The 55,803-nt window shown below is 71.4% G+C and carries 49 protein-coding genes (2 of these 49 only partly in view); 27 read left to right on the top strand and 22 right to left on the bottom strand.

The window, feature by feature from the left end; genetic code table 11:
• A protein-coding gene (locus tag ASF57_RS21535; protein ID WP_056181229.1) for an ATP-binding protein crosses the window boundary here: on the top strand, positions 1–1,407 show its 3' portion. 165 nt of this gene lie to the left of the window's left edge; the window shows 1,407 of its 1,572 coding nt (coding positions 166–1,572); the start codon falls outside the window, past its left edge; its stop codon occupies positions 1,405–1,407.
• A 36-nt stretch (positions 1,408–1,443) separates the two neighbouring features.
• On the opposite strand, the gene ASF57_RS21530 is transcribed toward ASF57_RS21535, so the two are convergent.
• Positions 1,444–2,358 (bottom strand): LysR substrate-binding domain-containing protein, encoded by a 915-nt coding sequence (locus ASF57_RS21530; protein ID WP_056487188.1) that lies wholly within the window; start codon positions 2,356–2,358, stop codon positions 1,444–1,446.
• 116 nt (positions 2,359–2,474) lie between these two features.
• Between ASF57_RS21530 and ASF57_RS21525 the strand changes: the two genes are divergently transcribed.
• Positions 2,475–2,864: a tautomerase family protein gene (locus ASF57_RS21525; protein WP_056487185.1), complete on the top strand. Its 390-nt coding sequence runs from the start codon at positions 2,475–2,477 to the stop codon at positions 2,862–2,864.
• A 9-nt stretch (positions 2,865–2,873) separates the two neighbouring features.
• Here the strand turns inward: ASF57_RS21525 and ASF57_RS21520 are convergent, their stop codons facing one another.
• A complete protein-coding gene (locus tag ASF57_RS21520; protein ID WP_056487182.1) occupies positions 2,874–3,923 on the bottom strand; it encodes an ABC transporter substrate-binding protein in 1,050 nt (349 codons plus the stop codon).
• Positions 3,924–4,287: 364 nt separating this feature from the next.
• On the opposite strand from ASF57_RS21520, the gene ASF57_RS21515 reads away from it, so the two are divergent.
• Entirely contained in the window at positions 4,288–4,701 is a 414-nt protein-coding gene (locus tag ASF57_RS21515) for a DUF3597 domain-containing protein (protein ID WP_055949101.1), read from the top strand.
• Positions 4,702–5,179: 478 nt separating this feature from the next.
• Here the strand turns inward: ASF57_RS21515 and ASF57_RS21510 are convergent, their stop codons facing one another.
• The gene (locus tag ASF57_RS21510; protein ID WP_056487178.1) at positions 5,180–6,103 is read right to left on the bottom strand and encodes an ATP-binding protein; all 924 of its coding nucleotides are present in this window, start codon (positions 6,101–6,103) and stop codon (positions 5,180–5,182) included.
• A gap of 254 nt (positions 6,104–6,357) precedes the next feature.
• Between ASF57_RS21510 and yajC the strand changes: the two genes are divergently transcribed.
• The 5 genes from yajC to ASF57_RS21485 all read left to right on the top strand — a co-directional run bounded on the left by yajC (position 6,358) and on the right by ASF57_RS21485 (position 10,948).
• Positions 6,358–6,693: a preprotein translocase subunit YajC gene (gene yajC / locus ASF57_RS21505; RefSeq protein ID WP_056181245.1), complete on the top strand. Its 336-nt coding sequence runs from the start codon at positions 6,358–6,360 to the stop codon at positions 6,691–6,693.
• A gap of 77 nt (positions 6,694–6,770) precedes the next feature.
• Positions 6,771–8,378, top strand: coding sequence for a protein translocase subunit SecD (gene secD, locus ASF57_RS21500; RefSeq protein WP_056181249.1), 1,608 nt, complete (start codon positions 6,771–6,773; stop codon positions 8,376–8,378).
• Between the two features lie 310 nt (positions 8,379–8,688).
• Positions 8,689–9,654 carry a protein translocase subunit SecF gene (gene secF, locus ASF57_RS21495; RefSeq protein WP_056487175.1) on the top strand — a complete coding sequence of 322 codons (966 nt, stop codon included), beginning with the start codon at positions 8,689–8,691 and terminating at the stop codon, positions 9,652–9,654.
• Between the two features lie 9 nt (positions 9,655–9,663).
• Positions 9,664–10,053 (top strand): MTH938/NDUFAF3 family protein, encoded by a 390-nt coding sequence (locus ASF57_RS21490; protein ID WP_056181253.1) that lies wholly within the window; start codon positions 9,664–9,666, stop codon positions 10,051–10,053.
• A 13-nt stretch (positions 10,054–10,066) separates the two neighbouring features.
• The gene (locus tag ASF57_RS21485) at positions 10,067–10,948 is read left to right on the top strand and encodes a phytoene/squalene synthase family protein (protein ID WP_056181256.1); all 882 of its coding nucleotides are present in this window, start codon (positions 10,067–10,069) and stop codon (positions 10,946–10,948) included.
• Between the two features lie 125 nt (positions 10,949–11,073).
• On the opposite strand, the gene ASF57_RS21480 is transcribed toward ASF57_RS21485, so the two are convergent.
• Positions 11,074–11,997 carry a manganese catalase family protein gene (locus ASF57_RS21480; protein WP_056181259.1) on the bottom strand — a complete coding sequence of 308 codons (924 nt, stop codon included), beginning with the start codon at positions 11,995–11,997 and terminating at the stop codon, positions 11,074–11,076.
• 276 nt (positions 11,998–12,273) lie between these two features.
• Here ASF57_RS21480 and ASF57_RS21475 point away from each other — a divergent pair, with 276 nt between their 5' ends.
• Positions 12,274–13,992: an L-lactate permease gene (locus ASF57_RS21475; RefSeq protein WP_056181313.1), complete on the top strand. Its 1,719-nt coding sequence runs from the start codon at positions 12,274–12,276 to the stop codon at positions 13,990–13,992.
• 215 nt (positions 13,993–14,207) lie between these two features.
• Positions 14,208–14,738 (top strand): GNAT family N-acetyltransferase, encoded by a 531-nt coding sequence (locus ASF57_RS21470; RefSeq protein ID WP_056181316.1) that lies wholly within the window; start codon positions 14,208–14,210, stop codon positions 14,736–14,738.
• Here the strand turns inward: ASF57_RS21470 and ASF57_RS21465 are convergent.
• From ASF57_RS21465 to ASF57_RS21450, 4 genes are all read right to left on the bottom strand, one after another.
• Positions 14,719–16,059 carry an MFS transporter gene (locus ASF57_RS21465; RefSeq protein ID WP_056487172.1) on the bottom strand — a complete coding sequence of 447 codons (1,341 nt, stop codon included), beginning with the start codon at positions 16,057–16,059 and terminating at the stop codon, positions 14,719–14,721. The two genes, ASF57_RS21470 and ASF57_RS21465, sit on opposite strands and share 20 nt — an antisense overlap.
• Positions 16,060–16,533: 474 nt before the next feature.
• Complete coding sequence (gene trmFO / locus ASF57_RS21460; RefSeq protein ID WP_056184935.1) at positions 16,534–17,964, bottom strand: methylenetetrahydrofolate--tRNA-(uracil(54)-C(5))-methyltransferase (FADH(2)-oxidizing) TrmFO; 1,431 nt, start codon at positions 17,962–17,964, stop codon at positions 16,534–16,536.
• Positions 17,965–17,995: 31 nt separating this feature from the next.
• Positions 17,996–18,970, bottom strand: coding sequence for a S1C family serine protease (locus ASF57_RS21455; RefSeq protein WP_056184932.1), 975 nt, complete (start codon positions 18,968–18,970; stop codon positions 17,996–17,998).
• A gap of 93 nt (positions 18,971–19,063) precedes the next feature.
• A complete protein-coding gene (locus ASF57_RS21450; protein ID WP_056487511.1) occupies positions 19,064–20,467 on the bottom strand; it encodes an FAD-binding oxidoreductase in 1,404 nt (467 codons plus the stop codon).
• A gap of 279 nt (positions 20,468–20,746) precedes the next feature.
• Between ASF57_RS21450 and serA the strand changes: the two genes are divergently transcribed.
• From serA to ASF57_RS21435, 3 genes are all read left to right on the top strand, one after another.
• Positions 20,747–21,994 carry a phosphoglycerate dehydrogenase gene (serA, locus tag ASF57_RS21445; protein WP_056184929.1) on the top strand — a complete coding sequence of 416 codons (1,248 nt, stop codon included), beginning with the start codon at positions 20,747–20,749 and terminating at the stop codon, positions 21,992–21,994.
• A 206-nt stretch (positions 21,995–22,200) separates the two neighbouring features.
• Complete coding sequence (locus ASF57_RS21440) at positions 22,201–22,782, top strand: sigma-70 family RNA polymerase sigma factor (RefSeq protein ID WP_056487508.1); 582 nt, start codon at positions 22,201–22,203, stop codon at positions 22,780–22,782.
• Positions 22,779–23,492, top strand: a complete 714-nt coding sequence (locus ASF57_RS21435) for an anti-sigma factor (protein WP_056487169.1) — start codon at positions 22,779–22,781, stop codon at positions 23,490–23,492. Before ASF57_RS21440 ends, ASF57_RS21435 begins: the two co-directional genes overlap by 4 nt.
• A 51-nt stretch (positions 23,493–23,543) precedes the next feature.
• On the opposite strand, the gene ASF57_RS21430 is transcribed toward ASF57_RS21435, so the two are convergent.
• The 7 genes from ASF57_RS21430 to ASF57_RS21400 form a co-directional block, all read right to left on the bottom strand.
• Positions 23,544–25,775 (bottom strand): xanthine dehydrogenase family protein molybdopterin-binding subunit, encoded by a 2,232-nt coding sequence (locus ASF57_RS21430; protein ID WP_056487166.1) that lies wholly within the window; start codon positions 25,773–25,775, stop codon positions 23,544–23,546.
• The gene (locus ASF57_RS21425; protein ID WP_056487163.1) at positions 25,768–26,829 is read right to left on the bottom strand and encodes a xanthine dehydrogenase family protein subunit M; all 1,062 of its coding nucleotides are present in this window, start codon (positions 26,827–26,829) and stop codon (positions 25,768–25,770) included. Before ASF57_RS21425 ends, ASF57_RS21430 begins: the two co-directional genes overlap by 8 nt.
• Positions 26,826–27,344 carry a (2Fe-2S)-binding protein gene (locus ASF57_RS21420; protein WP_056487160.1) on the bottom strand — a complete coding sequence of 173 codons (519 nt, stop codon included), beginning with the start codon at positions 27,342–27,344 and terminating at the stop codon, positions 26,826–26,828. Before ASF57_RS21420 ends, ASF57_RS21425 begins: the two co-directional genes overlap by 4 nt.
• Positions 27,345–27,449: 105 nt before the next feature.
• Positions 27,450–27,923 carry a DUF305 domain-containing protein gene (locus tag ASF57_RS21415; RefSeq protein WP_056487157.1) on the bottom strand — a complete coding sequence of 158 codons (474 nt, stop codon included), beginning with the start codon at positions 27,921–27,923 and terminating at the stop codon, positions 27,450–27,452.
• Positions 27,924–27,942: 19 nt separating this feature from the next.
• Entirely contained in the window at positions 27,943–31,110 is a 3,168-nt protein-coding gene (locus ASF57_RS21410) for an efflux RND transporter permease subunit (RefSeq protein WP_056487154.1), read from the bottom strand.
• A 7-nt stretch (positions 31,111–31,117) separates the two neighbouring features.
• Positions 31,118–32,953 (bottom strand): HlyD family efflux transporter periplasmic adaptor subunit, encoded by a 1,836-nt coding sequence (locus ASF57_RS21405; protein WP_056487151.1) that lies wholly within the window; start codon positions 32,951–32,953, stop codon positions 31,118–31,120.
• Positions 32,954–33,060: 107 nt separating this feature from the next.
• Positions 33,061–33,543, bottom strand: a complete 483-nt coding sequence (locus ASF57_RS21400; RefSeq protein WP_210166832.1) for a hypothetical protein — start codon at positions 33,541–33,543, stop codon at positions 33,061–33,063.
• Positions 33,544–33,786: 243 nt separating this feature from the next.
• Here ASF57_RS21400 and cobF point away from each other — a divergent pair, with 243 nt between their 5' ends.
• The gene (cobF, locus tag ASF57_RS21395; RefSeq protein WP_056487145.1) at positions 33,787–34,557 is read left to right on the top strand and encodes a precorrin-6A synthase (deacetylating); all 771 of its coding nucleotides are present in this window, start codon (positions 33,787–33,789) and stop codon (positions 34,555–34,557) included.
• A 246-nt stretch (positions 34,558–34,803) separates the two neighbouring features.
• Positions 34,804–36,132: a hypothetical protein gene (locus tag ASF57_RS21390; protein ID WP_156376262.1), complete on the top strand. Its 1,329-nt coding sequence runs from the start codon at positions 34,804–34,806 to the stop codon at positions 36,130–36,132.
• Positions 36,133–36,185: 53 nt separating this feature from the next.
• Here the strand turns inward: ASF57_RS21390 and ASF57_RS21385 are convergent, their stop codons facing one another.
• On the bottom strand, positions 36,186–36,764 hold the full coding sequence (locus ASF57_RS21385) for a PAS domain-containing protein (protein ID WP_056487139.1): 579 nt from the start codon (positions 36,762–36,764) through the stop codon (positions 36,186–36,188).
• Positions 36,765–37,170: 406 nt separating this feature from the next.
• Here ASF57_RS21385 and ASF57_RS21380 point away from each other — a divergent pair, with 406 nt between their 5' ends.
• The 11 genes from ASF57_RS21380 to ASF57_RS21335 all read left to right on the top strand — a co-directional run bounded on the left by ASF57_RS21380 (position 37,171) and on the right by ASF57_RS21335 (position 47,427).
• Complete coding sequence (locus ASF57_RS21380) at positions 37,171–37,845, top strand: ParA family protein (protein ID WP_056487136.1); 675 nt, start codon at positions 37,171–37,173, stop codon at positions 37,843–37,845.
• Positions 37,829–38,158, top strand: coding sequence for a ribbon-helix-helix domain-containing protein (locus ASF57_RS21375; protein ID WP_056184886.1), 330 nt, complete (start codon positions 37,829–37,831; stop codon positions 38,156–38,158). The genes ASF57_RS21380 and ASF57_RS21375 overlap by 17 nt, the downstream gene beginning before the upstream one ends.
• A gap of 404 nt (positions 38,159–38,562) precedes the next feature.
• Positions 38,563–40,161 (top strand): septal ring lytic transglycosylase RlpA family protein, encoded by a 1,599-nt coding sequence (locus ASF57_RS25070; protein ID WP_082504263.1) that lies wholly within the window; start codon positions 38,563–38,565, stop codon positions 40,159–40,161.
• A 146-nt stretch (positions 40,162–40,307) separates the two neighbouring features.
• Positions 40,308–41,567, top strand: coding sequence for a D-alanyl-D-alanine carboxypeptidase family protein (locus tag ASF57_RS21365; RefSeq protein WP_082504261.1), 1,260 nt, complete (start codon positions 40,308–40,310; stop codon positions 41,565–41,567).
• A complete protein-coding gene (gene tmk, locus ASF57_RS21360; protein ID WP_056487133.1) occupies positions 41,564–42,328 on the top strand; it encodes a dTMP kinase in 765 nt (254 codons plus the stop codon). The genes ASF57_RS21365 and tmk overlap by 4 nt, the downstream gene beginning before the upstream one ends.
• Entirely contained in the window at positions 42,318–43,382 is a 1,065-nt protein-coding gene (locus tag ASF57_RS21355; protein WP_056487504.1) for a DNA polymerase III subunit delta', read from the top strand. The genes tmk and ASF57_RS21355 overlap by 11 nt, the downstream gene beginning before the upstream one ends.
• 80 nt (positions 43,383–43,462) lie before the next feature.
• Entirely contained in the window at positions 43,463–45,037 is a 1,575-nt protein-coding gene (gene metG / locus ASF57_RS21350; protein WP_156376261.1) for a methionine--tRNA ligase, read from the top strand.
• A gap of 74 nt (positions 45,038–45,111) precedes the next feature.
• Positions 45,112–45,396 (top strand): BrnT family toxin, encoded by a 285-nt coding sequence (locus ASF57_RS25065; protein WP_082504260.1) that lies wholly within the window; start codon positions 45,112–45,114, stop codon positions 45,394–45,396.
• Positions 45,350–45,679, top strand: coding sequence for a BrnA antitoxin family protein (locus ASF57_RS21345; protein WP_244477055.1), 330 nt, complete (start codon positions 45,350–45,352; stop codon positions 45,677–45,679). Before ASF57_RS25065 ends, ASF57_RS21345 begins: the two co-directional genes overlap by 47 nt.
• Positions 45,680–45,749: 70 nt before the next feature.
• Positions 45,750–46,529: a TatD family hydrolase gene (locus ASF57_RS21340; RefSeq protein ID WP_056487127.1), complete on the top strand. Its 780-nt coding sequence runs from the start codon at positions 45,750–45,752 to the stop codon at positions 46,527–46,529.
• A gap of 73 nt (positions 46,530–46,602) precedes the next feature.
• Complete coding sequence (locus ASF57_RS21335; RefSeq protein WP_056184870.1) at positions 46,603–47,427, top strand: MBL fold metallo-hydrolase; 825 nt, start codon at positions 46,603–46,605, stop codon at positions 47,425–47,427.
• 99 nt (positions 47,428–47,526) lie between these two features.
• Here ASF57_RS21335 and ASF57_RS21330 read toward each other — a convergent pair whose 3' ends face one another.
• The 3 genes from ASF57_RS21330 to ASF57_RS21320 all read right to left on the bottom strand — a co-directional run bounded on the left by ASF57_RS21330 (position 47,527) and on the right by ASF57_RS21320 (position 53,045).
• Positions 47,527–48,405 carry a GDSL-type esterase/lipase family protein gene (locus ASF57_RS21330; RefSeq protein WP_244477054.1) on the bottom strand — a complete coding sequence of 293 codons (879 nt, stop codon included), beginning with the start codon at positions 48,403–48,405 and terminating at the stop codon, positions 47,527–47,529.
• Positions 48,406–48,814: 409 nt separating this feature from the next.
• The gene (locus ASF57_RS21325) at positions 48,815–51,976 is read right to left on the bottom strand and encodes an efflux RND transporter permease subunit (RefSeq protein ID WP_056487124.1); all 3,162 of its coding nucleotides are present in this window, start codon (positions 51,974–51,976) and stop codon (positions 48,815–48,817) included.
• Entirely contained in the window at positions 51,966–53,045 is a 1,080-nt protein-coding gene (locus tag ASF57_RS21320; protein ID WP_056487122.1) for an efflux RND transporter periplasmic adaptor subunit, read from the bottom strand. The genes ASF57_RS21325 and ASF57_RS21320 overlap by 11 nt, the downstream gene beginning before the upstream one ends.
• Positions 53,046–53,442: 397 nt before the next feature.
• On the opposite strand from ASF57_RS21320, the gene ASF57_RS21315 reads away from it, so the two are divergent.
• Positions 53,443–54,372 carry a DMT family transporter gene (locus ASF57_RS21315; protein ID WP_056487119.1) on the top strand — a complete coding sequence of 310 codons (930 nt, stop codon included), beginning with the start codon at positions 53,443–53,445 and terminating at the stop codon, positions 54,370–54,372.
• A 61-nt stretch (positions 54,373–54,433) separates the two neighbouring features.
• Here ASF57_RS21315 and ASF57_RS21310 read toward each other — a convergent pair whose 3' ends face one another.
• The 3 genes from ASF57_RS21310 to ASF57_RS21300 all read right to left on the bottom strand — a co-directional run.
• Positions 54,434–54,757, bottom strand: a complete 324-nt coding sequence (locus ASF57_RS21310; protein ID WP_056487116.1) for a DNA-binding transcriptional regulator — start codon at positions 54,755–54,757, stop codon at positions 54,434–54,436.
• A gap of 104 nt (positions 54,758–54,861) precedes the next feature.
• Complete coding sequence (locus tag ASF57_RS21305; RefSeq protein WP_056185496.1) at positions 54,862–55,473, bottom strand: flavin reductase family protein; 612 nt, start codon at positions 55,471–55,473, stop codon at positions 54,862–54,864.
• Between the two features lie 10 nt (positions 55,474–55,483).
• Positions 55,484–55,803, bottom strand: the 3' portion of a protein-coding gene (locus ASF57_RS21300) for a nitroreductase (protein ID WP_056185493.1). 244 nt of this gene lie beyond the right edge of the window; 320 of the gene's 564 nt are visible here — the last part of the coding sequence; its start codon lies beyond the right edge, outside the window; the stop codon is at positions 55,484–55,486.

Genomic DNA, 55,803 nt, shown 5'->3' with positions numbered 1-55,803 from the left:
CAGCAGGTGGTGATCGATCCCGAGGGCGACTTCGTCACCCTGGCGGAGGCCTACGGCCACGTGGTGGTGGACGGCGCCCACGGGGAGGCCGACCTCCAGGCCATCGCCGCGCGGGTGCGGGCGCACCGGGTCTCGGTGGTGCTCACCCTCGAGAGCCTCGACATGGAGGCGCAGATGCGCGCGGCGGCCGCCTTCCTGGGCGGGTTGTTCGAGGCCGAGCGCACCCACTGGCACCCCGCCCTGATCGTGGTCGACGAGGCCCAGATCTTCGCGCCCGCCGCGGCCGGCGACGTCTCGGACGAGGCCCGCAAGGCGTCGCTCGGCGCCATGACCAACCTGATGTGCCGGGGCCGCAAGCGGGGCTTGGCCGGCATCATCGCGACCCAGCGCCTCGCCAAGCTCGCCAAGAACGTGGCGGCCGAGGCCACCAACTTCCTGATGGGCCGCACCTTCCTCGACATCGACATGGCCCGCGCCGCCGACCTCCTCGGCCTCGACCGGCGCGGCGCCGAGCGGTTTCGCGATCTGTCCCGCGGCGAGTTCGTGGCTCTGGGGCCGGCCCTGAGCCGGCGGCCCCTGGCGCTCCGCATCGGTCCGGTGACGACCTCGGCGCGCTCCGGCTCGCCCAAGTTGGTGCCGCTGCCCGCCCCGGCCGATGCGGACCTGCGCGCCCTGATCCTCACCCGTTCGCCCGACGAGCCGGCGCAGGGCTGGGCGCCGGCCCCGCGCACGCCGCCGACCCCCCGCGCCACGCCGGCCGACCTGATGCGCGAACTCAGCGCCTACCGCCCGGAGCCGGTGGAGGCGCCCGCGCCGATGAGCGAGGAGGAGATCCGCGCCGGGCTCGACGCGGTCCTGCGCGGCATCGCCGCCGACCCGGATGCCGGCGGCCAGCCGGTGGCGGTCATCTACCAGGATTTCCTCGTGCGCTGCCGCATGCGCGGCCTCGACGGCGAGGCCATGAGCCTGGCCGCCTTCCGCCGCCGCCTCGGCGTCGCCCGCGCTGGGTTCGATGCGGACGACGACGCCCCGGGCGCGGTGGACGCGCGCTGGGAGGAGGCGCAGGCCGCCGCGGCCGCCCTGCCGGACGAGGTCCAGGGCCTGTTCCTGTTGCTGGCCCGCGCGGCGCTGGCCGGCGAGCCCTGCCCCGGCGACGAGGCCCTGGCCCGGGCGATCGGCAGCCGTTCGCCCGGCCGGGCCCGGCGCCTGCTCGCCTATGTGGAGACCCGTGGCACCATCGTGTGCCGCATGGATTACCGCGGCAACCGCATCGTCGCCCTGCCGGCCCTGGCCTGCGAGACCGCGCCGGGCGACCCGAAGGCCCCGGTCGAGACCAAATCCGGCGCCCCGGCCGCATCGCCGCCGGCCGAGGAATCCGGCCTGCCGGGCCTGTTCGCCGCCGAATAGGCCCTCGGGCGACCAGCCTCTCGGCCGAACAGACGCTTAGCCGAACAGGTTTGGAGCCATCGCGGCGCGCAGCAGCTCTGCCAAGCGGTCCAGCGCCGGGGAGCGGCGCGCGGTCGAGACCCGCAGGGCGAGACCGATCCGGGGCAGCGCCGGCAGGTTCGCCGCGTCGGGTTCCAGAGCCCGCAATCCCGGCGGCAGGCCGTGCGGCACCCGCAGGGCGATGCCGAGACCGGCCCCCACCGCGGCCCAGAGGCCGCTCAGGCTCGGCGAGGTGAAGGCGACCCGCCACGGGATCGCGGCCCCGTCGAGGGCCCGCAGACCCGCCTGGCGAAACAGGCACGGCGCCGCGAAGGCGACCAGGGGCAGGGGCGTGCCGGGATCGCGCACGAAGCCGTCGCGCGGGCCGATCCAGGCCATCGGCAGATCGCGCCGGGCGAGGGGGGCCGGACCCGGCCAGAGCGCCGCCGTCGAAGCCCCGGAATCCGCGGCGACGGCGTCCCAGGCCAGCACGAGGTCGAGACGCCCGGCCTGGAATCCCGCCAGCAGGGCGGTGTTGCCCTCCACCAGCACGTCGACCCGCACCGCGGGATGCTGGCGCGCGAACGGACCGAGGAGGTCCGGCAGCCAGGTCTCGGCGAAATCCTGCGGCAGGCCGAGGCGGACGCTGCCGGCCAGCGCCGGTTCGCGCAGCCGGGCCAGGGTCTCGTCGTTGAGGGCGAGGAGATGCCGGGCCGGACCCAGGAGGGCTTCGCCGGCCTCGGTCAGGGCGAGGCCCCGGCCGGATTTCCGGGTCAGCGGCCGGCCGACCTGGGTCTCCAGCTTGCGGAGCTGCAGGCTGACCGCCGAGGGCGAGCGGGCGAGGCGGTCGGCGGCCTTGGCGAAGCTGCCGAGATCGATCCCGGTGACGAAGCTGCGCAGGGCATCGAGGTCGAGGGCGGTCGGCGCGACCATTCGGGTTTCCCAAACGATCCGTTCGGATCTTCGCGATTTTCGCGCGTGTTCTGCGCGCCTAAGCCTGTGGGCGTCAACACGGACCCGCCGTGCAGCGACAGCCCCGGGAGACCTCCATGCCGTTCGTCCGCATCACCCTGGCCGGCCCACCTCCACGCGACGAGGCCGTGGCCGCGCTCCAAGCCGGCGTCACGACCCTGATGGCCGAGGTTCTGGGCAAGCGCGCCGACCTCACGGCGGTCGTGGTGGAGGGCACGGCGTCGGGCGCCTGGAGCGTCGGGGCCGTGCCCGTGGCCGTCGCGGCCCATCTCGTGGCCACGATCACGGCCGGCAGCAACGGCCCGGCGCCGATCGCGGATTTCATCGCGGCGGCGCATCGGCTGCTCGCCGGGACTCTCGGGGCGGGCCTGCCCCTCGCCACCTACGTGGTGGTCGACGCGGTGCCGGCGGAAGCCTGGGGCTATGGCGGGCTCACCCAGGCGCAGCGCGCCCGGGACCGGGGCTGACGGGATGCGTCAGCGCTTCGTGGCGGCCTCGTAGTATTTCGGCTCGAACAGGCCCTCGAGGGGCACGTCCTTGTCGAGGGTGCCGATGGAGACCTGGTAGGCCTGCATCGCCTTGGTCGCGGCGATGATCTGGCGCGGGTCGGCGGTGAACTTCGCGGCCGGCGAGGTCAGCGCCTTGGTGATGGTGGCGATGTCGGTGATGCCCTTGCCGAGCGCCGCTTCCACCGGCTTGGCCGCGCGGGCCGGATCGCGCGTCAGGAGTTCGGTGGCGCGCATCACGGCCTTCACCAGGCCCTCCACCGCGGCCGGGTTCTTGTCGGCGAAGGCGCCGAACACGCCCACCACCGTGCCCGGCTGGTCCGGGAACATCTCGCCGCCGGTGGCGATCAGCTTGATGGCGGGGTTGCGCATCTGCACGATGGTCAGCGCCGGCTCGCGGATCGAGGCGCCGTCGACGGCCCCGGCCAGCATGGCCTGCTGGGTCGCGTCGATGCCCATCGGCACCACCTCGGCATTGGCCTTGTCGGCCTTCGCCACCTGCCAGAGCCAGTGCTGCAGGGTGGTGTTGGGCACCGAGCCCGGCGGCTGCGTGGCGAGGCGGGCGGGTTTGCCCTCCTTGGCCCGGAACTGCGCGAAGGCCTCGGCCTTGTCGGCGCCGTTCGCGAAGTAGGGGGCGAGCTTCGGGCCGGCCACGAACACCATCTCCTCGATGGCGGTGGCGGCCACCACCCGCACGTCGATGCCCTTGGTGCGGGCGACGGCCAGCGGCGCCACGCCGGCGACGTAGACGTCGATGGTGCCGGAGGCCAGGGCCTGGATCATGTTCGGGCCGGATTCGAAGGTGGTGAAGGTGGGGGCGAGGCCCGCCTCCTTGAGCCAGCCCTCGCCGTTGGCCACGAAGACCGGCGCCGCGCCGATCACCGGGATGACGCCGATGCGGACCGGCACGGGCGTGGCGGTCTGCGCCGCCGCCGGGGCGGCGGCGAGCAGGCCCGCTCCGGCGGCGAGGGACGCGGCAAAAGTCGCGGCGAGGGTCACGGTACGGCGGGTGGGGCGCATCGGGGGGTTCCGGTCAGGGACGGGCCGAACCCGGGCGCGCACGCGGCGGGACGGCGTGCGGCGGCGTGGGGCCGGCAAGGAGGATGCCGCGCAGTGGCATGCACGGGGCCGCAGCGCAAGAATCCGCTCCGGTCTCGACGTTCCAGCCCGGATGTTTGGCGTTTTCATCTCCGCGGAATGCTCGGGAGAGAAGATGAATCTCCCACCATCGAAGGGAAGCGGGCTGCCCGGCAAGGTCGGCAGCCCCTCGGATTCCCCCGCGTCGCCCGGTGATCTGTGCCGTTACGGGAACGCGTCCGGACTCACCCCGTTGTCACCCCGTCGCGGCACCGGCCGCCGACGTGAGATTGAGGGAACACCTGTTATGAGCCTCCTCGGCAGCATCGTCAGCAAGATCCTCCATCCCTTCGGCGGCGGAGATGCCCAGGCCAAGCCGTCGGAAGCGAACGCGCAGCCCTCCGCCGGCGGCTCGGATGCCCCCGCCTCGACCCCGACCAGCACCGGCGCCCCGGCCGGCGGCCCCGTCGACGTCGAGCAGGTGCTCAACGGCATGGCGGCGAAGAATTCGCAGAGCCTGAACTGGCGCACCTCGATCGTCGACCTGATGAAGCTCCTCGACCTCGATTCGAGCCTCACCGCCCGCAAGCAGCTCGCCGACGAGCTGCACTACACCGGCGACAAGGAAGACTCGGCCACGATGAACGTCTGGCTGCACAAGCAGGTCATCAAGAAGCTGGAAGAGAATGGCGGCAAGGTGCCGGCCGACCTCAAGGATTAATTGGTCATCCGACGTTCGGCGCGGCCTGAATTGGGGGCCGCGCCCCAGGGGGCAGGGGACAGCGTTCCCTGCCCTTTTTTTGGGTCACCGCGTGCCGTGACGGGACGGATGGCTGCGTGATGGACGCGGCTTGATAAAGACGGTGTGGCTCGGTCGGAGGTTCGATCTGCGATCCGCGGCAGACCGGACGGAGCCTGCGCCCAGTGGCGCGCTGGCATTCTGGAGCGCCGCAGGTGAGTCTGGATCCGAAGGCGCGCGCCAACGGCGTGCAATCCAGAGCCGCCGAGAGTGCAAGACCTTGCAAAACCAGTGTTTCTGGATCCCGGACTCCGCTGCGCGGCCCCGGGATGACGCGGTGTTGCGCGTGGGTTTCCGATGAGCCGATCAGCCTGTGCAATCGCCCTGACTTGCGGCCGCGCGGCGCGATGATCCGGTCTCTGAGCGGGCGCAGCGCAAGCGTGACGATGAGACTGGGTCCTCACCCCTCCAGCCGCTGCCCCAGGCGCCCGGCGAGATCCTGGATGAACTGGAACGCGGTGCGGCCCGAGCGAGAGCCGCGGGTGGTGGCCCATTCGAGGGCCTCGGCCCGTACCCGGTCGGGCTCGGCCTTGAGGCCGTGGCGCGCCACGTAGGCGCGGATCATCGCCAGATACTCGTCCTGGCTGCACTTGTGGAAGCCGAGCCAGAGGCCGAAGCGGTCGGACAGCGAGACCTTCTCCTCCACCGCCTCGCCGGGGTTGATCGCCGTGGAGCGCTCGTTCTCTACCATGTCCCGGGCCAGCAGGTGGCGCCGGTTCGAAGTGGCGTAGAACAGCACGTTCTCGGGGCGCCCCTCGATGCCGCCGTCCAGCGCCGTCTTCAGGGACTTGTACGAGGTGTCGTCGCCGTCGAAGGAGAGGTCGTCGCAGAAGACGATCCAGCGATGGGCGTCGGCCCGGAGGGTCGCCATCAGGTCGGGCAGCGCCTCGATGTCCTCGCGGTGGATCTCGACGAGCTTCAGGGGCAGGGCGCCGTCGGCGCGGGCCGCGTTGATGGCCGCATGCGCCGCCTTGACCAGCGACGACTTGCCCATGCCGCGCGCGCCCCACAGCAGCGCGTTGTTGGCCGGCAGGCCGGCGGCGAACAGCCTCGTGTTCTCCACCAGGGTGTCGCGGGCCCGGTCGATGCCGGTGAGGAGCCCGATCGCCACCCGGTTGACCCGCGGCACCGGGATCAGCCGGCGCTCCGGCCCCCACAGGAAGGCATCCGCCGCCGTCAGGTCGACGGGGGCAGGGGGAACGGGGGCGGCGCGCTCCAGAGCGGCGGCGATCCGCTCGAGGACGGGCAGGACCGCGGCGAGGGTCGCGGCACCGGCGGGAAGCGTGTCGGCGGGAAGCGTGGCGGCGGGAGGCGTGGCGGTCATGGGGGCTCCTCGAACGGGCTGGAAGCGGGCGGAGATCGCGGAAGATCCGGTCCTTTACGGCGCCGGGCCATCGGCATGAACCCGATAAATCGCGCGGCGGACGGCCCCTTTCGGGGGCTCGACCCATTCGCCTCACCCGGGCGGCGTTGCTTTCACTTAGTCCCTGGCTATAGTCCGCGCGCTTTTTGACAAGCCCGGACGCCCCCTCGACGAGGGTCTGGCGGACCCGGCCCTATCCTTGAGGAGTCACCCGCTTGATCACCCCCGCCTTCGCGCAAGGGGCCGTTTCGGCCGCTGGCGGAGCGGACATCGCCTTGCAGGTGGTGCCGTTCGTCCTCATCTTCGTCATCATGTACTTCCTGATCCTCCGCCCGCAGCAGCGCCGCGTGAAGGAGCATCAGAACATGGTCAAGAACGTGCGCCGCGACGACACCGTCGTGACCACCGGCGGCATTGTCGGCCGCGTCACCAAGGTCGCCGACGAGGCCTCGGAGATCGAGGTCGAGATCGCCCCCAACGTCCGCGTCAAGGTCGTGCGCGCGATGATCTCCGAAGTCCGCGTCAAGGGCGCGCCGGTCAAGGCCGCCTGACGGCTCAAGACCCGCGATGCGCGCCGCCCTCGGCCCGCATCGCCACTGAACCCACGGACACAGGACGGTACCGGCGGATGCTGCGCTTCTCGAGAACTAAGATCGTCACGACGCTGGCCGTCATCCTGATCGGCCTCAGCCTCGCCGTGCCGAGCTTCTTCTCGCCCGAGCAGCGCAAGGGCTTCATGGCCTCGCTGCCGGGCTGGTTCCCGAGCTGGATCGTGCCCCAGCGCGCCATCGTGCTGGGCCTCGATCTCCAGGGCGGCTCGCAGCTGCTGCTGGAGGTCGACCAGAACGAACTCGTCGCCTCGCAGGCCAAGGCCCTGCGCGACGACGTCCGCCGCATCCTCCAGCAGGAGAGCGTGCGGGCCGAGGGCGGCATCCAGCTCCTGCCGCGCGGCGTCCAGGTCCGCGTCACCGACGCGGCCGCCCGCGCCAAGCTGCTGCCCAAGCTGCGCGAACTCGCCCAGCCGATCGCCAACCCCCTCGTGGGCCAGGGCGCCGGGCGCACCCTCGACATCGCCGAGCAGCCCGATGGCCTGATCCGCATGACCCTCACCGAGGCCGGCATCACCGAGCGCACCCGCCGCGCCGTGAGCCAGGGCATCGAGGTCATCCGCCGCCGCCTCGATTCCACCGGCACCACCGAGCCGTCGATCCAGCAGCAGGGGGCCGACCGCATCCTGATCCAGGTGCCGGGCGAGCAGAACCCGGAGCGCCTGGAGAAGCTCCTCGGCTCCACCGCCAAGCTCGAATTCCGCATGCTGGCCGATTCGCCCTCGGGTGACGTCGATCTGCTGCCATCCCGCGACGAGAAGGGGGCCCGGGTCCCGGTCGAGCGCCGGATCATGGCCGATGGCGGCGACCTCATCGACGCGCAGCCGGCCTTCGACCATCAGACCCAGGAGCCGATGGTCAGCTTCAAGTTCAACCTGAAAGGCGCCCAGCGCTTCGGCCAGGCGACCTCCGAGAATGTCGGCCGCCGCATGGCGATCGTGCTCGACAACGAGGTGGTCTCGGCCCCCCGCATCAACACGCCGATCACCGGCGGCTCCGGCCAGATCACCGGAAACTTCACGGTGCAGCAGGCCAACGACCTGTCGGTGCTGCTGCGGGCCGGCGCCCTGCCGGCCAAGTTCACCGTGGTCGAGCGCCGCGTGGTCGGCCCCGGCCTCGGCCGCGACTCGATCCAGGCCGGCAAGCTGGCGACCCTGGTGGCGGGCGCCCTCGTGGTCGTCTTCATGTTCGCCACCTACGGGGTGTTCGGCTTCTTCGCCAACATCGCCCTCATCGTCCATGTGGGCCTCATCCTCGGCCTGATGTCGGTGCTGGAGGCGACCATGACCCTGCCGGGCATCGCCGGCATCGTGCTCACCATCGGCACGGCGGTGGATTCCAACGTGCTGATCTACGAGCGCGTGCGCGAGGAGGTGCGGGCCGGGCGCTCCATCGTGTCGGCGCTCCAGGCCGGCTTCGACAAGGCCTTCGCCACCATCATCGATTCGAACTCGACCATGGCGATCGCCGCCCTGATCCTGTTCTTCCTCGGCTCCGGCCCGGTGAAGGGCTTCGCCGTGGTGTTCATCCTCGGCATCCTCACCACGGTCATCACCGCCGTGACCCTGACCCGCATGATGATCGCCCTGTGGTACAACATGGCCCGGCCCAAAGCCCTTCCGTTCTAGACGCCCTGCCGTTCCAAAGGCTCTGCCGTTCTAAAAGTCTGGCCGTTCTGAACTTCGCTGTCCGTCCGTTCACTGCTTGCAAAGGGAGGTCGATCCGGTTTTCGCGTGATCCGCACGGTCGTCACGTCACCGCGTCATCCCGGGGCCGCGAAGCGGAGTCCGGGATCCAGACGCACCGACGCGGCAGGACCGGCGCCATCCGTGGTTCTGGATTCCGGGTTCGCCTTCGGCGCCCCGGAATGACGCCGAGCCCGGGGCAGCGTGTGCGATCATCGGGCCTCCGTTCGACCTCATCGCCGAAAGACCGATCATGCGCCTGCTCCGCCTCTGGCCCGACGAGTCGCACGTCGACTTCATGCGCTTCCGGCGCTTCACCTTCCCGCTCTCGGCCTTCATGTCGGTGGCGACGGTGGTGCTGTTCCTGACGGTGGGGCTGAATTTCGGCATCGACTTCAAGGGCGGCACCCTGGTGGAGCTGCAGGCGAAGTCGAAGACGGCCGATGTCGGCACCGTCCGCCATACGGCGAACGGCTTCGGCTTCGGCGAGACCGAGGTGCAGGAACTCGGCGGCGAGGGCACGGTGCTGGTGCGCTTCCCGCTCCAGCCGGGCGAGCAGGGCCAGACCGCCGTGATGCAGAAGGCGCATGCCGCCTTCGACGCCGATTACGAGTTCCGCCGCACCGAGACCGTGGGGCCGCGCGTCTCGGGCGAGCTCGTGCAGTCCGGCACCATCGGCGTCGTGCTCTCGGTGCTGGCCGTGCTGTTCTACCTCTGGTTCCGTTTCGAGCGGGAGCTGGCTCTGGGCGCCATCGTGGGCACGCTGCACGACATCGTGCTGACGCTCGGCGTCTTCGTCATCACCCGCATCGAGTTCAACATGACCTCGATCGCCGCGATCCTCACCATCGTGGGCTACTCGCTCAACGAGACCGTGGTGGTGTTCGACCGGACCCGCGAGCTGATGCGGCGCTACAAGACCATTCCGACGGTGGAACTCCTCAACCTCTCGATCAACTCCACCATGTCCCGCACGGTGATGACCGCGACCTCGGCCTTCCTGTCGCTGCTGGCCCTGGTGCTGTTCGGCGGCGAGGCGATCAAGGGCTTCGCCATCGTGATGCTGGCGGGCGTGGTGATCTGCACCTACTCGGCGATCTTCGTCTCGACGCCGGTGCTGATCTATCTCGGCCTGATGCTCTCGGGCGTGAAGGCGCAGGCCCGTCCGACCGGCGGGAACGGCCCCACCGGCGGGCGCCTGCCCCAGGCGGCGGAGTAGGGAGCGGCCATGGCGTCCTCCGGCAGCCTGCACGACGGCTTCGTTCCCGGGCGCCACCTGATCGACGCCTACGGCAATGGCGGCTTCCGCTTCGCCGAGATGTCGCATCGCGGCTCGATCCTGGTCACGCCCTCGGGCATCCGGGCCTGGGACGTGACCGAGCCCCGCGGCATCGACCGCAATGCCCTGCGGCCGATTCTCGCCGAGGCGGGAGCGGTGGACCTGCTCCTCGTCGGAACCGGGCTCGACATCGCGCCTTTCCCTGATGCGCTCCGGCGCTGGCTCAAGGAGGGTGGCATCGGACTCGACGTGATGCAGACCGGCGCGGCGGCGCGCACCTACAACATCCTCATGGCGGAGAACCGCAAGGTCGCCGCCGCCCTGATCGCGGTCGCGTGAGGGGGGCCGGGACATGACCGAGTCCGACACCCGCGCCGCCACGGCGGAGGGCAACCTCGCCTTCGCGTTCCAGCATTGCGAGGCCCTGGTGCGGGAGGGCGACCCCGACCGCTACTTCGCCACCCTCTTCGCGCCGGCGAGCGCCCGGCCCCACCTCTTCGCCCTCATCGCCTTCAGCCTCACCGTCGCGCGGGTCCGCGAGGCCGCCTCCAACCCGATGGCCGGCGAGATCCGCCTGCAATGGTGGCGCGACGCCCTCCAGGGCGAGGCGCGCGGCGACGTGAAGGCCAACCCGGTCGCCGCGGCCCTCGACGATGCCATCGTGCGGCGCAAGCTCGGGCGCCAGCCCTTCGTCGATCTGATCGATGCCCGGGTCTTCGACCTCTACGAGGACCCGATGCCCCGGGTGAACGATCTTGAGGGCTATTGCGGCGAGACCGTCTCGTCCCTGATCCGGCTCGGCGCCCTCGTCCTGTGCGACGGGGTCGAGCCCGGCGGGGCCGCCGCCGCCGGTCATGCCGGCGTGGCCTACGGGGTCACCGGCCTGCTGCGGGCCCTGCCGTGGCACGCCCGCTCCGGCCAGGTCTACCTGCCGGCCGACATCCTCAAGACCTATGGCGTCACCCGCGAGGACATCGTCACCGGACGCGGCGGCCCCGGGCTCCTGCGCGCCGCCGCCGACCTGCGGGCCCTGGCGCGCAGCCATCTCAAGGCCTACGAGGCGGCCCGCGCCACCATCGCGCCGGCGGCGCGTCCCGCCTTCCTGCCGGTGGCCCTGGTCGAGCCCTACCTCGCCGCCATGGAGCGGCCGGGCTACGATCCCCTCAACACCGTGATCGAGATTCCGCGCTGGCGCCGCCTGTGGGCGCTCTGGCGCGCCTCCCGGCGCGGCTGAAGCCCGGCCGGCTCCTGTCCGGCCGGCGCATGACAAAGGGCGCCCCCCGAAGGGACCGCCCCATGATGGAGAAAGGGCGGCCCCCGAAGGGACCGCCCCAGGATGGCTTCGAAGAAAGGTCCGCGTCAGCGGGCCTTTTTCGTCAGCTTCTCGGCGATCTCGAACATCTCCTCGGGCGCGTAGTCCGGGGTGAAGGCCGAGGGGACGCCGGTGAGCTGGTGGATCTTGCCGCCTTCGGGCATGCCCTCGACGACGCTGAGCTCGCCCGGCGGATCACCCGGGAGCGCCATCTCGCCATTGCCCCAGATGCCGGCCATCTCGGTGTAGTCGCCGGGGCTGAAGGTGTAGAGCCGGCGATGCGACCCCTCCTGCAGGTACTTCTGGCACTCGGGGATCTTGTCGAGGTTGATGTTCGGGGTCGGCAGGAACTTCTCGATCTCGACGCCGGTGATCTTCTTCAGCGCCAGGGCGTAGGCATGGGCGTGGACCGAGCCGCGCACCAGAAGGTATCCGCACACTTCGCGGCCCGTCGGGTCCTTCAGGGTCTCGTAGACCCGCAGCTTGTGCAGGCGGGCGCCGCATTCGAGATGGAAGTTGTGCAGCAGGTCGACCACGACGTTGCCCGTGGTGGTGATGAAGTCGTTGTTCCAGGAGGCGCCGTTGCTGTTGACCGGGGTCACGCCGCCGCCGTTCGACAGGAAGGCGGCCGCGAGCCGGATATCCTTCATGTCTTCGAAGGGCGCCTTCGAGATGTCGCCGCCGTCCTTGGCGTCGCCGTCGTTGTCGGGGCCGTTGTTGAGCATCGCCACGCCGTTGCTGACGAGCTCCACGTGGCCGAGTTCTTCGGCCGTGATGGCGGCAACCAAGCTATAAAACGGGCGTAGCTTGGATTTGCTGCGGAAATTGAAACTCTGGAACATGTAATTTCCCAGAGTCGACATCTCACCATACTTGCCGCCGAGGAGTTCCTGTAGGGCCGCAGCCGCGTTGGGATCTTTCCGCTTCGGGGCGGGAAGCTCGGCCTGTAGCTTGTCGACGCGCATAAACATAGATTAAATCTCCGGTTCCGGTCGCTCGGGGTCTCGACCGGGAACGGGTCGTCGGAGGGGCATGTTCCCCTCGGGCACCACGATGATGTGCGGCTCGGTGTCCTAAATCGGGGCAACATTTGTCAGCCCCGTCGCGCCGCGCGCTGATATCCGCATGCAACACCCTCTGAATACATGATTAACCGCGTTGAGCCCGCCGAACTGCTCTGCTAGCAACGAAGCAAGGCCCGGCGGGAGATCGGGCTGCCCTGGAGGAGTACGGCGCCCGTGAACACAGTGACCACCTGGAATCAGGTCTACGATCCGTTCGGAAGTCCCTGGCTCTCGACCCTGGCGGCCTCGCTGCCGGTCATCGCCCTCCTCGGCATGATCGCGAGCGGCAAGGTGCAGGCACATATCGCCGCCGTGCTCTCCCTCGTGCTGGCCTTCTGTGTCGCCGTCTTCCTGTTCGGCATGCCGGCGGATCTGGCCACCCGCGCCTCCGCCTACGGCGTGGCGCTCGGCCTGTTCCCCATCGGCTGGATCATCCTGAACGTCATCTTCCTCTATCGCCTGACGGTGGAGAAGGGCTGGTTCGCGACCCTGCAGCAATCGGTGGCGGGCATCACCACGGACCGGCGCATCCAGCTCCTGCTGGTGGCCTTCGCCTTCGGCGCCTTCTTCGAGGGCGCGGGCGGCTTCGGCACCCCGGTGGCGGTGACGGGCGCGATCCTGATCGGCCTCGGCTTCTCGCCGCTGGCGGCGTCGGGCCTCTCGCTCATCGCCAACACGGCGCCGGTGGCCTACGGCGCCCTCGGCGCGCCCATCCAGGGCCTCGCCTCGGTGACGGGCTACGATCCCTACATCCTCGGCGCCATGATCGGCCGGCAGCTGCCGTTCTTCTCGATCATCGTGCCGTTCTGGCTGATCTGGGTGTTCGCGGGCTTCCGCGGCATGATCAAGATCTGGCCGCCGATCCTGGTCTGCGGCGGTTCGTTCGCGGCGGCCCAGTTCCTGATCTCGAACTACGTGAACCCCTGGATCGTCGACATCGGCGCCTCCCTCATCTCGATGGCCGCCCTGGTGGCCTTCCTCAAGGTCTGGCAGCCGAAGGAGATCTGGACCTCCCCGGCGCTGCGCGGCAACGACCCGTCGATCGGCTACGTCAACGGGGGCCGTCCGGTCTCCCTCGGCGCCGCCGTGCCCGGCGACCTGCCGAAGGTCGATCTGGGCGGCCGCACCGCGACCTCCCGCGAGATCATGATGGCCTGGGTTCCGTGGATCATCCTCTCGGTGATCGTGGCGATCTGGGGCACCGGCTGGTTCAAGGGCATCGTCAACCCGCTCTTCACCTGGAAGTACGAGGTCCCGGGCCTGCACAACGTCATCATGAAGGTGCCGCCGGTGGTGGCCAAGGCGCACCCGGAAGCGGCCGTCTTCTCCTTCACCTACATGTCCTACACCGGCACCGGCGTGCTCTTCGCCGCGATCATCTCCGGCCTGATCATGCGCTTCTCGCCCTGGCGCCTGGTGACGGCCTACCTCGAGACGATCTGGGTCCTGCGCTACTCGCTCATCACCATCGCGGCGATGCTGGCCCTCGGCGTGCTCACCCGCTACGCCGGCGTCGACGCCACCCTGGGTCTCGCCTTCGCGGGCACCGGCATCCTCTACCCGTTCTTCGGCACGCTGCTCGGCTGGCTCGGCGTCGCCCTGACCGGTTCGGACACGGCCTCGAACGTGCTCTTCGGCGGCCTGCAGAAGATCACCTCGGAGCAGCTCGGCCTGTCGGGCATCCTCATGGCCTCGGCGAACTCGTCGGGCGGCGTGATGGGCAAGATGATCGACGCCCAGTCGATCGTCGTCGCCTCCACCGCCACCGGCTATTTCGGCCAGGAGGGCAAGATCCTGCGCTTCGTGTTCTGGCACTCGATCGTGCTGGCCTGCCTCGTCGGCTGCCTGGTGATGCTGCAGGCCTACGTGCATCCCTTCAGCGCGATGGTGATCCACCCCTAGGCGTCACCCGCCCGACACCCTGACGACAGAGCCCGCCCCGGAAATGTCCGGGGCGGGTTTTTTTCATGCCGGTGCCCGCCCCGGAAATGTCCGGGCGGGTTTTTTCCATGCCGGTACCTGCCCCGGAGACGATCCGGGGCAGGTTTTTCGGTGAGGGTACCCGGCGGCGCGCGATGCCGCTTGTGTCCCGGGCCGCGCGGGCGCAAATCCGGGGCATGTTCTTCCGCAAGCTCGCCTCGCGCTACAGCCTCGCGAACCTCAAGCCCGTCGAGACGGCCCGGCTGCGGCTCGCGCCGCTGGTGCCGTCCGATGCCGAGGCCGTGCGGGCGCTGACCGACGACCCGGCCATCACCGGCGTGGTCGATTTCCTGCCGACGCCCTTCACCCTCCAGGACGCGCGCCGGCTGATCGGCCCGGCCAAGGTGACCAAGGATTGCTTCCTCGGGGCACGGCTGCGGTCGGACGGCGCCCTCGCGGCGGTGATCGGCCTGCACCTGCGCGGCGACCATGCCGCCGAGGTCGGCTACTGGGTGGGTGGCGCGGCCCGGGGGCAGGGGCTCGGCACCGAGGCGGTCACCGCCGCCGTGGGCCTGCTGCGGGAGCGCTTCCCCCATCGCTTCATCATCGCCCAGTGCCGTCCCGAAAACGCGGCCTCGGCCGGTCTCCTGCGCAAGGTCGGATTCCGCGACACCGGCGATGCGGGCGAATTGCCCGGACGCCGGATCTTCACGTTCGCGCCGGCGTGACGGGGGCGGAAGCGAGCGGAGCGGACGTGACCGGGGCCGGCAGATCCGACGCCCTCCGGCGATAGATGATGAGCGTGGCGAGGAGTCCGCAGGCGCCGCCGAGGGCGAGCCACAGGCCGGGCGCCGCCTTGTTGCCCGTCTCCGCGATGAGCCAGGTGGCGATCAGCGGCGTCATCCCGCCGAACAGCGCGGTCGCCAGGGAATAGGCCAGGGAGAACCCGGCCGTGCGCACCTCCGGCGGCACGATTTCGGTGAGCGCCACCACCATGGCGCCGTTGTAGCCGCCATAGAGGAAGGACAGCCACAGCAGCACCGCCAGCATGGTCTCGAAGCTCGGATGCGCCACGAGCCAGGCCAGCGCCGGGTAGGCGGTGACGAGGGTCAGCCCCGAGAACAGCAGCAGGATCGGACGCCGCCCGATCCGGTCGGAGAGCGCCCCCATCACGGGGAGCCAGAACAGGTTCGAGACCGCGACGCAGAAGGTGACGATCAGGCTGTCGGTGTCGGAGAGCCGGAGGACGTTCTTGCCGAAAGTCGGCGTGTAGACCGTGATCGCGTAGAACGCGATCGTGGTCATGGCCACCATCAGCATCCCGAGCCCGACGATCCGCCAGTTGCGGGCCAGGGTCCGCAGCACCGCGCCCACCGGCGGGTGGACCTTGCGGGCGCGGAAGGCGGAGGTCTCCTGCAGCGAGCGCCGGATGTAGAACAGGAACGGCACCAGGAGGCAGCCGATCAGGAAAGGGATGCGCCAGCCCCAAGCGCCCATCTCGGCCGGCATCAACAGGCGGTTGAGGGCGTAGCCGATGGCGGCCGCCGCCATGATCGCCACCTGCTGGCTGCCCGATTGCCAGGCGACGTAGAAGCCCTGGCGGCCGGGCGGCGCCAGTTCGGCGAGGTAGACCGAGACGCCGCCGAGTTCGACACCGGCGGAGAAGCCCTGGAGCAGGCGGCCGATCAGCACCAGGACCGGCGCCGCGAGGCCGATGCTGGCGTAATCGGGCACCAGGGCGATCAGGATGGTGCCCGCGGCCATGATCGACAGGGTGACGATCAGGCCCTTGCGGCGGCCGACCCGGTCGACATAGGCCCCGAGCAGCACGGCTCCGAGGGGCCGCATGAGGAAGCCGGCCCCGAAGGTCATGAAGGTCAGCATCAGCGCGGCGACGTCGCTCTCGCTCGGGAAGAACGCCTTGGCGATGTCGGTGGCGTAGAACCCGAAGGCGAAGAAGTCGAACATCTCCAGGAAGTTGCCGCTCGTCACCCGCAGGACGGTAGAGGCCCGGGAGCCGCCCTGGTCGTGATCCGGATGGCTCGCCATCGGAGGTCCTTGCCTGATACGCCCGGCCCTGGGCCGTTCATCCCAGGGTGGGCATGTTTTTTCGCGAGCGCTAGGGCCGGCGGGGGATATAGCGGATTCAAGGCTGTTTGGGTGTTGCGGGCAGGGAGAGGGCGGGGGGGATCCGCGACGTCGCCCTCCCGCCTAGTGGCGGGGCGACTACAAATGCCGATTCGCTCGTCGGAGGCCCACGCGCAGAACTTCGTCATCCCGGGGCCGCGCAGCGGAGCCCGGGATCCAGAAACGTAAGGGGTGCAAGACTTTACACCATCGGCGGCTCTGGATTCCGGGCTCGCCTGCGGCGCCCCGGAATGACGACGCGCCACCATATGCGATCGCCCTGCCTGAAAGGAGAGGCGACCCTCCCTTCCCGCGCAACGTGCGAAGTTCGTCATCCCACAGGGAGCACGCGGCAGTCTGAGAGTTGCCGGGGCGTCGACCCACCCGCCCCCCGTCCTACTCGGCCGCGATCCGCGCTGCGCCCTGTCCCATCCAGGCCGCCAGGTCGGCGCGGGCCCGGTCGGTCAGCGCCTTCTTCTTGGCCACCGCCTTCTCCGGCCCCTTCAGGCGCTTGCCGCCTTCGCCCTTCGGGGCGTGATCGAGGGGCGGGAACAGGCCGAAATTCACGTTCATCGGCTGGAACGAGCGCGGGGTGCCGACGTCCTCGGCCGCGATGTGGCCGCCGGTGATGTGGCCGATCAGGGCGCCGAGTGCCGTGGTGGCGGGCAGCGGTTCGAGGGTGTGGCCCTGCGCCTCGGCGACCGCGAAGCGGCCGGCCATCAGCCCGATGGCGGCGCTCTCGACATAGCCCTCGCAGCCGGTGATCTGGCCGGCGAAGCGCAAGCTCGGCCGCGCCCTCAGCCGCAGGGTCGCGTCGAGGAGGCGGGGGCTGTCGAGATAGGTGTTGCGGTGGAGGCCGCCGAGCCGCGCGAACTCGGCGTTCTCGAGGCCGGGAATCGTGCGGAACACCCGGACCTGCTCGGAATAGGTCAGCTTCGTCTGGAAGCCGACCATGTTGTAGAGCGTGCCGAGCGCGTTGTCCTGGCGCAGCTGGACGATGGCGCAGGCCTTCACGGTGGGGTCGTGCGGGTTGGTGAGGCCGACCGGCTTCATCGGGCCGTGGCGCAGGGTCTCGGGGCCGCGCTCGGCCATGACCTCGATCGGCAGGCAGCCGTCGAAGTAGGGGGTCGAGGCCTCCCACTCCTTGAACCCGATTTTTTCACCCTCGACGAGCGCCTGGATGAACCGGTCGTACTGCTCGCGGTTCATCGGGCAGTTGATGTAGTCGGCGCCGGTGCCGCCGGGCCCGACCTTGTCGTAGCGCGACTGGAACCAGGCCTTGCCCATGTCGATCGAGTCGCGGTGCACGATGGGGGCGATCGCGTCGAAGAAGGCCAGAGACTCGGCGCCGGTCAGTTCGCGGATGCCCTGCGCCAGCGACGGGGCGGTGAGGGGACCGGTGGCGATGATGGTGCGGCCCCAGGACTCGGGCGGCAGGCCTTCGACCTCCTCGCGCACGATGGTGATGCGCGGATGCGCCTCGATCGCGGCGGTGACGGCCCTGGCGAACCCCTCGCGGTCGACGGCGAGCGCCCCGCCGGCCGGGACCTGATGCGCGTCGGCCGCGCGCAGGATCAGCGAACCGAGGGTCCGCATCTCCTGGTGCAGGAGCCCGACCGCGTTGCCGTTGGCGTCGTCCGAGCGGAACGAGTTCGAGCACACCAGTTCGGCGAAGTCGGAGCCGTGATGGGCCTCGGTGCCCCGCACCGGGCGCATCTCGTGGAGCACCACGTCGTGGCCGCTCTCGGCGATCTGCCAGGCGGCCTCCGACCCGGCGAGGCCGCCGCCGACGATATGGATGGGCAAGGAGTCCGCGCTGTCCGTCATCGCCACGGGATAGACCCGCCCGACCCTCGGATCAATGGAGCTGGGGGGAGGCCAAAAAGCGCTCGCGGTCGGAGGAGGTCACCGAGAGCTTGAGCGGCTTGCCGTCGCGCTGGATCGTCAGGGGCACCCGCACCCCGGCCTCGCCGAGCGCCCAGACCTGACGGAAGAAGCCCGCGAGGTCGGCCACCGGCTCGCCCGCCACCGCCACGATGACGTCGCCCGGGCGCAGGTCCGCCGCCTCGGCCGGGCCATCGTCGGCGAGCCCCATCACCACCACGGCCTCCTCGCCGTCGCTGGCGTAGAGGCCGAGCCAGGGGCGCACCGGCCGGTCGACCCGCCCGCGGGTGGTGAGGTCGTCGAGGATCGGCGGCAGCAGGTCGATCGGCACGATCATGTTGATGGTCTTCGGCCCGGCCGTGCTGCCCTGCTGCAATTGCAGCGAGCCGATGCCGAGGAGGGACCCGTCCGGCCCGATCAGCGCGGCGCCGCCCCAGTGCGGGTGCGAGGGCGCGGTGAACAGGGCCTCGTCGAGGACGTATTCCCAGTAGCCGGCGAATTCCTGGCGGGCGACGATCTCGACCGCGAGGCTGCGCGCGCGTCCGCCGACCCCGGCCATCACCGCCCGGTCGCCGATCTTGACGGGTGCAGAGCGCCCGAGCTTCAGCGGCTTGATCCTGAGGTCCCCCAGCGCCTGGACGAGGCCGAAGCCGGTCACCGCGTCGAAGCCGACCACGTGGCCGGGCACGGAGCGCCCGTCATGGGTGGTGAGCCAGACGGACTCGGCCTCCGTCACCAGGTACCCGATGGTGAGGACGAGGCCGTCCTCGCCGATGACGACGCCGTTGCCGGCTCGCTCGGTGCCGAGGGTCTCGGCGGTGAAGGCCTCCGGCGGCACCCGCGTCGAGAGCGCCACGATGGCGGTGAGCGCCTGCTCGAGGTCGTAGCCGTAATCGGCGGCCTTGGGCTGGGCGGATGCGGGAATCTTCCAGTCTCCGGGCGAGGCCATGGGAGCGTCTTTCCTGCCGTCGTGTCGTGTCGATGAGACCGGAGATAGGTCGCCGGCTCGAATTTCGACAGTCTGGAGCGACGTTGCAACCGCTCAATGCGCGGCGCGCAGCACCTTTCCGGGATTCAGCAGCCCCTGCGGGTCGAGGGCCTGCTTGATCCGGCGGGCCAGCGCCATCTCCTCCGGGCGCCGGTGGCGGACGAGTTCGTCGACCCGGTACTGCCCGATGCCGTGCTCGGCGGAGATGCTGCCCCCGAATCGCGCCACCGCGTCGTGGACAATGCGGTTGATGGCCTCCGGGCCGTGCTCGGGGCCGATGAGCACGTTGTAGTGGATGTTGCCGTCGCCCATGTGGCCGAAGATGTTCGGCCGGGTGCCGGGCGCGCCCGCACGCAGCGCCGCGCCCGCCGCCGCCAGGAAGTCCGGGATCGCCGGGATCGGCACCGAGACGTCGTGCTTGACGCTCTTGCCGGCCCGGGCCTCGGCCTCGGTGATGTACTCGCGCAGGGCCCAGAGGCCGGCCGCCTGCGGGCCGGATTCGGCCAGCACCCCGTCGGTGGCGTCGCCCCGCTCCAGGGCCTCGCCCAGCAGCGTCTCCACCGCCTCGCGCAGGCCGGGCAGGCTCGAACCCGCCTCCATCAGCACGGTCCAGTCCGCGGCGGCGATGGGGCTCGCCAGGCCGGCATGCTCGGCCACCAGCGCCAGGGACTCGCCCGCGATCAGCTCGAAGGCCTGGATGGTGTCGCCCAGCGCGTCCTGGGCCGCGCGCAGGAGGCGCAGGGCGGCGGCCGGGTCCGGCACCGCCAGGAGCGCCGTGGCGGTGTGGCGCGGGCGCGGCACGAGGCGCAGGATCGCGGCCGTGACGATGCCCAGCGTGCCCTCGCTGCCGATGAAGAGCTGCTTCCAGTCGTAGCCCGCATTGTCCTTGCGCAGGGCGCGCAGTCCGTCGACCACGGTCCCGTCGGCCAGCACCACCTCGAGCCCGAGGACGAGGTTGCGGGTCATGCCGTAGCGCACGACGTTGATGCCGCCCGCGTTGGTGGCGATGATGCCGCCCAGCATGGCCGAGCCCTCCGCCGCGAGGCTGACGGGCAGGAGCCGGCCCTGCGCCTCCGCCGCGTCCTGCGCCACCTTGAGGATGCAGCCGGCCTCCGCCTCCAGGGTGAGGCCGAGGGGATCGACCTGGCGGATCGCGCTCATGCGGGCGAGCGAGAGCACCACCTGGCCGCCGGAGGCGTCCGGGGTTGCGCCGCCCGCAAGGCCGGTATGTCCCCCCTGGGGCACCACCGCGACGCCGGCCGCGTGGCAGGCCGCCATCACGGCCGAGACCTCGGCGGTGGTGGCGGGGCGCGCCACCGCCGCCGGCCGGCCCGGGAACAGGCCCCGCCAATCGACCGCGTAGGGCGCGAGATCGTCCGCGGCGGTGAGCAGACCGCCCCGGCCGAGGCAGGAATCCAGCCGGCCGAGGAGATCGGCGGGCAGGGTGGTCGGGCTCATCAGCAGGCTCATGGGCGGCCTCCTCGTGCGGGGGCCCGGGCCGGGCCGCCTGTCCGAAAACGGGTCGCCCCGGCATCCCGACGGCGGCGGCCCGGGTCAAGGGGGCGGCCTGACAATCGCCGCCGATGCTCAAGGCCGGGCCTTGACCGTCCCGGCGAACTGGCCTCTCACACGGCCCATTCGGGCGCTGGCGCCACGGGCCCGACCGCGTCGCGCGGCCCGACGGGTCCGGCGTCCCATCCGCCCGACACGGGCGCGAGATCCGAGAAGAACACGACCATGGCCGAACGACTCTCCTTCCCGAAGGACAAGATCCGCGTCCTGCTGCTCGAAGGCATCAACGACAGCGCCGCCGAGCTCTTCGCCGCCGCCGGCTACACCAACGTCGTGCGGGTGGCCAAGGCCCTGGACCGCGAGGCCCTGCACGAGGCCCTGAAGGGCACCCACATCCTCGGCATCCGCTCGCGCACGCAGCTCGACGCGGCGGCCCTGGCCCATGGCGAGCGCCTGCTGGCGGTGGGCTGCTTCTCGGTGGGCACCAACCAGGTCGATCTCGAGGCCGCGCGCCACCGCGGCATCCCGGTCTTCAACGCGCCCTACTCCAACACCCGCTCGGTGGCCGAGCTCGTCATCGGCGAGATCGTGATGCTGCTGCGCCGGATCGTGCCGCGCTCGGTGGGCGCCCATGCGGGCGCGTGGGACAAGTCGGCCACGGGCTCGCAGGAGGTGCGCGGCAAGACGCTGGGCATCGTCGGCTACGGCAATATCGGCTCGCAGCTCTCGACCCTGGCCGAGGCGATGGGCATGCGGGTGGTGTTCTACGACCAGACCGACAAGCTGCGCCACGGCAACACCGAGCCCACCGACAGCCTGGAGACCCTGCTGGCCCAGAGCGACGTGGTCTCCCTCCACGTGCCGGAGACGCCCGAGACCCACAACATGATCGGCGAGGCCGAGATCCGGGCGATGAAGCCCGGCGCCTTCCTGATCAACAACGCCCGCGGCACCGTGGTGGATCTCGACGCCCTGGCCGGTGCCCTGCGCGACGGCCACCTGCGGGGGGCCGCCGTCGACGTGTTCCCGGTGGAGCCGGGCTCCAACCAGGAGCGCTTCGTCAGCCCGCTCCAGGGCCTGCCCAACGTGATCCTGACGCCGCATATCGGCGGCTCGACGGAGGAGGCGCAGGAGCGCATCGGCTCGGAGGTGGCGCGCAAGCTCGTCGATTATTCCGATATCGGCTCGACGGTGGGCACCGTGAACTTCCCGCAGGTGCAGCTGCCCGCCCGCCCCACCGGCACGCGCCTGATCCACGTCCAGCGCAACATCCCGGGCATGCTGGGGCGCCTCAACGACACCTTCGCCCGGCGCGGGGTCAACATCGCGGCGCAGTTCTACCAGACCGACGGCGAGGTCGGTTACGTGGTGGTGGAGACCGACGTGACCGATGCCGACGCCGAGAGCCTGCTGGAGGAGATCCGGGCGCTCGACGGCACGATCCGGGCGCGTCTGCTCTACGAGCGCCGCTGACGGCGAGGCCGTTTCGCCCGGCCGGACCGAATATCCCCATCGATCGCGCGGTCGGCGACGGCGTCCGGTGGCGCGCGGCGCCGACCTCGATTAACTGATGCGGGCGCGATTGTGCGGATCGCACCGAATCGATCCGAGGCCGCGCCGTCGTGCAGGGGACAACCCGCGCCCGGGAAGAGGATGCCCAGCCGTTGCGTGCCAGCCCCCTGCGTGATGGTGCCGTCGCGGACGATCCCTCGCGCACCGACGTCGCCCTCGCGGACCTGATCGCCGATATCGCCCGGCGCGACGCAACCGCCCTGCGGACCCTCTATGATCGGACGGCGCCGAAACTTTTGGGGGTGATCCTGCGTATCCAGACCGATCGCGGCATGGCCGAGGACGTGCTGCAGGAGGTGTATCTGCGGGTCTGGCAGAAGGCCGCCTCCTACAGCCCGGCGGCCGGGCGACCCCTGGCCTGGCTGTGCTCCATCGCGCGCAACCGCGCCATCGACGGGGTGCGGCGGCGCCAGGAGGTCCAGGGGCCGGTCACCGAGGACGGGGAGGATTGGGTGGAGCGTCTGGTCGATCCCCACGACAGCGAGGGCACGATCCTGGGACGCGATGCCCTGCGGGCCTGTCTCGGCCGGCTCGAGGCGATGCACCGCGACTGCATCGTGCTGGCCTATTGCGAGGGCCAGTCCCGCGAGGACCTCGCCCTGCGCTACGACCGGCCCGTGAGCACCATCAAGACTTGGCTGCATCGCGGTCTCGCGACCCTGCGCGGCTGCCTGGACGGTGTCGCATGACCCCCGATCCGGACGAGCGCGACCTGCGCCTCGCCGAGTACGTGCTCGGCACCCTGCCGCCGGCCGAACGGGCCGCGGTGGACCTCGAACTCGCGGTCGACCCGACCGCCCGGGCGGCGCGGGAGGCTTGGGAGCGTCGCCTGGCGCCCCTCGCCCTCGCGGCGCCCGAGGTTCCGCCGGGGCCGGAGGTGTGGCCGGCGATCGCCCGGGCCGTGGCCGGCGATGGGGCGGGACACCGCGCCGCCGCCGCAAACGACGACCGCATCGGCGCCCTGCAGGGCGCGGTGTGGCGCTGGCGCCTCGCCGCCGGCACGGCGGCCGCCCTGGCGGCCGGGCTGGCCCTGTTCATCGCCGTGGGCGAGCCGCGCCCGGGCGATGGGGACGGGCGCTACATCGCCGTGGTCAACAGCGGCGGCGAGGCCCCCGCGCTCCTTGTCAGCATCGACACCCGGGCCGGGACCGCTCGCGTACGCCCGGTCGGCGCGCAGGCGCCCGCGGGGCACAGCCTCGAACTCTGGTATGTCGGCGCGGGAGAACCCCCGAAGACCCTCGGGCTCGTCGGATCGGACGCGAAGGGCCTGATTCTGCCGGCCAAGGCCGACGCCCTGGCGGGCGGCACCTTCGCGGTCTCGGTCGAGCCGGAGGGGGGCTCTCCCACCGGTCTCCCGACCGGGCCGGTGGTGTATTCGGGCAAGCTGATTCGCGAATAGGCCTGATCCGCGAGGCGGCGCCGGCGACCCGGAGGGACCGGTCGCCCGGCCTCACCCCAGCAGCTTGTCCAGGGTGATCGGGATGTCGCGCACCCGCACGCCGGTGGCGTGCCAGACCGCGTTGGCGATGGCGCCGGCGGTGCCGGTGATGCCGATCTCGCCGACCCCCTTGATGCCCAGCGGGTTCACGTGCGGATCGTGTTCCTCCACCAGGATCGCCTCCATCGCGGGCACGTCGGCATTCACCGGGATGTGGTACTCGGCCAGGTTCCCGTTCATCACCCGGCCCGAGCGCGGATCGAGCACCGCGTGCTCGTGCAGGGCCAGGGACACGCCCCAGATCATGCCGCCGTAATACTGGCTGCGCACGAGGTGCGGGTTGACGATGCGCCCGGCCGCGAAGGCGCCGACGAGGCGCGTCACCCGGATCTGGCCCAAGTCCGGATCGACCTTCACCTCCGCGTAGACCGCCCCGTGCGCGTGCATTGCGTAGGCTTTTCGCGAGGCGGGGTCGCCCGCGCCCTGGCCCTTGGCCTCGACCGAGGCCTTGCCGGCTCGGCCCAGGATTTCGGAAAAGGCTTCCGAGCGGGCGGGGTCGTCGTTGCGGGCGAGGCGTCCGTCGCGGGCGGTGACGCCGGCATTGCCGGCGCCGTAGAGGGGCGAGGCCGGGTCGTTGACGGCCAGGTCCGCGAGTTCGGCGATCGCCGCCTGCGCGGCGTTGTGGACCGCCGTGCCGCCCGTGGCGGTGCCGGTGGAGCCGCCCGCCAGCCCGCCGTTCGGCAGGTTCGAGTCGCCGATGCGCAGCTCGACCTGGGCGATGGGCAGTCCGAGACCGTCGGCGCCGATCTGCGCCAGCACCGTCCAGGCACCCTGGCCCATGTCCTGGGCGGCGGTCTCGATCAGGGCCGTGCCATCGGCCCGGATCGTGGCCCGGGCCTCGCCCTGCATCATCCCGGCCGGGTAGGTGGCGGTGCCGAGCCCCCAGCCCACCAGCAGCCCGTCGGCGTCGCGCATCTGGCGCGGCTGGCGCGGGCGCGCGGCCCAGCCGAAGCGCGCCGCGCCTTGGGCGTAGCATTCGCGCAGCGCCTTCGAGGAGAACGGCCGATGGGTGATCGGCTCGACCTCGGCGTAGTTACGCAGGCGAATCTCGAGCGGATCGAGGTCGAGTTCGAGCGCCAGCTCGTCCAGCGCGCTCTCCACCGCGACGCTGCCCGAGGCTTCGCCGGGAGCCCGCATGAAGATCGGGGTGCCGATATCGGCCCGGGAGACCGCGTGCGTGGTCGCGATCGCGCCCGCCGCGTAGAGGTGGCGCGAGAGGATGCCGGAGGGCTCGACGAAGTCGTCGTGCCGGCTCGTCAGGGTCAGGGTGTGGTGGTCGAGGGCCGTGAGCGTCCCGTTCCGCGATGCGCCGAGCCTCAGGGTCTGGCGGGTGGCGGCGCGGTGGCCGACCGGGCCGAACATCTGCTCGCGCCGCGTCACCAGCTTGACCGGGCGTCCCACCATCTTGGCCGCCATGATCCCGAGGATCTGCGGCGCGGCGATGAAGCCCTTCGAGCCGAAGCCGCCGCCGAGATAGTGGCAGACCACTTGGATGTTCTCCGGCGGGATGCCGAACAGGTCGGCGATCCGGCCCTTGGCGATCCAGAGGGCCTGGGTCGGGGTGTGGAGGGTCAGGCGGTCGCCGTCCCATTCCGCCACGCAGGAATGGGGTTCGAGGGCGTTGTGATACTGCGCCGCCGTGTCGTAGGTGGCCGCGATCCGCGTCTCCGCCGCCGCCAGGCCGGCGGCCAGATCGCCGGACCCCTCGTCGGTGGCCGAGCCGGCCCCGATGGTGTCGGGGCTGAAGATCTCGCCGGCTCCGAGGGTGACGCTGACCGGCTCCGCCTCGTAGCGGGGCGCCAGCAGGGCGGCACCCTCGGTGGCCGCTTCCAGCGTCTCGGCGATCACCACCGCGATGGGCTGGTTGGCGTAGCGCACGCCGTCGTTCTGCAGCAGGTCGAGGCGGAAGGTGAACGGATTGTCCTTCTGGTCCGGCGACTTGGCGAGCGCCGGCGCGTTCTCCGGCGTCATCACGGCGATCACGCCGGGATGGGCCTGCGCCGCCGCGATGTCGCGATGCGTGACCCGCCCGCGCGCGATCGAACTCACCGCCATCACCGCGTGGGCCAAGCCCTCGGGCTTGAAATCCGCGCTGTAGCGGGCCGCACCCGTGACCTTGTCGGGGCCGTCGCGCCGGGTGAGCGGCTGGCCGATGGAGGCGCCGTGGCGCTGACGCTCAGGCATGGGCGGAGACTCCGGCCGAAGGGGTGGCGAAGGGACTGGCCGGGAGCGCGGGCACGCGGTCCGGGGTGCCGGCAACGGCCAGGGTGAGGGCGCGCACGACGATGCGGCGGGCAAGCTCGATCTTGTAGGCGTTGTCGCCCGAGGGTTTGGCGTCGGCCAGAGCGGCCTCGGCCGCCCTGGCGAAAATCTCGGGCGTGGGGGCCGCGCCGGCGAGCAGGTGTTCCGCCTCGCGGGCGCGCCAGGGCTTCAGGGCGACGCTGCCGAGGGCGATGCGGCCTTCCGCGATCCGGTCCCCGTCGAGGCGCAGGCCGACGGCCGCCGACACCACCGCGAAGGCATAGGAGGTGCGCTCGCGGACCTTGAGGTAGCGGCTGTGGCCGGCGAAGGTTTCGGCCTCTGCCGGCAGGGTGACGGCGACGACGAGGTCGCCGGGCTCCAGCACCGTCTCGCGCTCCGGGTGGTCGCCCGGCAGGCGGTGGAACGCGTCCAGGGGCACGCTGCGGGGACCGGCCGGCCCCTCGATCTCCACGACGGCGTCGAGGGCGGCCAGCGGCACGCAGAAATCCGACGGGTGGGTGGCGATGCAGTGCTGGCTCCAGCCGAGCACCGCGTGGGCACGGGTGACGCCGCCCTGCGCGTCGCAGCCGGTGCCGGGGTCGCGCTTGTTGCAGGCGCTGGCGGTGTCGGTGAAATACGCGCAGCGGGTCCGCTGCAGCACGTTGCCGGCGGTGGTGGCGGCGTTGCGGAGCTGGCCCGAGGCCCCCGAGAGCAGGGCTTCGGCGAGCGCCGGGTAGCGCCGGGCGATGACCGGATCGTGCGCCAGGGTGGCGTTGCGCACCAGGGCGCCGATCCGTGTCGTGCCGTTGGCGCGGCGCTCGATCCGGTCGAGGCCGGGCAGCCGGGTGATGTCCACGAGGGTGTCGGGGCGGGTGACGCCGCCCTTCATCAGGTCGACGAGGTTGGTGCCGGCGGCGAGGTAGGCGGCACCGGGCCGGCCGGCGGCCGCGACCGCCTCGGCGATGCTGGACGGGCGGAGATAGTCGAAGGCCTTCACGCCGCATCCTCCGCGATCTGGCGGCCGGGCAGGACGTCCGGCCCTGTCATCTGCGCGTGGGCCATCAGCACGGCTTGCGTGATGCCCGCATAGGCGCCGCAGCGGCAGAGATTCCCGCTCATGCCCTCGCGCACCCGCTCGGGGTCGCCCCCGGTCTGGCCCTCCTGGATCAGGCCGACCGCACTGAGGATCTGGCCCGGCGTGCAGAAGCCGCACTGGAAGCCGTCATGCTCCAGGAAGGCGGCCTGGACGGGATGCAGGGCCTCGTTCTGCGCCAATCCCTCGATGGTGGTGATCGCCGCACCGTCGTGGCTGACGGCCAGCGCCAGGCAGGAATTCACCCGCACCCCGTCGATCAGGATGGTGCAGGCCCCGCACTGGCCCCGGTCGCAGCCCTTCTTGGCCCCGGTGAGGTCGAGGCGCTCGCGCAGCAGATCGAGGAGGGTGACCCGCGCATCCTCCAGGACGATGCTGCGGGCCGTGCCGTTCACGGTCAGCGTGATGGGAAAGCTCATGCCGGGCTGTCTCCGCCGTGGCCTGTCTGGAACCGATCCAGATAGAACCGCCGGGGTTCCCGACCAGGGGGCGTGGTCAGGCGAGCGTGGTCAAGGGAGGCGCTGTCAGCGCGGGGCCGGCTTCCCCTGAGCCTCTTTGCTCTCGGTCTCCTTGCGCTTCAGGATCGCCTGCATCTGCGCGATCTCGGTGTCCTGGGCCTTGACGATGCTCTCGGCCAGCGCGCGCACTTCCGGATCCTTGGAGTATTGCAGGGCGACCCGGGCCATGGCGATGGCGCCGGCATGATGCGGAATCATGCCGGCGGCGAAGTCGCGGTCGACGTCGCCGGAATAGCGGATCTCCATGTCGCCGTGCATCCGCATGGCGGCGTCCTGGAACGCCTTGGTGGAGGGCGAGACCCCAGTCCCGGCCTTGGCCCCGGCCTTAACCGCGCCGGCCGGCTTTGCCGGGTGGGCGTGGCCCGGCGTGCCGTGGGCGTGGTCGTGCCCGTCGTCGTGATGATGATCCTCGTGGGCCGGGGCGGTGCCCGCCAGGGCGAGGAGGGCGAGGGCGGCGAGGACGGCAGTCGCGGTCTTCATGGGGTTCGTCTCCGGGGATTCAGAAGAGGGACGGGGCGGGGGCGCCCGGGGCGGGGTGGGGAGCCGGGGCCTGCGCCGCCTGCAGCCGCGCGAAGGCGCCCCGGCCGAAGCGCAGGACGAGGACGGGGGTGAGCGCCGCGTCGAGCAGGGTGGCGCTGAACAGGCCGCCGAAGATCGTCACGGCGACGGGATGGAGGATCTCCTTGCCGGGGGCCGTGCCGTCGACCAGCAGCGGCACCAGGGCGATGCCGGCCGCCAGCGCCGTCATCAGCACCGGCACCAGCCGCTCGTTGCTGGCCCGCAGCACCAGGGCCGGGCCGAAGGGCAGGCCCTCGCTCAGCCCGAGATTGAGGATGTGGCTGATCTTCAGGATGCCGTTGCGGGCGACGATGCCGGTGAGCGTCACGAAGCCGATCATCGAGGCGACCGACAGGGGCAGCCCCGCGACGAACAGGGCCGCGACGCTGCCGATCAGCGCCAGGGGCACGTTGCCCATGACGATGAGGGCCAGCACGCCGGAGCGGTAGCGGCTCGCCAGCAGGGCGAAGACCAGGGCCAGCGAGACGAGGCTGAGGAGCCCGATGGTGCGGGTCGCCTCCCCCTGCGCCTGGAACGCGCCCTCCAGGCTCGGGGTGATGCCCTGGGGCAGGGTGGTCCGCGCCAGGATCTCCGCCATGGCGGCGGCCACGGCCGCGCCGTCGGCGCCGGCCCGGGTGTTGGCCTGGATCACCAGCCTGCGCCGCCCGTTCTCGCGAAGGATCTGGTTGGGGCCGTCGCGCTCGGCGATGTCGGCCAGCGCGTGGGCCGGGACCCAGCCGGTGGGCGTCTCGATCAGGAGTTCGCGCAGGGCCGCCACCGAGCGGCCGGATTCCGGCAGGCGCAGGGTGACGTCGTAGCGGCGCAGGCCGTCCACCAGGGTGGAGACCACCCGGCCGTTGGCGAGGCGGCTCACCGCCTCGACCACGGCGCCGGGGGCGACGCCATAGAGGGCGGCCCGTCCGGAATCGACCCGGACCTCGAGCTGCGGGATGCGGACCTGCTTCTCGATGGCGAGATCGGTGATGCCGGGGATCGTCTCGAACGCGCTCTTGAGGGCTTCGGCCGTGCGGCGCAGGCCGTCGAGGTCCTCGCCGAACAGCTTGAGGGCGATCTCGGCCCGGACGCCGGACAGCATGTGGTCGAGGCGGTGCGAGATCGGCTGGCCGACATTGACCGAGACCGGCAGCACTCCGAGGCGGGCCCGCAGCTCCGCCACGACGGCCTCGCGCGATCGCCCGCGGGCCTGATTCCTCGCCTGATTCCCCGCCTGATTCCCGGTCCTGATCCCGATCTCCAGGTCGGTGGAGTGGACGCCCTCGGCATGCTCGTCGAGTTCGGCCCGGCCGGTGCGGCGCCCGACCCGGTCCACCTCCGGGATGTCGAGGACGAGACCTTCGGCGATGGCGCCGATCCGGCTCGATTCGGCGAGCGAGATGCCCGGCGTGAAGGCGAGGTTGACGGTGAACGAGCCCTCGTTGAACGGGGGCAGGAAGGCCCGCGGCAGGGTGGTGGCGGCATAGGCCGCCGCGCCGACGCCGATCACGGCCGCCGCCATCACGGTGCGCTGGTGGCCGAAGGCGAAGGCCACCAGCCGCCCGTTGCCGGCTTTCAGCCAGCGGATCAGCCGGCCCTCCGGCGCCTCCAGGGTCTTCAGGCCAGGGAGCAGCCAGGAGGCGAGGGCGGGTGTCAGGGTGAGCGAGACGAGAAGGCTCGACAGGATCGCGATGATGTAGGCCTGCCCCAGCGGCGCGAAGAGCCGGCCCTCGATGCCCGACAGGGCGAAGAGCGGCACGAAGACGAGGCAGATGATCGCGGTGGCGTAGACGATGCCGGAGCGGACCTCGTTGGAGGCCGCCACGATCACCGCGAAGGACGAGCGCGGCGCGCCGTCCTGTCGGTTCTCGCGCAGGCGCCGCAGGATGTTCTCCACATCCACCACCGCGTCGTCGACGAGTTCGCCGATGGCGATGGCCAGCCCACCGAGGGTCATCGTGTTGATGGAGAGCCCGAGGGCGGAGAAGATCGCCGCCGTGGCGAGGATCGAGACCGGGATCGCGGTGAGCGAGATCAGGGTGGTGCGGGCGTTCATCAGGAAGGCGAACAGCACCACGGCGACCACCGCGACCGCTTCGAGCAGCACCTGCACCACGTTGTGCAGGGAGGTCTCGATGAAATCCGCTTGCCGGAACAGGATCTTCTGCGCCGCGATGCCGGGCGGCAGGCTGGGGGCGAGGTCGGCGAGCGCCGCCTCCACGGTCCGGGTCAGCCGCACGGTATCGACCCCCGGTTGCTTCTCCACCGAGACGATGACGGCGGGTTTGCCCATGTAGCCGCCATCGCCGCGCCGGGGCCGGGGAGCGAAATCCACCTCCGCTACCTGGCGCAGGTAGACCGGCCCTGCGGGCGTGGCCACCACGAGGTTGCGAAGGTCGTCGAGGTCGATGGTCCGGCCGATGGCGCGGATCAGCACCTCGCGGGCACCCGCATCGGTGAAGCCGCCGCCCGCATTGGTGCCGAAGCCCTCCAGCGCCTGGGTCATCGCCGCGTGGGTGACGCCCAGCGCCCGCATGGCGGCGGGGTTCGGCGCCACCCGGAACTGGCGTACCTCGCCGCCGATGGGAATGACCTGGGCCACGCCCGGGATCGACAGGAGCCGGGGCCGGAGGGTGAAGTCGGCGGTCTCGCGCAGCTGCATCGGCGTCGCGGTCTCGGAGGTCACCGCCACCAGCAGGATGCCGCCCATGATCGACGAGACCGGCCCCATCTGGGGCATCACGTTGGCGGGCAGTTCGGTGCGGGCCAGCGCGAGGCGCTCGGCCACGAACTGGCGGGCGCGGTAGAGGTCGGCGTCCCAGGCGAACTCCACCGTGACGATGGACAGGCCGATGCCCGAGACCGAGCGCACCCGGGTGACGCCGGGAAGCCCGTTCATCCGGGTCTCGATCGGGTAGGTGACGCGCTGCTCCACCTCCGGGGGGGCGAGCCCCTCGGCCTCCGTCATCACCGTCACGGTGGGGCGGTTGAGGTCGGGCAGCACGTCGACGGGCAGGCGGGTCAGGGCCAGGAGCCCGGTCAGCACCAGGGCGGCGGCGAGCGCCACCACGAGCAGGCGGTTGCGCAGGGACTGCGCGACGATGGTCTCGAACATCGGGGCCTCAGCGGATCTGGTCGAGAAGTTCGGCGCCCTGGACGACGACCCGGCGCCCGGCCGTGATCCCGTCCTCCACCAGCATCCGGTCGGCATCCAGCGGCGCCACCCGCACCGGGCGGCCCAGGAAGCGTTCGGCGCTGACGTGCTCGTAGACGAGGCTGCCGCCCTCGGCCCGCACGATGCCGGAGCGCGCCACCGGCAGGCCGGGGCGGGCGCTGCCGACGGGCGCCAGCACGGTGACGAACTGGCCGAGGCGCAAGCTCTTGATGTCGCCCTTCCCGTCTCCCTCGACAGCGAATTGCACGGGCACCGCCTGGTTGCGGTCGGCCAGGCCCGTGCCCCGATAGGCGAGCTGCAGGGTGCCGCCGTCCCCCAGCCGCGCCGTGGCCCGGCTGCCCTCGGCCAAAGCTTCGAAGCTCAGGGCCTCGACCCAGAGCCTGGCCGGATCGACGATGCGGTAGACCACCGTGCCGGGCGCCGCCATGGCGCCCGCCACCGCATTGGTCTCGGCGATGATGCCGTCGACCGGCGCCACCAGAGCTTCCGGCTCGCGCCGGACGGCGTCGAGGGCGGCACGGCGGTCGCGCAGGCCGCCGAGTTCCGAGCGGGCATCGTCGAGCTGGGTCTGCGCCACCGCGCCGGTGGTGGAGAGCCGCTCGAAGCGGGTCACGCGCCGCTCCAGGATGGCGATCTGCTGGTCGAGTTCGCCCTGGCGCTGGCGCATGTCGGAGACGTCCACCGCCTGGACCGGCGGGGTCACGGTGGCGAGCACGTCCCCGCGCTTCACCCGCGTGCCGAGGCGGGGAAAGCCGCTCTCGGGCGGTGCCAGGCGGCCGCCGACCGAGGATTGCGCCACGCCGCTGGCATTGGGGTCGGGGATGATCCGCCCCGGCAGTTCGGCGCTGCGCGTGACGGATCGCTCGGCCGTGAGGCCGGTGCGCAGCGCCAGCAGGCGCTGGAGCGATTTCGGCACGAAGACCGAGCCGTCGGGCAGGCGCCGCGCGCGCTCCATCAGGACGCCGCCGCTCAGCATGGCCGGCGTGACGGGCGTGTCCGTCTCAGGCCCCTCGGCATGACCCTCATGCGCGAGGGCCGTGCCGACCGGGACCAGAACCAGGGCCGCCGCGCCCGCGAGGAGCGCTGCGAAGAGAACGGCGAAGAGAACGGCGACGAGAACCGCGAGGATCTGTCCGGAGCGGCGGCGGCGCGCCAGGGCGAAGACGCCGAGACCGAGGGATATTCCGAGCCACGCCAGGAAGCCGCCGGCCGCGAGGGCGGCCGGGTGCTGCCCGGCGAGGCGGCCCGCCAGGGCCATCGCGGCAGCCGTGGGGCCGGACGCCTTTGGGTCGGACATCTTTAAGTCGGACGCTTTGGGGCCGAACGCCGCGGGTATGCCCGCCGCGGGGGGACCGGCCGGCGCGGGCAGGTCGAGATCGAGGTTGAGGACGTCGGTGCGGCCCTCGGACGAGACCCCGACCACGAGGTCGTGGTGCGGCTCGGAGGCCAGCCAGGGGGCCGCGAGCCGGTAGGTCCCCGGCGCGGCTGCGACGGCTTTGCGCCTCCCCTCCGGCGTCATGACGGCGACGGTCGCTTCCGCGACCGGGGCGTTGGTCGCCAGGGCATCGACATAGAGCACGAGGTCGGTGCCCTGCACCACGACGACGAGTTCGAAGCGCTCGGAGACGCTCTCCGCCCGCGGAAGGGCCGCGGCCGGGACCGGGGCGGCCTCAGCGCCGTGATCATGGCCCTCATGGGCGATGGCGGGGCCGGGCAGGATCAGCAGGAGGAGGGCGCACAGAAGGGCGGGCACGCGCAGGGCGGCCGCGATGGAACGGGACATGGACCAGGGTTCTTTCGACCAGGATTCTTTCGCCGGGGAAGACGGAACCGCGTCCCGGCCTCAAGGTCCGCCGGGGACCTCGAGCGCCGATCGGACGCGGGGCAGCGTCAGGCGTGGAATCTGGGCGGTTCGGGAACGGCTTCCGGGATGACGTCCGTCCGGGCGGGGAGGGCGCGCGCCAAAGTGCGCTCGCTGGGGCCGCGTGGTCCGGCCGCGTCGATGCTGTCCGGCGTGAGCCCGGCGCTGGTGCAGCAGGAACTGGGCAGGCGACAGCCGGCATTGGAGCAGGCGCCGTCGCAGGCGCCGGCACTGAGCGCCCGGACCGGCGTGGCCGTCGGCATCACGGCCGTCCGGATCGCGGCCACGGGCAGAAGTATCCGGGCCTCGGCGTCGCCGATCCGGGCCTGCGCCGAAGCGGCCGGGGGGAGGGGGGCCGCGCCGCCGCGCGCGTGACCAGCATGAGCTTGGTCGGCGTGGCCCATGCCAGCATGGGCTTGGCCGGCGTGGCCCATGCCAGCATGGGCCTGGGCGCCGGACGGCATGAGGCCGACCGCGATCAGAACGATCGTGGCCGCGAGCCAGAGTGCCATGTGCCGGATGCAGGTCATCTCGACCCCATTGTTAGCATGCGGGCGGCGACGGCGACAGGGCGGTTTTGGCGCGGGGCGTGCTCGCCCACCTGCGGGGGCATCCCGGGCGTACCCTAAGGGACTGGGAACACACGACGTTTCTCGCGCGATCGGTTTCCCTTCGCGGCCGCATGCTCTAAGCGGGCGGCCCGGGCCTCGGCGCGGGCGGGTGCGGAGGACGCCTCGGCAGCGGAGGACGGCGCGATGAGAACTCTCCTGGTGATCGGGATCGGCACCGGCAATCCCGAGCACATGACGATCCAGGCCATCCGCGCCCTCAACACCGCCGACGTGGTCTTCGCTCTCGACAAGGGCCGCCAGAAGGCCGACCTCGTGGACCTGCGGCGGGAGATCTGCGCCCGCTATCTCACGGACAGGCCCTACCGCTTCGTCGAGGCGCAGGACCCGGAGCGGGACCGCAACCCGTCCGATTACGGCGCGACCGTCGAGGCCTGGCACGCGGCGCGGGCCGCGCTCTACGAGGGGATGATCGCCACGGAACTCGATGCAGAGGGCTGCGGCGCCATCCTGGTCTGGGGCGATCCCTCCCTGTACGACAGCACGCTGCGCATCATCGACCGCATCCTGGCGCGCGGCCACCTGGCCCTGGAGGTCCGGGTGATTCCGGGCATCACCAGCGTGCAGGCGCTGGCGGCGAGCCACCGTATCCCGCTCAACCGCATCGGCGCCCCGATCACCATCACCACCGGCCGGCAGATCGCCGGCGGCCTGGGAGAGGGTGCCGACACCACCGTGGTGATGCTCGACGGGCGCCCCCGCTTCGACCATCTCGACCCGGACCTGACCATCTACTGGGGCGCCTTCCTCGGCAGCGCCGACGAGATCCTGGTCTCGGGCCGCCTCGGCGACGTGGCGGCCGAGATCGGCGCCGTCCGCGAGGCCGCCCGGGCCCGCCACGGCTGGATCATGGACACCTACCTGCTGCGCGCGCCGGTCGCACGCGACCGAACCTGAGGGAGCGGCCTGCGGCATAAGTGACCGGCATCCGGAAGGAAAGTCCGGCTCCTTCCCCGATCGATGGGGGATCGTCCCCCGTGACCGCCGGGACACATCAATAAAAATCCCTTCGTCCTGGCTTCGATGCTCACCGTGTCGGCCCGAGGACTGGCAGGGTGTTTGCGAGAGACTTCGCGGAGTCAATAATAGGCCGATCGCGCCACCACGATGACTGTCGTGGGGCGGGTTCGGGAGGGCTTGCGCATGGCAGCGGACGGGGTTCGGGCGGCCGGATCGGGACTCGGGCGTCGCGCCCGGCCATGGGGCACGATCTGCGGCACGATGGTCCTGGCGGCCGCCGCCTGCGGCGCCCTTTCAGCCGCGGGCGCGCTCCCGGCCCTCGGCGGTGCCTATGCGGCCCTGTCCCTTCGCCTGGAGCACCAGCTTCACACCCAGGCGCCGGCTCCGCCGGCCCGGATCGCGCTCGGCCCGCACGGACGCGACATCCGGTTCGCCGGCGAGATCGGGGAGGGCGCGGCCGACCGCCTCGCCGCGCTCCTGGCGGCTCATCCCGCGGTGACGCGCATCCATCTCACCAGCGAGGGCGGCCTCGTCGCGGAGGCTTCGGCGATCGGCGACCTGATCGCGGCGCGGGGGCTTTCCACCTACGTGCCGGATTACTGCGTCTCGGCCTGCACCCTCGCCTTCGTGCGCGGCACCACCCGCGCCCTGGTGACCGACGGGCGCCTCGGCTTTCATGCGCCCTACGATCCCGGCCTGTTCGGCCAGGTCGTGCAGGCCGATGCCGCGGTCGAGCGGGCGGCCTACGTGGCGGCGGGCGTCGACCCGTCCTTCGCCGCCGAGGCCCTCAGCGTCGCCTCCGACAGCCTGTGGATTCCCGATCCCGCGCGCCTGGTCCGGGCCCGGGTCGCCACCGAACTCGTCGACACCGACCGCTTCCCCGATTCCACCCTCGACGACGACCCGAGCCTCGCCGGCGCCCGGGCGGCGGTTCTGCGGGCGCTGCCCCTGCTGGAGGCGCTGGCCGGGCGGGACGAGATCCTGTCCGCCCTGGCCTCCGGCTACCTCGACGGCTACCGGGCCGGGATCTCCGAGGGCGAGGCCCTGGATCGCCTGCGCGCCCGGGCGGCGCGCGCGATCCGGCAGGTCCTGCAGGGCGCCGATGCGGCGACCTGGACCGAACTGGGCGGACTCGTCCTGCGGGCCATGCGCCAAGTGGGTCCTGATGCCGGTCCGGAAGCCGGTCGCGATGCCGATCCAGACGCCTGCCTCGCCATCGGTGGGACGGGCGATCTTCTGGCTTTGCAGGACGTCCTGTCGGCTCCGAGCCTGAGCCCGGATCGTCCGCCGGCCGATGCCGTGCGGACCCTCCTGGCCCGGGCCGCGCGGCAGGCCGGGCCGGGCGGTCGCGAAGCCGGTCCCGCCCCGGCGGCACGCCTGCCGCGCGACTGCGCCGGTCTGATCGCCGCCTACGCCGAGGCCCTGGCGCGACCCGGGGCAGGGGGCGCCGTACGGGCGCTGGCCAGCCAGGGTGTCCGCCCGGCGCGGGAGGCCGCGGCCCTGCCCCGCTGAACCGGCAGGAGGCCTGCGCCACTCCGTCAGGCGCCCTCGCCTGCGGGAATCGGTCAGTGCCGCTGTCCGTCCGGCGCGTCCCGGAGGTGCCGGGCGAGTTCGTGGCCGATCTCGATCATCAGGTGGTCGAGGAGCCGGGACAGGCCCGGCCGCGCGAGAGCGTCGGCCAGGCCGCGCAGGGCGATGGCGTGCTCGGCCATCCGGTTCACCGCATGCTGGTCCTGGGGATCGTCGGCCGGCTCCTCGGTCAGGTCGAGGACGATGCCGCGCGCCCGTGCCGGCCGTCCGGCGGCGTCCGCCTCGATGCGCCCGCGCAGGTCCAGCCGCCGCGGGGCGTGGGCGGTGCGGAAGGCGATCGCGAAGGCACCGCCTCGCGCGATGGCGGCGTGGAGTGCATTGTCGACCCGCGCCCGGTCGTCCTCGTGGGTCCGCGCCAGGAGGGTGGCCAGGGGAATGCCCCGCAGGCCCGCTTCCGGCGGCACGCCGAGGGCCACGGCCACGGCGTCCGACACCACGAGGCGGTCCGCCCAGATGTCGTGCAGCCAGACGCCGACGACGCCCGAAGCGGACAGCGCCGCCTGCAGGCCGCCGGGGAGATCCGCATCCGAATCCGGCAGGGGGGATCGCGTCATGAGCCTCCTGGACGGGGCGCTCGAAAGGTCATGGCGGGAAACGTCAGGACGACCTGAGGTTGGCATCGGGGTCTCGCGCATCCCGCCGGTACGCGAACAACCTAGAGGGGAAACCCGCTGACGCAAAGGGCGCGTGCAACATTCGATGCCAATTTAAGCAACCTGAGATTGCCGATGTGGGCTTCGGCGGCGCCGACGGCTTAACCGTTGGTTAACCATGATGCGCGACACCGGGATCGCAGCATCCTTGGGTCACAGGACGAGGGGCACGGGACAGGGGCCACCGCCCCGCCCACCGCCGGCGATCCAGATTGCGGGATGCGTCCGCCGCACATGCCACCGGGATTCCGCGCCACCGGAATTCCACGCCACCCGAATTGATCGACGCTCGCGAAGGGATGCCAGGATGAAAGCCATCACGTTCGTCACCCAGAAGGGGGGCAGCGGCAAGAGCACGCTCTGCATCTCGCTGGCCGTCGCCGCCCAGGAACGCGGGCTCTCCGTCTGCATCCTCGAGATGGATCGCCAGGCCACGATCAGCGACTGGCTCGATCATCGCACCGCCGAGGGTCCGGAGGTCGCGCAGATCGACGCGACCCAGATCGAGGGCGTGATGAACCAGCTGCGCGATTCCGCCTACGACTACGTCTTCATCGATACCCCGGGCGTCGATTCCGCCGGCACCCTCTCGGCGATCCGTGCGGCCGACCTCTGCATCATCCCGTGCCGCCCGACGCCCGCGGATCTGCGCGCCTTCAAGCCGACGCTCGCGGCGATCTACCGGCTGGAGAAGAAGTTCGCCTTCGTGCTGAACCAGACGCCGCCGCGCTCCTATCGCATCCGCGATGCCGCCGACGGCCTCGCCGTGCTGGGCATCCTGCCCGACGTCAACATCGTCGCCCGCACCGACCACCAGGACGCCATCGGCGTCGGTCAGGGCGTCACCGAGTTCAACCCGAAGGGGCAGGCCGCGCTGGAAGTGCGCAAGCTCTGGGGCTGGATCGAGAAGCGCATGCAGGTGAGCAGATCGGAGAGCAAGCAGGGGATCAAGCAGGTGATCAAGAATGCCAAAGCCGCCTAAGCTGAGTCTCGCCTCCATCGTCGCCGCCTCGAGTTCCCCGCCCAGGTCATCCCACCACCCTTCCCACCAGACCGCCGAGATCGTCCAGCTCGACACCGGCGCCCCACCCGGCCGACGCCCCAACGCCACCCTGAAGCAGCGCGCCCGACAGATGTCGGTCTATCTGGAGCCGCCGGTCTACGATCAGCTCCGCGACATCGCTCATGCGGAGCGCGCCAAGATGCACGGCCTGATGCTGGAGGCCCTCGACCTGCTGTTCAAGCAGCGCGGCGCCCGGTCGATCGATCAGCTCAACGATCCGGGCGGCCGCTGAGGCCGTATCCGAGCCCCCGATGCGAGACGATGACGAAGCCCTGGCAAGAGGTTGCCAGGGTTTTTTCATGGAACGGGCGAGGGGGCGGTATCCGATCCCGCCGCCACACCGCAGTCTTCGACGAACCGGACGGCCGAGGCGTCTTCGCCAGTGGGGACAAGGGTTTGCCGCCGGTTCCGGAGGCGACGCTTCCGCGGGGTTCGGCGGAGCCCGGCGACGCTGTCGGACACCCGCTTCGCGGTTCCGTTCAGCCTTCCTTTACGCCGTCCGGACAATCTTGGCCCATCGAACGGGAGGCACAGCGTGCGTCCGTCGAGGGTCCGGCCGGTCCTGCTCTTGCCCGCCGGCGGGCCGATCCAGCGTGTTGTGCGTATCGGGGCGAGGGCTTGAGGCGGATCATCGCGATGGCGCGTAGGACGAAGCCGGAACACCAGGATCCGGCGCCGCTGCCGCTCTGGCGGCTGCTGGCCGTTTCGGCCGTGGCGCTCGCCACCGCGAATTGTGCCCAGAACCCGCAGAAGCTCGCCGGAGCCTCGGGAATCGGCTCCGCGCTCGACCCGAAATACGGCGTCAAGGCCAGCCCGCGCCTCTATAACGAGGGCGACGTGATCCCGAAGGGCGGCGGACGCCGCTTCTCCGGCAAGCCCTACGTGGTGGCCGGGCGCACCTACGTGCCCCGCGACGACGCCAAGGGGTATGTCCGCGAGGGCCTGGCCTCCTGGTACGGCTCGGCCTTCCACGGCCGCATGACCGCCAACGGCGAGGTCTTCGACCGCCATTCGATCGCGGCCGCGCACCCCACCCTGCCGCTGCCGAGCTATGCCCGCGTGACCAACCTCGCCAACGGCCACTCGATGATCGTGCGGGTCAACGATCGCGGCCCCTATCATGCCAACCGCCTGATGGACGTCTCCGAGGAGGTGGCCGAGGCCCTGGAATTCCGCCGCAGCGGCACCGCGCGGGTCCGCGTCGAGTATGCCGGCAAAGCCTCGACCGCCGGCAGCGACGACCGCAAGCTTCTCGCCACCCTGCGCACCGACGGCCAGCCCGCAAGGGTTCACGGCCAGGGGCCGGTCATGATGGCCGATCTCGGCCCCGACGCGCCGCAGGTGCCTTCCGAGCGCCTCGCCCGCGCGTCCCAGCCGGCTTTGGCCTTCAAGTCGGACAGCGACCGCGATGCGGCACCGGACGCTTCCGCGGAGGCCGTGCCGGCCCCGCGCCCGGTCCGGTCCGCACCGGTGCTGATGGCGAGCGCCGCCACCGTGGCGGTGCCGGCCGCCCTGCAGCCCACGGCGGCGCGGGCCGAGGCCTTCCGGCCGGTCCGGCACAACCTGCCCGAGCCGCAGGCGGGCACGACGCAGGCCGCCTCCCGCCCGAGCCCCCTCAGCCTCACGCCGCCGCCCCTGCGGCTCGCCGGTGCGCGGCCGGAGCCGGTCCGCTCCGAGACGGCCGGCGGGAGCCGCGTCGCGACGGTTCAGTCCGGCCGGGTCGCGGCGACCGCCCGGATGGCCGCCGCCGGGTCAAGCCCGGCCGGCCACGCGGTCGCCCCGGCCCGGCTGGCCGGGCAGGGCATGGCGGGCCTCGCGCCGAAAGCGGGCGGCTCCCGGGCCCCTGCCGTTCAGGTGGCGAGCCTGAAGGCGGGGGCTTCATCGAGGCCGGGCCTCGGCGCTCAAGCCGACGCCGGCCATCGATCCGGGCCGACACCGAAGGCGATCGTTTTCGCCAAGGTCTCGGCCCAAGTCTCGGCCCAAGTCTCGGCCAAGATCTCGGCCGAGGCGGCGCGGAGCGCCCCCGGGGGGGGCAAGGCGCTGGCGTCCGGCCCGAACGCGTCCGGGACGAAGGTGGCTTCTGGACCGAAGCTGGCTTCGGGGGCCAAAATTGTTTCCGGGACCAAGGTTGTCTCGGGGACCAAGGTTATCTCGGGGACCAAGGCTGTTTCGGTCGGCAAGCCCGCGCTCGTCGCCAAGGCGGCGGCCCGCGCCCGCTTCGCCGAGGCGCGCTGAGCGTCGCCTCGGCCTGTCCGTGGTGTTCCGGACGCATCGTCGCGTCATCGACAATCGGGTGCGATTGGGGTTCGATCTCGGCGGCGAATGCCTGTAACGTCACGCTTGATCGTGGGGGCGATGGACGGGTCGGCGTGAGGCGGGGAATGGGTTTGAGATTGGTCCTTGCGGAGCGTACCGGATCCGGCCTCGCAGGGCGCAGCAGATCGGGCCGCGCAGTCGTGCCAGGCTTGATCGTGGCGTCGGTGCTGGCGGCGCTGAGCCTCTTCGAGACGGGCGGCGCCCGGGCCCAGAGCTTTCAGACAGCGGCGCCGCACGCCATCCTGGTCGATGCCGATTCCGGCTCGGTGCTGTTCGAGAAGGGGGCCGACGAGCCCTTCTCGCCGGCCAGCATGGCCAAGCTGATGACCACCGAGATCGTGTTCAACGAGATCCGGCGGGGCCGGCTCACCATGGATTCGGAGTTCCAGATCACCGAGGACGCCTGGCGCCGGGGCGGGGCGGGCGGCGGCGGCTCCTCGATGTTCGCGCAGCTCAACAGCCGCATCAAGCTGTCCGATCTCCTGCGCGGCCTCATCGTGCAGTCGGGCAACGATGCCGCCATCGCCATCGCCGAGGGCATCGCCGGCACGGAGGAGAATTTCGGGCGGATGATGACGGCGCGGGCGAAGGAGATCGGCCTGACGCGCTCGACCTTCCGCAACGCCACCGGCTACTCGGCGCCGGACCAGAAGGTGACCGCCCGCGACCTCGCCAAGCTCGCCCTGCACCTGATCGAGACCTACCCGGACCTGTACAAGATCTTCGCCGAGCGCGAGTTCACCTGGAACAAGATCAAGCAGCAGAACCGCAACCCGCTGCTCACCCTCGACATCGGCGCCGACGGGCTCAAGACCGGCTACCTGGAGGAATCGGGCTACGGCCTCACCGGCTCGGCGGTGCAGAACGGTCAGCGCCTGATCATGGTGGTGAGCGGGCTGAAGACCGCCCGCGACCGGGCCGCGGAATCGCGCAAGCTGATGGAATGGGGCTTCCGCGCCTTCGAGCCGCGCCAGATCTTCACCAGCGGCGAGACCGTGGCGGAGGCCTCCGTCTACGGCGGCGCGGCCGGCAGCGTGCCGCTCGTCGCCAAGAAGGCCGTGCGGGTGCTGCTGCCGCGGGGCTCCGGTGACCGGATCACCGCCAAGGTGGTCTACCAGGGACCCCTGGTCGCCCCCGTCGAACAGGGCCGCGAGATCGGCCGCCTGCGCATCACCCGCGGCGACACCCAGGCCCTCGACCAGCCGCTCTATGCGGGCGACACCGTGGAGGCGGGCACCATCCCGCAGCGGGCGCTCGACGCAACCTGGGAGGTCGGCACCGGCCTGTTCCGCAAAGCCTTCGAGAAGGCCGGCGCGAAATCGTGACGGCGGCCGGATCGGGGGAAGGGACCTTCATCACCTTCGAGGGCGGGGAGGGGGCCGGCAAGTCCACCCAGATCCGCCGCCTCGCCGCGCATCTGCGCACGGAATCCGGCCGCCCCGTGCTGACGACGCGGGAGCCCGGCGGCTCGGTCAAGGCCGAGCGCATCCGCGAGGCGCTGCTGTCGGGGCTGGCCAAGCCCCACGGTCCCTTCGCCGAGGCGCTGCTGTTCTCCGCCGCCCGGATCGACCATCTCGACACCCGGATCCGTCCCGCCTTGGCCCGGGGCGAGATCGTGCTCTGCGATCGCTTCGCCGACTCGACCCGGGCCTATCAGGGCGCGGCCGGCGGCCTCGACCCGGCCGTCCTCGGCGCCCTCGAGCGCGTCGTCGTCGGCCCGACCCGGCCCGACCTGACCCTGATCCTCGATTGCGACCCGGAGCTTGGCCTCGCGCGGGCGCGGGCGCGCCGCGAGGCCGGTTCCGACGGGGCGGTCGACCGTTTCGAGGCGGAGGCCCTCGCCTTCCATGCCCGTCTGCGCTCGGCCTTCCTGGCCATCGCGGCGGAGGAGCCGAAGCGCTGCGCCGTCGTCAACGCCGCCCTGCCGGCCGATGCGGTGGAGGCGGCGATCCGCGCCGTCGTCGCCGAGCGCCTGCCCCGCCTCCTGCGCGGCTCGGCCGGGCCCGAGCAAGACGGCCCGGGGCAGGACGATTCGGGGCAGGATGGTCCCAAGCAGGACGGTCCGAAGCATGACGATGCGGCCTGAGCGCGCCCCCGAGGATGTCGAGCCGGGCGACCTCCCCGAGGTCCCGCGCCCGCGCGAGCAGGCCGACCTCGTCGGCCACGCGGAGGCGGAGGCCGCCTTCGTCGAGGCGATCGGCTCCGGGCGCCTGCACCATGCCTGGCTCATCGGCGGCCCGCGCGGCATCGGCAAGGCGACGCTGGCCTACCGGGTCGCCCGCTGGCTCATCGCCCATCCGACGGCGCGGGACGTGCCCGACACCCTCGCGGTCGATCCGTCCCATCCGGCGGCCCGGCAGGTGGCGGCCCTGTCGCATCCGAACCTCGTGGCCCTGCGCCGGACCCGCGCGGCCAATGCCAAGACGTTGGCGACCAAGATCTCGGTCGACGCGGCCCGGGGCGCCCTCGCGCTCTTCGGCTCCACGGCGGGCAGCGCGGGCGGCTACCGCATCTGCATCGTCGACAGCGCCGAGGACCTGAACGCCAACAGCGCCAACGCGCTGCTCAAGATGGTGGAGGAGCCCCCGCCGCGCTGCCTGTTCCTCATCGTCAGCCACGCGCCGGGACGGCTGCTGCCGACCATCCGCTCGCGCTGCCGCGCCCTCACCCTGCGCCCCCTGGCCGAGGCGGACGTGGCGCGGGTGGTCACCCGCTTCGCCCCGCCCTTCGGGCAGCCCGATCCGCAGGCGCTCGCCCGGGCGGCGCAGCTCGCGGAGGGGTCGGTGGCGCAGGCGGTGGCGATGCTCGATCCCGCCCGCGCCAACCTCGTCGCGGAGGTCGAGACCCTGCTCGCCCGCCTGGACCACCCGGACTGGCGCCGCATCCTGGCCCTGGCCGAGAAGCTCAGCGGGCGCGAATCCGACGATCTGTTCGCCGACAGCCTCGACACGGTGTTCCGCTTCGTCTCGGCCGAACTCGACCGGCGCCGGCACGAGCCGCCCGCCCGCCTTGCGGCCCTGGTCGAGGTGTGTGACAAGATCGCCCGCGCCGCGCGGGAGGCCGCAACCTACAATCTCGACCGCCGGCCCCTGGTCCTGTCCCTGTTCGGAGACCTGGCCGGTGCGCTCCGCGCCGTCTGACGCGGGCTGGTATCCTGGGATCCGATACCGTCGCGCCGGCCCGTGATCCCATGAACCCTGTATCCGGGGAACCTTTCGACGTGACCGCCACCGACCCGGCCGCCGCCAAGACCTTCAGCCTCTCCACCGCGATCTCCTATCCGAACGGCGCGCCGCATATCGGCCACGCCTACGAGGTGATCGCCACGGACGCGATCGCGCGCTTCAAGCGCCTCGACGGCTACGACGTGCTGTTCTCCACCGGCACCGACGAGCACGGCATCAAGATCCAGCAGACCGCCGCCAAGGCCGGGATCACGCCGCGCGCCCTCGTCGACGACATGTCGGCGCGCTTCCGCGCCATGGCCGAGGCGCTCGGATGCAGCCACGACCGCTTCATCCGCACCACCGAGCCCGATCATTACGCCGCCGCCCAGGAACTGTGGCGCCGGATGGAGGCCAACGGCGACCTCTACCTGTCGAAATATGCCGGCTGGTACTCGGTGCGCGACGAGGCCTACTACGCCGAGGACGAGACCGAGATCGGTCCCGACGGCGAGCGGCGCTCGCGCGAGACCGGCACGCCCCTGACCTGGATGGAGGAGGAGAATTTCCTGTTCCGTCTGTCCGCCTATCAGGACCGGCTGCTCGCCCTGTACGAGGCCGAGCCCGACTTCATCGGACCGGAGACCCGGCGCAACGAGGTGGCGAGCTTCGTGCGCTCGGGCCTGAAGGACTTCTCCGTCAGCCGCACCAATTTCGACTGGGGCGTGCCGGTGCCGGGCCACCCGGACCACGTCATGTACGTCTGGGTCGATGCCCTGACCAACTATCTCACCGTCACGGGTTTTCCCGACGAGGCCGACGCGCGGACGAAATTCTGGCCGATGGACCTGCACGTCATCGGCAAGGACATCGTGCGCTTCCACGCGGTGTACTGGCCGGCCTTCCTGATGTCGGCCGGCCTGGCCCTGCCCAAGCGCGTCTTCGGCCATGGCTTCCTGCTCTCCAAGGGCGAGAAGATGTCGAAGTCGCTGGGCAACGTCGTCGACCCGATGGACCTGATCGCGACCTACGGCGTCGACGCGGTGCGCCACTTCGTGCTGCGCGAGGTGCCCTTCGGCGGCGACGGCAATTACAGCCACGAGGCGATCATCACCCGCTACACGGCGGACCTCTCGAACGGCCTCGGCAACCTCGCCCAGCGCTCGCTCTCGATGATCGCCAAGAACTGTTCCGGCGCGGTTCCCGAACATGGCGATCTCACCGAGGACGACCGCGCCCTGCTGGCGCTGGCCGATGCCTTGCCCGCCACCGTGCGGACGGCGATGGACAAGCTCGCCCTCCACACCGCGCTCGCCGAGATCTGGTCCGTGATCACCGCCGCCGACCGCTACTTCGACGCCCAGAAGCCCTGGGTGCTGCGCAAATCCGATCCGGCCCGGATGGCGGCCTCGCTCTACGTGGTGGCCGAGACCCTGCGGGCCATCGGCATCCTGGTTCAGCCCTTCATGCCGGGTTCCGGTGCCCGGCTCCTCGATCTCCTGGCCGTGCCGACGGACCGGCGGCAGCTCGTCGACGTGGGGGAGGGCGGCCGCCTCGTTCCCGGAACGGCACTCCCCGCCCCCGCGGGCCTGTTCCCGCGCTTCGTCGAGCCGGAGGCGCCGTCCGCCTGAGGCGGAGGTCGGGTTGAGGAATAGGACTGGAAGGCTCGATCGTCTCGCACTACATTCTGTAACGACATGGCCTGATGGGTTTTCAATGGGACCCGCAGAAGGACGCGGCAAACCAATCCAAGCACCTTGTCGGCTTCCGGCAAGCCGCCGAGGTCTTCCGCGGATTTCGACTCACGCGTGAGGATACCCGAGGTGTCTACGGCGAGCCGCGGTTCATAACCCTGGGCACGTATGAGGGAACGGTGCTCTGCGTGGTTCACACACCGCGCGGCGACGACATCCGGATTATCTCAGCATGGAAGGCGGGACGACATGACCGGGAAGCGTATCTCCGAGCCCGGGACGACGGTGCGGTTTGACAGCCTCGATGCGATGCCGCCCGCCGAGCCGTTGAGCCCGGCCTTCAAGGCCCTCAGCGATGAGGACGTGGCTCATCGTGCCCTGCAGGATCCGGATGCAGGCACGGTGCCGGACGGCTTCTGGGATCGGCTGCCCGTTGCCAAGCCGGAAGCAAAGGAGCAAATCACGCTGCGCCTCGATCCGGAAGTGCTGCGCCACTTTCGAAGCCTCGGCAAAGGCTATCAGTCTCGGATCAACGCGGTGTTGAGGAGCTACGTCAGGGCGAAGGGCGGCGCGGGCTGAGGCTTTAGCCTCCCGCTGCCAGCGTTCCTGCCGGCCTGCTTCAGATGGTTCAAGGAATCCCGAGCCCCCCATGCTGGTCGACAGCCACTGCCATCTCGATTTTCCGAACTTTTCGGAGGATCTGCCGGGCGTCATCGCCCGTGCCCGGTCCGCCGGTGTGACCCGGATGGTCACGATTTCGACGCGGGTCGCCAGGGCGGGGACCTACGAGGCCCTGTCCGAGGCGCATCCGGAGATCTGGCACACCATCGGCACCCATCCGAACGGGGCCGGCGACGAACCGGACGTGCCGACCGAGGCCATCGTGTCCCACACGCACCATCCCCGCTGCATCGGCATCGGCGAGGCGGGGCTCGACTTCCACTACGACAATGCGGCTCCGGAGGCGGTGCAGGAGCGGGTTTTCCGGCGCCACATCGCCGCCGCACGCGAGACCGGGCTGCCGCTCGTCATCCATTCCCGCGATGCCGATGCCGAGATGGAGGCGATCCTCGTCGACGAGATGGGGCGCGGCGCCTTCACGGCCGTCCTCCACTGCTTCTCGTCCGGCGCGCGCCTCGCCGCGGTAGGAGTCGAGCTCGGCCTGTTCGTGTCGTTCTCCGGCATCGTCACCTTCCGGCGCTCGCACGACCTGCGGGCGATCGCCCTCACGGTGCCGCGCGACCGCATCCTGGTGGAGACCGATGCCCCGTTCCTGGCGCCCGAGCCGCATCGCGGCCGCACCAACGAGCCGGCCTACACGGCGGACACTGCCCGCTCCCTGGCCCAGACCCTCGCCCTGGAACTCCCGGACTTCGCCGCCCTGACCACGGCCAATTTCCATCGGCTGTTCCACAAGGCCGCGGCCTGAGCCGGGCAGGGGGCTCGGATCGGGGCGTGACAGGCCCTGCCCGCCTCCGATACCAACGGGCACGGAGGGGCGGATGGGTTCATTGACGGTGACGATCCTCGGCTGCGGTTCGTCGGGCGGCGTGCCTCGCGTCGGCTACGGCTGGGGGGCCTGCGATCCGGGCGAGCCGAGGAACCGGCGCCGTCGCTGCTCGATCCTGGTCGAGCGGCATAGAGACGGGCGCGATGCGACCAGGAGCGACGCGGCCACCACCCTCCTGGTCGACACCTCCCCCGACCTGCGCGAGCAGCTGCTGGGGCGGGCGGTCCAGCGCCTCGACGCGATCCTCTTCACCCATGCGCATGCCGACCACACCCACGGCATCGACGACGTGCGCGCCCTCGTGATCCATATGCGCCGGCGCATTCCGGTCTTCGCCGATGCCCGGACCCGGAGCCTGCTGGAGGCGCGCTTCGGCTATTGCTTCGAGACCCCGCCCGGCAGCGAGTACCCGCCGATCCTCGACATAAACGACCTGGCGGACGGGGAGGCGATGCAGGTGGACGGCCCCGGCGGAGCGGTGACGGCCCTGCCCTTCGGCCTGGAGCACGGCAACGAGGCGGCGCTCGGATTCCGCTTCGGCCCGGTGGCCTACGCCCCCGATGTCAGCCTGATGCCGGAGGCGGCGCAGGATCGGCTGCACGGCCTCGACCTGCTGATCATCGACGCCCTGCGGGAGACCCCGCATCCGACGCATTACTCGGTCTCGGACGCCCTGGCGCTGATCGCGCGGGTGCGTCCGCGCCGCGCCATCCTGACCAACCTGCACACCGATCTCGACTACGCCACGCTGAGCGCCAGGCTGCCGCCGGACGTGGTGCCGGCCTATGACGGGTTGAGCGTCACGCTGGACCTGTGAGGGCCCGGGAGGAGGGGGGAACGCCTCACCTCCCTGCCCCCAACGACGGCCCTGACTTCCTGTCGAAGCCTCTTCGGCCGTAGCGGTGGGGTCTCGCCCTCAGTTCCGGGTGCTCGCGTCCTGCGGCAGGCCCGCATTGACGAGGATCTGCGCGGTGGCGGCCTGGGCCAGGCGATCGTAGCCCGCATCGGTCATGTGCAGACCATCGGGGCCGATCATCTGAGTCGGCGTCAGCAGGCCCTGGGCGGCCCAGGCGCGCATCAGGGCATTGCGGCGGATCACCGGCACGTTGAGCTCGGTGGCGATGGCGTGGAGGGCGACGCCGTAGGCCTCGGCCCCGTCGGTGGTCGAGAGCTTCTTGCACCATTGCTGGTCCATCAGCACCACGTCGGCGCCGGTGGCGCGCATGGCCAGGATGCCGGCGCGGGTCAGTTCGGAGAAGCGCGCGACACTGACGCCGCTCATCGGGTCGTTGCTGCCGGTCTGCCAGATCACGAGGTCCGGCTTGTCGGCGAGCACGTCGCGCTCCAGGCGGCGCGCCATGGCCTCCGAATCGTCGCCGCCCACGCCCCGGTTGAGCACCGTGACGGCGGAATGGGCGGCTCCCATCCCGCTCAGCCGGGCCTCGAGATCGCGCTGGAGCTGCGCCGGGTAGGTGGTGCTCGGCGAGGAGGCGCCGGAGCCCTCGGTCGAGGAGGAGCCGAAGGCCACGATCCGGATGGGCTGGCCCTGGGCGATGAGGCTGGCGAGACGGGGGAGGCGGGCCAGGGTCCGGCGCGGGATCGCCGCGCGCGTCACGGTCATGGGCGGCGCGACGGCTGCAGGCGTCTGGACCAGGGCCACCCGCTCGGGATCGGTCTGTTCGTTCGGGACGGGAGCCGGCTCGGCCCGGGCCGGATGTCCGAGGGCGACCGCAACGGACCCGAGGGCCATCAGGGCCAGGGTCAGGGCTGCGGAGGGGCGTGCGGGAATCGGCATCGCGTTCGCTTCGGAAGAGAATGGATTCGGACGGGCACCCGCCGGGATAGCGTCCGGTATCATGTATTATGAGGGGGAATTGTGACATCCGCCAGCGATTTAGTCCCGAGATCCTACCGGCCGGACTGTGATCTGCAGATGACGTGAATCGCCGGTGTCGAGATTGCGTGAAGACCGGGTGTCGGAAAGCGGTGAACCATTCGTCAGCACGAGCCCCCTGCCCTAATTCTCGCTGGGCAGGTTCCATAATATATCTTATGCGAACAGCGTTCATGGGGCCGGGAACGAGGCTCTGAACCCGGGTCCGGGACGGTTATCCGGCCGCTGTCCGGTCCGAGATCCGGCGCCCTGGTCCCGGCACCCTGGTCTACGCCGCCGTACCGTCCGGGTCGCCCCGGGCGAGGGCGTTTCAGGCAACCGGTTCGAGCGCCCTGCCCCGCGCCGTGCCGAAGCGCGCGAAGCGTAAGCTCAAGGTCGGCAGGATCAGGAGGTTGAGCACCGTCGAGGTGGCGAGGCCGCCGAGGATGACGATGGCCATCGGACCCTCGATCTCGCGGCCGGGCTCGCCGGCCCCCAGCGCCAGGGGCAGGAGGCCGAGGCCGGTGACCAGGGACGTCATCAGGATCGGCACCATCCGGTCGGCGGCCCCGAGCACCGCGGTGTCCCGATTCCAGGCCTGCCCCTCCTCCACCACGAGGTGCTCGTAATGGGCGATCATCATGATGGTGTTGCGCAGGGAGATCCCGAACAGGGTGACGAAGCCGACGATCGAGCCGAGCGACAGGACGGCGCCGGTGGCGAAGACGGCCAGCACCCCGCCCACGAAGGCAAAGGGCAGGTTGACCAGCACCAGCATCAGGTTGCGCAGGCTTCCCGTGACGATGGCCAGCAGCAGCACGATGCCGAGGCCGGCCAGCCCCGAATAGACCAGGAGGTCGCGCCTGGCCCGCGCCTGCGCCTCGGCCGAGCCGGCGAAGCTCACGTAGGTGCCGGGGGGCAGGGCCACCTCGCGGGCGATCTTGCGCTTGGCATCCGCGACGAAGCCGGCGACGTCGCGGCCCGTGACGTTGGCGGTGACCGCCTGGACCCGCTGCGCGCCCTCATGCTGCACCTGGTAGCGACCGGAGGTCTCGTAGATGTCCGCCACCTGGGCGAGGCGCACCACCCGGCCGCCGGAGCCGCGCAAGGGCAGGTCGCTCAAGGACGAGAGCCGTCCGCGCGTGGCCGAATCGAGGATGACCAGGACGTTGAACACCGCGTTGCCCGCATAGGTCTGGCCGACGATGTCGCCCTGGTAGGCGGTGCGCACCACCTCCATCACCTCGACGGCCGAGAGCCCCCAGTGGCGCAGGTCGTTGGGCCGCAGGCCGACATTGACCTGGGGGAGGCCGGCGGGAGAACTCTGCTGGATATCCGCCGCGCCCCGCACCTCGGTGAGTTCGCGGGCGATGTCGCGGGCGGCCGTCTCGATCGCCCCGAGATCGTTTCCGAAGACGTTGATCACCACCGGGGCGGTGAAGCCCGAGACCGTTTCCTCGATGCGCTCGGTGAGGAAGGTCTTGAGCGAGAAGGCGGCGCCGGGAAAGCCCGCCATCACGGCCCGGATGCGGGCCTCGGCCGCCCCCTGCCCCGCCCCGTCGAGGCCGGGTTCGAGGTCGATGTGGATCTCGCTGTAATGGGTGCCGGCGGTGTCCTGGCCGGCTTCGGCCCGACCGATCTGCGACGCCACCGCCCGGATGCCCGGGATCGCCTTCAGTTCGGCGGTGATGCGGCTGCCGAGCCGCATGGATTCCTGCAGCGCGGTGCCGGGTGCGGCCGCCAGGTGCAGGATCAGGTGGCCCTCCTTGAGATCGGGCAGGAAGGTCGAGCCGAAGAACGGCACGACCGCGGCGCCCGACAGGGTGACGAGGAGGCCGCAGGCGATGACGAGGCGCGGGAAGCGGTCGATCCGGGTCAGCACGCGGGCATAGCTGCGCCGCGCGACGCGCATCACCGGCGGATCGCGCGTATCGGCCTCGCGGCGCCCGGTGAGCAAGCCCATCGCCAGCGCCGGGGTCACCGTGAGGGCAACGGCGAGCGAGGCCACCACCGCGAGGATGTAGGCGAGGCTCAGGGGGCCGAACAGCCGGCCGGCGATGCCGGAGAGCGCGAGCACCGGCAGGAACACCAGCAGCACCGCGATGGTGGCGTAAGCGACCGCCGTACGCACCTCCAGGATGGCGTCGAGGACCACCCTCCCCTCGGGCCGCGGGCCGCCGAGGCGGCGGTTCTCGCGCAGGCGCCGGACCACGTTCTCGACGCCGATCACCGCGTCGTCCACCACCTCGCCGATGGCGATGGCGAGACCGCCCAGCGTCATGGTGTTGAGGCTCTCGCCGAGCGCCTGGAGCGCCACCACGGCGGCGATGAGCGAGAGCGGGATCGCCAGCGCCGAGATCACGGCGGTGCGCCAGTCGTACAGGAAGACGAACAGCACCACGACCACCAGGATGCCGCCGAGCCCGAGGGCCTGGAGCACGTTGCCGTTGGCGATGGCGATGAAGTTGGCCGGGCGGAACAGGTCGGCGTGCAGGGTCACGCCGTCGCGCGCCAGGGAAGGGCGCAGGTCCTCCAGGGCCGCCTCGACCCGGGCGGTGACCGCCCGGGTGTTGGCGCCGTACTGAGCGCCCACCATGAGGAGCACGCCGGGCCGGCCGTCGACCAGGGCGGCGGAGATCGCCGGCTCGCCGGTGGCGACCACGGTGGCGACGTCGGCCAGGGTCACGCTGGCCCCGCCCTCGTTGATCAGCACGGTGCGGGAGACCGCCTCGGGGCTCAGCGACTGGCCGTCGGTCTGGAGGGCGATGCGCTGGTTCGGGGTATCGACGAAGCCGGCGCCGCGCACGCCCGTGGCCTTGCGCGCGGCGGCGAGCACGTCATTGACCCCGATGTTGAAGCGCACGAGGTCGTTCGGGCGGATCTGCACCTGCAGCGAGCGCACCGCACCGCCGTAGACCGAGACTTGGCTGACGCCCGGCACGGCGAGCAGGCGCAGGCGGACCGTCCAGTCGGCGAGCGTCCGGAGGTCCATGTCGGAGCGCGTCTGCGTGGTCAGGCCGACCAGCAGCACCGTGCTGGTGGCGGAGGTGAGCGCCGTCATCGCCGGCGGCAGCACCCCTTGCGGCAGGCGGCCGGCCAGGGCGGTCAGCCGCTCGGTGACGAGCTGGCGCACCCGATAGACGTCGCTGCCGGCCCCGAAGGTCACGGTGATCACCGACAGCCCCTGGATCGAACTCGAGCGCAGGGAGACCACCCCCGGCAGGCCGTTGACCGCCACTTCCACCGGCTGGGTCACCAGCACCTCGACCTGCTCGGGGTTGAGGCCGGGGGCCTCGGTCTGGATCACCACGGAGGGGGGCGCGAATTCCGGGAAGACGTCGTACTGGGCATCCGCCAGCACCACGAAGCCGTAGGCGGCCAGCGCCAGGCTGAGCGCCAGGACGATGCCGCGAAAGCGCACCGCGAAGGCGACCAGCGCCGCCTGGGGGCCGCGGGGTCCTTCGGGGCCGGAACCCGGCGCCTCAATCGTCATCGACACCGCCCGAGACCTGGAGCTGGCTCTTCATCTCCTCGGACAGGAGCGCCTGCGCCCCCGAGAGCACGATCTCGGTGCCGCCGGGCAGATCCTCCACCACGTAGGCGTCGGCCGACATCGGCGTGTCGGCCTTCAGCCGGTGGCGGGCGAAGGCGTCGGGGCCGACCGCCCGGTAGATCCAGGCCGCCCCCTGCCAATGCACCACCGCGTCCTCGGGCACGCTCAGGCCCGTGACGCTGCGGTCGGCCGCCAGGAAGGCCAGCATGCTCATGCCGGGCAGGAAGCCGCTGTCGCCCGGCACGGTGTAGAAGAAACTCAGGCCCTGGATGCGCGGGTCCGTGCGGGTGGCGGGCGAGACGTAGGCCAGGGCCACCCGGGCGCTCTGGGGCGGCACCTCGGCGAAGGCCGCGGCCGGCGGCCCCTTCAGCGACTCCCCCGGCGGCAGGGTGACCTGGACCAGGAAGTCGGTCCGCTCGATCAGCCGGGTGACGATGGCCGAGCGCTCGACGATGGCCCGGCCGATCACCGGTCCCCATTCCTGCTGGGCGGTGGCCGAGAGGGTGCGCACCTGCGATTCCGCGGCCGCCAGCGCCGCCTGGTCGGTCTGGGCGGTGCCCCCGGCCGCCTCGACCTGCACGGTGGTGGCATAGGGGCCAAGGGTCCTGGCGCGCTGCAGGGCGCTGCGCGAGACGTCCGCACGGGCCTGGGCGGTCTGGAGCGCGGCCCGGGCGCTGGCATAGGCATTGGTCAGGTCGGTGACCCGGGCGAGGTCGAGGACGCTGCCATAGGCCTGCAACTCCTCCCGGTGGGCGGCCAGGGGACGGGCCTCGGTGACGAGGCCGATGCGGGCGCGCTCGGCGGCCGAGAGGCGCACCACGGTGCGGCCCTCCTCCACGGCGGTGCGCTGGGCCGGCAGGTGCGTGGGCTTCTCCGGCCCGGGGCGGGCCTGGAGGGCTTCGAGACGCTCGCGCAGCTCGCCGAGGAGGAGGGCGCCCTGCGGCGACACGGCGAGGCCGCCGAGACCGACCGCCAGGACGCCGACGAGGAGGAGGGATCGCCACGTCACCGGATGTCTCGCCCTCCCCCCTTGATCCGCGGTCGTATCGCCGCTGTGTTCCGCCCGGCATAACGGTGTTCACCCGCAGAGGGAATCGGCCTGCCGATCGATACCGGGGGATGGGTTCGGGCGCGGTTTCTCGCTTGGCTGCGGTTTCTCGCCTGGCCCCGGTTTCTCGCCTGGCCCCGGTTTCTCGCCTGGCCCCGGTTTCTCGCTTGGCTCCGGTTTCTCGCTTGGCCCCGGTTTCTCGCTTGGCTCCGGCTGTGGCCCCTGTTGATCAATGGGCGGCGGCCGCGGACGGATTTCGATGGCGGCGTTGCGCCGGACGGCCTGTCCCCGCGCGGCGGGGCGGGCTATCCCCCGGTCGCCGGCCGTGAGCCCGGTCGAGCCCAGGGAGATCCGCCCCATGTGCGTCCCGGAGACGCCCGCCGGACGCGCGGCCGAGCCCGCGGCCACGGCCTACCCGCTCCTCGTGTTCACGATGCTGCTCTGGGGTGGCAACGTGGTGGCGAGCAAGTGGGCGGCCGGCGAGGTCTCGCCCCAGGTGCTCACCTGCCTGCGCTGGGCCTTCGCCTGCCTCGCCCTGGCGTTGCCGGCCCGGGCCGGGCTCAAGGCGGAGTGGGGCCAGCTCAAACCCCACTGGCGTTCCGTGCTGCTGATGGGGGCCTGCGGCTACACCCTCTATGCCAGCCTGTTCTACGCCGCCGGCCTGTTCACCACCGGTATCAACATCGCCCTGTTCCAGGGGGCGATCCCCGTCCTGGTCATCCTCATCAATTACGGCGTCCACCGGGTGACGGTGACGGGTGCACAGGTCCTCGGCGTCGCCGTCACCCTGGCGGGCGCCGTGGTGGCGGCCACCCACGGCGACTGGCGGGTGCTGGCGACCTTCGCGTTCAACCGGGGCGACGTGCTGATGCTTTTCGCCTGCCTGCTCTATGCCGGCTACACCGTGGCGCTCGCCGGGAGGCCCAAGGTCTCGGGCCTGAGCTTCTTCACGGCGGTGGCGCTCTCCGCCCTCGTGACCTCCCTGCCGCCGCTCGCCGCCGAATGGGCCCTCGGCCACACCATCTGGCCGACGCCGAAGGGCTGGGCCATCGTGCTGTTCGTGGCGCTCGGCCCCTCGCTCCTCGCGCAGCTCGCCTTCATGCGCGGCGTCGAGCTGATCGGCCCGAACCGGGCCGGCCTGTTCGTCAACCTCGTGCCGATCTTCGGGGCCGGGCTCGCCATCCTGCTCGTGGGGGAGCCGTTCCGCTGGCACGAGGGCCTGGCGCTCGCCCTCGTCATCGGCGGCATCGCGATCGCGGAGCGGGTGGGGCGGCGGCGCTTGCGGTGAGGCGCCGACCGAGCCGCATCGGATGTCGCAGGTCGCGCGGCGAGATCGAAGGACGCGAGATTCAGGCGAGAGCCTTCAATCCGTGCTTCTGGACGACGCTCAGCAGCTTGAGCGCCATCCCGCTGGGCCGCTTGGCGCCGGTTTCCCACTTTTCGAACGTGCTCTCGCTCGTATTCAAATAGCGCGCGAAGACAGGCTGGCTGACGTTGTTGGCCTCACGGATCTGCTTGATCTGGGCGGGCTCGATGTCACTCGGCACAGCCAAATGGCGCGCATCGAAGTCGCGCATCGTCGCCTTGTCGAGGGCACCGACCTTGTAAAGCATGGCCGCGGACGTGTGGATCGCCTCGGAGGCCGCGTTCCTGAACCTCGCTTTCGTCGCCATGACAAATCCCCATGTGGTTCTCGTCTGCAATGAATTCGGCAAGTTGCGTCTCGAGCTTCAGTAGGGGCAACCTCCACGACGCTGTCGACGCCGGGGTTTCTCCCCTACCCACCCCCGCCCGCCGGCCGGCGCAGCTCGAACCGAGTCTCCGATTCCGCCGTGAAGTAGTCGAAATAGCCGCCGCGCAGGAGCGGCCGCATGGCGCCGGTGTCGACGAGGCCATCGCGGATGAAGCGGTCGTCGATGTAGATCGAGACCACCTGCCCGATCACCAGGAAGTGGGAGGCGTCGCTACCGTCGAGCGGCGTGAGCGGCACGGTCTGCAGCCACTTGCACTCCAGGGCGGCCGGCGATTCGGCGACCCGGGGCGGACGCACCTTTCGCGATGGCGCCGGGGTCAGGCCCGCGAAGGCGAATTCGCTCTCCCCGCGGGGCAGGGGCGCCGAGGTGGCGTTCACCGCTTCGCGCAGGTCGTAGGTCGCAAGGTTGCAGACAAACTCGCCGCCCTCCTCCGCGAAGGTCATGGCGTCCTTGCGCCCGGACGAGGAGAACATGACCATGTCGGGGCCGGCCGCCACCGCGTTGAAGTACGAGTAGGGCGCGAGGTTCACCGCGCCGTCGCGGTTCATCGCGCTGATCCAGCCGATGGGGCGCGGGGCCACCAGGGCCTTCAGCGGGTTGTGGGGCAGGCCCTTGGTCTCGGCGTCGTAATGCATGGCTGCGCCCTCAGAGCCGGGTGACGATGTCGGCGAGCGCCGGCCGGGGCCGGTCGGGCGGCACCTCCTGCGGGCGCCCGATATGGATGAAGCCGGCGAGCCGCTCGCGGGGCTCCAGGCCGAGAACGTCGAGGATGCGGCGGTCGTAGGCGAACCACTCGGTCAGCCAGGCCGTGGCGAAGCCCGCGGCGTTGGCGGCGACCACGAGGTTCATCGAGACCGCACCCGCCGACAGCACCTGCTCCCATTCGGGAATCTTGATGTGCGGACCGGCCCGCGACACCACCGCCACCACCAGGGGGGCGAGCGCGAGGCGGTTGCGCTCGAGGT

It is taken from the genome of Methylobacterium sp. Leaf117, from assembly GCF_001422985.1.
Classification (GTDB): Bacteria; Pseudomonadota; Alphaproteobacteria; order Rhizobiales; family Beijerinckiaceae; genus Methylobacterium.
The sequence above is the reverse complement of the archived record's forward strand: the minus strand, read 5'-3'. Positions and strand labels throughout refer to the sequence as shown.

What these genes read in the sequence shown, in the direction of transcription:
- ASF57_RS21450 (WP_056487511.1), bottom strand. Translation starts at nt 20,467, where the DNA reads ATGAGCCCGACCACCCTGCCCGCCGATCTCCTCGGCCGGCTGGATTCC.
- ASF57_RS21340 (WP_056487127.1), top strand. Translation starts at nt 45,750, where the DNA reads ATGCTGGTCGACAGCCACTGCCATCTCGATTTTCCGAACTTTTCGGAG.
- ASF57_RS21485 (WP_056181256.1), top strand. Translation starts at nt 10,067, where the DNA reads ATGACCGAGTCCGACACCCGCGCCGCCACGGCGGAGGGCAACCTCGCC.
- ASF57_RS21465 (WP_056487172.1), bottom strand. Translation starts at nt 16,059, where the DNA reads ATGGCGAGCCATCCGGATCACGACCAGGGCGGCTCCCGGGCCTCTACC.
- ASF57_RS21390 (WP_156376262.1), top strand. Translation starts at nt 34,804, where the DNA reads ATGGCAGCGGACGGGGTTCGGGCGGCCGGATCGGGACTCGGGCGTCGC.
- trmFO (WP_056184935.1), bottom strand. Translation starts at nt 17,964, where the DNA reads ATGACGGACAGCGCGGACTCCTTGCCCATCCATATCGTCGGCGGCGGC.
- secF (WP_056487175.1), top strand. Translation starts at nt 8,689, where the DNA reads ATGCGCCTGCTCCGCCTCTGGCCCGACGAGTCGCACGTCGACTTCATG.
- ASF57_RS21330 (WP_244477054.1), bottom strand. Translation starts at nt 48,405, where the DNA reads ATGCCGATTCCCGCACGCCCCTCCGCAGCCCTGACCCTGGCCCTGATG.
- ASF57_RS21305 (WP_056185496.1), bottom strand. Translation starts at nt 55,473, where the DNA reads ATGCATTACGACGCCGAGACCAAGGGCCTGCCCCACAACCCGCTGAAG.
- ASF57_RS21365 (WP_082504261.1), top strand. Translation starts at nt 40,308, where the DNA reads ATGGGTTTGAGATTGGTCCTTGCGGAGCGTACCGGATCCGGCCTCGCA.
- ASF57_RS21315 (WP_056487119.1), top strand. Translation starts at nt 53,443, where the DNA reads ATGTGCGTCCCGGAGACGCCCGCCGGACGCGCGGCCGAGCCCGCGGCC.
- ASF57_RS21375 (WP_056184886.1), top strand. Translation starts at nt 37,829, where the DNA reads ATGCCAAAGCCGCCTAAGCTGAGTCTCGCCTCCATCGTCGCCGCCTCG.
- ASF57_RS21435 (WP_056487169.1), top strand. Translation starts at nt 22,779, where the DNA reads ATGACCCCCGATCCGGACGAGCGCGACCTGCGCCTCGCCGAGTACGTG.
- ASF57_RS21430 (WP_056487166.1), bottom strand. Translation starts at nt 25,775, where the DNA reads ATGCCTGAGCGTCAGCGCCACGGCGCCTCCATCGGCCAGCCGCTCACC.
- ASF57_RS21480 (WP_056181259.1), bottom strand. Translation starts at nt 11,997, where the DNA reads ATGTTTATGCGCGTCGACAAGCTACAGGCCGAGCTTCCCGCCCCGAAG.
- ASF57_RS21490 (WP_056181253.1), top strand. Translation starts at nt 9,664, where the DNA reads ATGGCGTCCTCCGGCAGCCTGCACGACGGCTTCGTTCCCGGGCGCCAC.
- ASF57_RS21455 (WP_056184932.1), bottom strand. Translation starts at nt 18,970, where the DNA reads ATGGCCTCGCCCGGAGACTGGAAGATTCCCGCATCCGCCCAGCCCAAG.
- ASF57_RS21510 (WP_056487178.1), bottom strand. Translation starts at nt 6,103, where the DNA reads ATGACCGCCACGCCTCCCGCCGCCACGCTTCCCGCCGACACGCTTCCC.
- ASF57_RS21400 (WP_210166832.1), bottom strand. Translation starts at nt 33,543, where the DNA reads ATGGCACTCTGGCTCGCGGCCACGATCGTTCTGATCGCGGTCGGCCTC.
- cobF (WP_056487145.1), top strand. Translation starts at nt 33,787, where the DNA reads ATGAGAACTCTCCTGGTGATCGGGATCGGCACCGGCAATCCCGAGCAC.
- ASF57_RS21405 (WP_056487151.1), bottom strand. Translation starts at nt 32,953, where the DNA reads ATGTCCCGTTCCATCGCGGCCGCCCTGCGCGTGCCCGCCCTTCTGTGC.
- ASF57_RS21410 (WP_056487154.1), bottom strand. Translation starts at nt 31,110, where the DNA reads ATGTTCGAGACCATCGTCGCGCAGTCCCTGCGCAACCGCCTGCTCGTG.
- ASF57_RS21325 (WP_056487124.1), bottom strand. Translation starts at nt 51,976, where the DNA reads ATGACGATTGAGGCGCCGGGTTCCGGCCCCGAAGGACCCCGCGGCCCC.
- ASF57_RS21345 (WP_244477055.1), top strand. Translation starts at nt 45,350, where the DNA reads ATGACCGGGAAGCGTATCTCCGAGCCCGGGACGACGGTGCGGTTTGAC.
- ASF57_RS21525 (WP_056487185.1), top strand. Translation starts at nt 2,475, where the DNA reads ATGCCGTTCGTCCGCATCACCCTGGCCGGCCCACCTCCACGCGACGAG.
- ASF57_RS21470 (WP_056181316.1), top strand. Translation starts at nt 14,208, where the DNA reads ATGTTCTTCCGCAAGCTCGCCTCGCGCTACAGCCTCGCGAACCTCAAG.
- ASF57_RS21515 (WP_055949101.1), top strand. Translation starts at nt 4,288, where the DNA reads ATGAGCCTCCTCGGCAGCATCGTCAGCAAGATCCTCCATCCCTTCGGC.
- ASF57_RS21520 (WP_056487182.1), bottom strand. Translation starts at nt 3,923, where the DNA reads ATGCGCCCCACCCGCCGTACCGTGACCCTCGCCGCGACTTTTGCCGCG.
- ASF57_RS21335 (WP_056184870.1), top strand. Translation starts at nt 46,603, where the DNA reads ATGGGTTCATTGACGGTGACGATCCTCGGCTGCGGTTCGTCGGGCGGC.
- ASF57_RS21420 (WP_056487160.1), bottom strand. Translation starts at nt 27,344, where the DNA reads ATGAGCTTTCCCATCACGCTGACCGTGAACGGCACGGCCCGCAGCATC.
- ASF57_RS25070 (WP_082504263.1), top strand. Translation starts at nt 38,563, where the DNA reads ATGGCGCGTAGGACGAAGCCGGAACACCAGGATCCGGCGCCGCTGCCG.
- ASF57_RS21355 (WP_056487504.1), top strand. Translation starts at nt 42,318, where the DNA reads ATGCGGCCTGAGCGCGCCCCCGAGGATGTCGAGCCGGGCGACCTCCCC.
- ASF57_RS21380 (WP_056487136.1), top strand. Translation starts at nt 37,171, where the DNA reads ATGAAAGCCATCACGTTCGTCACCCAGAAGGGGGGCAGCGGCAAGAGC.
- secD (WP_056181249.1), top strand. Translation starts at nt 6,771, where the DNA reads ATGCTGCGCTTCTCGAGAACTAAGATCGTCACGACGCTGGCCGTCATC.
- ASF57_RS21310 (WP_056487116.1), bottom strand. Translation starts at nt 54,757, where the DNA reads ATGGCGACGAAAGCGAGGTTCAGGAACGCGGCCTCCGAGGCGATCCAC.
- serA (WP_056184929.1), top strand. Translation starts at nt 20,747, where the DNA reads ATGGCCGAACGACTCTCCTTCCCGAAGGACAAGATCCGCGTCCTGCTG.
- ASF57_RS21385 (WP_056487139.1), bottom strand. Translation starts at nt 36,764, where the DNA reads ATGACGCGATCCCCCCTGCCGGATTCGGATGCGGATCTCCCCGGCGGC.
- ASF57_RS25065 (WP_082504260.1), top strand. Translation starts at nt 45,112, where the DNA reads ATGGGTTTTCAATGGGACCCGCAGAAGGACGCGGCAAACCAATCCAAG.
- ASF57_RS21415 (WP_056487157.1), bottom strand. Translation starts at nt 27,923, where the DNA reads ATGAAGACCGCGACTGCCGTCCTCGCCGCCCTCGCCCTCCTCGCCCTG.
- ASF57_RS21530 (WP_056487188.1), bottom strand. Translation starts at nt 2,358, where the DNA reads ATGGTCGCGCCGACCGCCCTCGACCTCGATGCCCTGCGCAGCTTCGTC.